The 55533-nt window shown below is 67.2% G+C and carries 60 protein-coding genes (2 of these 60 only partly in view); 56 read left to right on the top strand and 4 right to left on the bottom strand.

Going from position 1 to position 55533, the window contains the following annotated elements; genetic code table 11:
• Positions 1–92, top strand: partial view of a 2-succinyl-5-enolpyruvyl-6-hydroxy-3-cyclohexene-1-carboxylic-acid synthase gene (gene menD / locus ACQ4LY_RS09760; protein ID WP_431071010.1) — the 3' portion only. The gene continues 1573 nt to the left of window position 1, outside the view; the window shows 92 of its 1665 coding nt (coding positions 1574–1665); its start codon lies beyond the left edge, outside the window; its stop codon occupies positions 90–92.
• 43 nt (positions 93–135) lie between these two features.
• On the top strand, positions 136–978 hold the full coding sequence (locus ACQ4LY_RS09765) for a polyphosphate kinase 2 family protein (RefSeq protein WP_431071012.1): 843 nt from the start codon (positions 136–138) through the stop codon (positions 976–978).
• Between the two features lie 14 nt (positions 979–992).
• Here the strand turns inward: ACQ4LY_RS09765 and ACQ4LY_RS09770 are convergent, their stop codons facing one another.
• A complete protein-coding gene (locus tag ACQ4LY_RS09770; RefSeq protein WP_431071014.1) occupies positions 993–2246 on the bottom strand; it encodes an isochorismate synthase in 1254 nt (417 codons plus the stop codon).
• A gap of 59 nt (positions 2247–2305) precedes the next feature.
• Between ACQ4LY_RS09770 and ACQ4LY_RS09775 the strand changes: the two genes are divergently transcribed.
• The 6 genes from ACQ4LY_RS09775 (at position 2306) to ACQ4LY_RS09800 (ending at position 8290) form a co-directional block, all read left to right on the top strand.
• On the top strand, positions 2306–2869 hold the full coding sequence (locus tag ACQ4LY_RS09775) for a hypothetical protein (RefSeq protein ID WP_431071016.1): 564 nt from the start codon (positions 2306–2308) through the stop codon (positions 2867–2869).
• Positions 2870–2925: 56 nt separating this feature from the next.
• The gene (locus ACQ4LY_RS09780; RefSeq protein ID WP_235560052.1) at positions 2926–3585 is read left to right on the top strand and encodes a ubiquinone/menaquinone biosynthesis methyltransferase; all 660 of its coding nucleotides are present in this window, start codon (positions 2926–2928) and stop codon (positions 3583–3585) included.
• Between the two features lie 45 nt (positions 3586–3630).
• On the top strand, positions 3631–4698 hold the full coding sequence (locus ACQ4LY_RS09785; RefSeq protein ID WP_431071018.1) for a polyprenyl synthetase family protein: 1068 nt from the start codon (positions 3631–3633) through the stop codon (positions 4696–4698).
• 58 nt (positions 4699–4756) lie between these two features.
• Positions 4757–6151, top strand: a complete 1395-nt coding sequence (locus ACQ4LY_RS09790; protein WP_431071020.1) for an FAD-dependent oxidoreductase — start codon at positions 4757–4759, stop codon at positions 6149–6151.
• A gap of 62 nt (positions 6152–6213) precedes the next feature.
• Positions 6214–7254: a hypothetical protein gene (locus ACQ4LY_RS09795; protein ID WP_431071022.1), complete on the top strand. Its 1041-nt coding sequence runs from the start codon at positions 6214–6216 to the stop codon at positions 7252–7254.
• A gap of 28 nt (positions 7255–7282) precedes the next feature.
• Positions 7283–8290 carry an alpha/beta hydrolase gene (locus ACQ4LY_RS09800; RefSeq protein WP_431071024.1) on the top strand — a complete coding sequence of 336 codons (1008 nt, stop codon included), beginning with the start codon at positions 7283–7285 and terminating at the stop codon, positions 8288–8290.
• A 31-nt stretch (positions 8291–8321) separates the two neighbouring features.
• Here ACQ4LY_RS09800 and ACQ4LY_RS09805 read toward each other — a convergent pair whose 3' ends face one another.
• Positions 8322–8957, bottom strand: a complete 636-nt coding sequence (locus ACQ4LY_RS09805) for a GntR family transcriptional regulator (protein ID WP_431071026.1) — start codon at positions 8955–8957, stop codon at positions 8322–8324.
• A gap of 435 nt (positions 8958–9392) precedes the next feature.
• On the bottom strand, positions 9393–9881 hold the full coding sequence (locus ACQ4LY_RS09810; RefSeq protein ID WP_431071028.1) for a YajQ family cyclic di-GMP-binding protein: 489 nt from the start codon (positions 9879–9881) through the stop codon (positions 9393–9395).
• A 186-nt stretch (positions 9882–10067) separates the two neighbouring features.
• On the opposite strand from ACQ4LY_RS09810, the gene ACQ4LY_RS09815 reads away from it, so the two are divergent.
• The 46 genes from ACQ4LY_RS09815 to rplQ all read left to right on the top strand — a co-directional run bounded on the left by ACQ4LY_RS09815 (position 10068) and on the right by rplQ (position 52860).
• Positions 10068–11279 (top strand): sugar ABC transporter substrate-binding protein, encoded by a 1212-nt coding sequence (locus ACQ4LY_RS09815; protein WP_431071030.1) that lies wholly within the window; start codon positions 10068–10070, stop codon positions 11277–11279.
• 66 nt (positions 11280–11345) lie between these two features.
• A complete protein-coding gene (locus ACQ4LY_RS09820; protein WP_431071032.1) occupies positions 11346–12950 on the top strand; it encodes an ABC transporter permease subunit in 1605 nt (534 codons plus the stop codon).
• Between the two features lies 1 nt (position 12951).
• Positions 12952–13875 carry a sugar ABC transporter permease gene (locus ACQ4LY_RS09825; protein WP_431071034.1) on the top strand — a complete coding sequence of 308 codons (924 nt, stop codon included), beginning with the start codon at positions 12952–12954 and terminating at the stop codon, positions 13873–13875.
• 62 nt (positions 13876–13937) lie between these two features.
• Positions 13938–14090 (top strand): hypothetical protein, encoded by a 153-nt coding sequence (locus ACQ4LY_RS09830; RefSeq protein WP_164481752.1) that lies wholly within the window; start codon positions 13938–13940, stop codon positions 14088–14090.
• Between the two features lie 133 nt (positions 14091–14223).
• Complete coding sequence (locus tag ACQ4LY_RS09835; protein ID WP_431071036.1) at positions 14224–15246, top strand: ABC transporter; 1023 nt, start codon at positions 14224–14226, stop codon at positions 15244–15246.
• Between the two features lie 8 nt (positions 15247–15254).
• Entirely contained in the window at positions 15255–15746 is a 492-nt protein-coding gene (locus tag ACQ4LY_RS09840; RefSeq protein ID WP_431071038.1) for a hypothetical protein, read from the top strand.
• A gap of 59 nt (positions 15747–15805) precedes the next feature.
• Positions 15806–16453, top strand: a complete 648-nt coding sequence (locus ACQ4LY_RS09845) for a spermidine/putrescine ABC transporter substrate-binding protein (protein WP_341955145.1) — start codon at positions 15806–15808, stop codon at positions 16451–16453.
• Between the two features lie 143 nt (positions 16454–16596).
• Positions 16597–17073 (top strand): DUF2975 domain-containing protein, encoded by a 477-nt coding sequence (locus tag ACQ4LY_RS09850; protein WP_431071040.1) that lies wholly within the window; start codon positions 16597–16599, stop codon positions 17071–17073.
• Positions 17073–17294: a helix-turn-helix domain-containing protein gene (locus tag ACQ4LY_RS09855; RefSeq protein ID WP_056312887.1), complete on the top strand. Its 222-nt coding sequence runs from the start codon at positions 17073–17075 to the stop codon at positions 17292–17294. The genes ACQ4LY_RS09850 and ACQ4LY_RS09855 overlap by 1 nt, the downstream gene beginning before the upstream one ends.
• Positions 17291–21067 carry an SCO7613 C-terminal domain-containing membrane protein gene (locus tag ACQ4LY_RS09860; RefSeq protein ID WP_431071042.1) on the top strand — a complete coding sequence of 1259 codons (3777 nt, stop codon included), beginning with the start codon at positions 17291–17293 and terminating at the stop codon, positions 21065–21067. The genes ACQ4LY_RS09855 and ACQ4LY_RS09860 overlap by 4 nt, the downstream gene beginning before the upstream one ends.
• A gap of 220 nt (positions 21068–21287) precedes the next feature.
• The gene (gene rpsL / locus ACQ4LY_RS09865; RefSeq protein ID WP_056223944.1) at positions 21288–21656 is read left to right on the top strand and encodes a 30S ribosomal protein S12; all 369 of its coding nucleotides are present in this window, start codon (positions 21288–21290) and stop codon (positions 21654–21656) included.
• A 5-nt stretch (positions 21657–21661) separates the two neighbouring features.
• Positions 21662–22132 (top strand): 30S ribosomal protein S7, encoded by a 471-nt coding sequence (gene rpsG, locus ACQ4LY_RS09870; protein ID WP_056117669.1) that lies wholly within the window; start codon positions 21662–21664, stop codon positions 22130–22132.
• Between the two features lie 84 nt (positions 22133–22216).
• On the top strand, positions 22217–24334 hold the full coding sequence (gene fusA, locus ACQ4LY_RS09875; RefSeq protein WP_431071045.1) for an elongation factor G: 2118 nt from the start codon (positions 22217–22219) through the stop codon (positions 24332–24334).
• Positions 24335–24482: 148 nt separating this feature from the next.
• Positions 24483–25673 (top strand): elongation factor Tu, encoded by a 1191-nt coding sequence (gene tuf / locus ACQ4LY_RS09880; RefSeq protein WP_431071047.1) that lies wholly within the window; start codon positions 24483–24485, stop codon positions 25671–25673.
• A 293-nt stretch (positions 25674–25966) separates the two neighbouring features.
• Positions 25967–35083, top strand: coding sequence for an isopeptide-forming domain-containing fimbrial protein (locus ACQ4LY_RS09885; protein WP_431071049.1), 9117 nt, complete (start codon positions 25967–25969; stop codon positions 35081–35083).
• A gap of 125 nt (positions 35084–35208) precedes the next feature.
• Complete coding sequence (locus tag ACQ4LY_RS09890) at positions 35209–35421, top strand: hypothetical protein (RefSeq protein ID WP_056312873.1); 213 nt, start codon at positions 35209–35211, stop codon at positions 35419–35421.
• An 861-nt stretch (positions 35422–36282) separates the two neighbouring features.
• Complete coding sequence (rpsJ, locus tag ACQ4LY_RS09895) at positions 36283–36591, top strand: 30S ribosomal protein S10 (RefSeq protein WP_017201594.1); 309 nt, start codon at positions 36283–36285, stop codon at positions 36589–36591.
• A gap of 8 nt (positions 36592–36599) precedes the next feature.
• The gene (gene rplC / locus ACQ4LY_RS09900; protein ID WP_053097486.1) at positions 36600–37259 is read left to right on the top strand and encodes a 50S ribosomal protein L3; all 660 of its coding nucleotides are present in this window, start codon (positions 36600–36602) and stop codon (positions 37257–37259) included.
• Positions 37260–37261: 2 nt separating this feature from the next.
• Positions 37262–37924 (top strand): 50S ribosomal protein L4, encoded by a 663-nt coding sequence (gene rplD / locus ACQ4LY_RS09905; RefSeq protein ID WP_045253843.1) that lies wholly within the window; start codon positions 37262–37264, stop codon positions 37922–37924.
• Positions 37921–38244 carry a 50S ribosomal protein L23 gene (gene rplW / locus ACQ4LY_RS09910; RefSeq protein WP_017829206.1) on the top strand — a complete coding sequence of 108 codons (324 nt, stop codon included), beginning with the start codon at positions 37921–37923 and terminating at the stop codon, positions 38242–38244. Before rplD ends, rplW begins: the two co-directional genes overlap by 4 nt.
• A 20-nt stretch (positions 38245–38264) precedes the next feature.
• Positions 38265–39104, top strand: coding sequence for a 50S ribosomal protein L2 (gene rplB, locus ACQ4LY_RS09915; protein WP_045253842.1), 840 nt, complete (start codon positions 38265–38267; stop codon positions 39102–39104).
• Between the two features lie 12 nt (positions 39105–39116).
• On the top strand, positions 39117–39398 hold the full coding sequence (gene rpsS / locus ACQ4LY_RS09920; RefSeq protein ID WP_017829205.1) for a 30S ribosomal protein S19: 282 nt from the start codon (positions 39117–39119) through the stop codon (positions 39396–39398).
• A 25-nt stretch (positions 39399–39423) separates the two neighbouring features.
• Positions 39424–39822, top strand: coding sequence for a 50S ribosomal protein L22 (rplV, locus tag ACQ4LY_RS09925; RefSeq protein WP_053097482.1), 399 nt, complete (start codon positions 39424–39426; stop codon positions 39820–39822).
• The gene (rpsC, locus tag ACQ4LY_RS09930) at positions 39822–40577 is read left to right on the top strand and encodes a 30S ribosomal protein S3 (RefSeq protein WP_017201587.1); all 756 of its coding nucleotides are present in this window, start codon (positions 39822–39824) and stop codon (positions 40575–40577) included. Before rplV ends, rpsC begins: the two co-directional genes overlap by 1 nt.
• Positions 40577–40996: a 50S ribosomal protein L16 gene (rplP, locus tag ACQ4LY_RS09935; RefSeq protein WP_056312870.1), complete on the top strand. Its 420-nt coding sequence runs from the start codon at positions 40577–40579 to the stop codon at positions 40994–40996. Before rpsC ends, rplP begins: the two co-directional genes overlap by 1 nt.
• A complete protein-coding gene (rpmC, locus tag ACQ4LY_RS09940; RefSeq protein ID WP_017829202.1) occupies positions 40996–41313 on the top strand; it encodes a 50S ribosomal protein L29 in 318 nt (105 codons plus the stop codon). Before rplP ends, rpmC begins: the two co-directional genes overlap by 1 nt.
• Complete coding sequence (gene rpsQ / locus ACQ4LY_RS09945; RefSeq protein WP_042538763.1) at positions 41313–41630, top strand: 30S ribosomal protein S17; 318 nt, start codon at positions 41313–41315, stop codon at positions 41628–41630. Before rpmC ends, rpsQ begins: the two co-directional genes overlap by 1 nt.
• Entirely contained in the window at positions 41627–41995 is a 369-nt protein-coding gene (gene rplN, locus ACQ4LY_RS09950; protein WP_053097479.1) for a 50S ribosomal protein L14, read from the top strand. The genes rpsQ and rplN overlap by 4 nt, the downstream gene beginning before the upstream one ends.
• Positions 41996–41998: 3 nt before the next feature.
• Positions 41999–42358 (top strand): 50S ribosomal protein L24, encoded by a 360-nt coding sequence (gene rplX, locus ACQ4LY_RS09955; RefSeq protein WP_056514171.1) that lies wholly within the window; start codon positions 41999–42001, stop codon positions 42356–42358.
• Positions 42358–42948 (top strand): 50S ribosomal protein L5, encoded by a 591-nt coding sequence (rplE, locus tag ACQ4LY_RS09960; protein ID WP_210098739.1) that lies wholly within the window; start codon positions 42358–42360, stop codon positions 42946–42948. Before rplX ends, rplE begins: the two co-directional genes overlap by 1 nt.
• A gap of 120 nt (positions 42949–43068) precedes the next feature.
• Positions 43069–43467 (top strand): 30S ribosomal protein S8, encoded by a 399-nt coding sequence (gene rpsH, locus ACQ4LY_RS09965; RefSeq protein ID WP_045253835.1) that lies wholly within the window; start codon positions 43069–43071, stop codon positions 43465–43467.
• 6 nt (positions 43468–43473) lie between these two features.
• Positions 43474–44010, top strand: a complete 537-nt coding sequence (rplF, locus tag ACQ4LY_RS09970) for a 50S ribosomal protein L6 (protein WP_431071059.1) — start codon at positions 43474–43476, stop codon at positions 44008–44010.
• 2 nt (positions 44011–44012) lie between these two features.
• On the top strand, positions 44013–44372 hold the full coding sequence (gene rplR, locus ACQ4LY_RS09975) for a 50S ribosomal protein L18 (RefSeq protein ID WP_029260926.1): 360 nt from the start codon (positions 44013–44015) through the stop codon (positions 44370–44372).
• Positions 44369–45067, top strand: a complete 699-nt coding sequence (gene rpsE, locus ACQ4LY_RS09980) for a 30S ribosomal protein S5 (RefSeq protein WP_056514163.1) — start codon at positions 44369–44371, stop codon at positions 45065–45067. Before rplR ends, rpsE begins: the two co-directional genes overlap by 4 nt.
• A complete protein-coding gene (rpmD, locus tag ACQ4LY_RS09985) occupies positions 45067–45252 on the top strand; it encodes a 50S ribosomal protein L30 (protein ID WP_042538783.1) in 186 nt (61 codons plus the stop codon). The genes rpsE and rpmD overlap by 1 nt, the downstream gene beginning before the upstream one ends.
• Entirely contained in the window at positions 45252–45878 is a 627-nt protein-coding gene (gene rplO / locus ACQ4LY_RS09990; protein WP_431071062.1) for a 50S ribosomal protein L15, read from the top strand. Before rpmD ends, rplO begins: the two co-directional genes overlap by 1 nt.
• Positions 45879–45980: 102 nt before the next feature.
• Positions 45981–47303, top strand: a complete 1323-nt coding sequence (secY, locus tag ACQ4LY_RS09995) for a preprotein translocase subunit SecY (protein WP_056312861.1) — start codon at positions 45981–45983, stop codon at positions 47301–47303.
• Positions 47300–47896 carry an adenylate kinase gene (locus tag ACQ4LY_RS10000; protein ID WP_431071064.1) on the top strand — a complete coding sequence of 199 codons (597 nt, stop codon included), beginning with the start codon at positions 47300–47302 and terminating at the stop codon, positions 47894–47896. Before secY ends, ACQ4LY_RS10000 begins: the two co-directional genes overlap by 4 nt.
• Before the next feature lie 10 nt (positions 47897–47906).
• The gene (map, locus tag ACQ4LY_RS10005) at positions 47907–48755 is read left to right on the top strand and encodes a type I methionyl aminopeptidase (RefSeq protein ID WP_431071066.1); all 849 of its coding nucleotides are present in this window, start codon (positions 47907–47909) and stop codon (positions 48753–48755) included.
• 156 nt (positions 48756–48911) lie between these two features.
• A complete protein-coding gene (locus tag ACQ4LY_RS10010) occupies positions 48912–49571 on the top strand; it encodes a DsbA family protein (RefSeq protein ID WP_431071068.1) in 660 nt (219 codons plus the stop codon).
• Between the two features lie 180 nt (positions 49572–49751).
• Positions 49752–49973 (top strand): translation initiation factor IF-1, encoded by a 222-nt coding sequence (gene infA, locus ACQ4LY_RS10015; protein WP_017201569.1) that lies wholly within the window; start codon positions 49752–49754, stop codon positions 49971–49973.
• A 64-nt stretch (positions 49974–50037) separates the two neighbouring features.
• On the top strand, positions 50038–50154 hold the full coding sequence (gene rpmJ / locus ACQ4LY_RS10020; RefSeq protein ID WP_005050492.1) for a 50S ribosomal protein L36: 117 nt from the start codon (positions 50038–50040) through the stop codon (positions 50152–50154).
• A 155-nt stretch (positions 50155–50309) separates the two neighbouring features.
• On the top strand, positions 50310–50684 hold the full coding sequence (rpsM, locus tag ACQ4LY_RS10025; RefSeq protein ID WP_056312854.1) for a 30S ribosomal protein S13: 375 nt from the start codon (positions 50310–50312) through the stop codon (positions 50682–50684).
• 32 nt (positions 50685–50716) lie between these two features.
• A complete protein-coding gene (gene rpsK, locus ACQ4LY_RS10030; RefSeq protein WP_045253826.1) occupies positions 50717–51115 on the top strand; it encodes a 30S ribosomal protein S11 in 399 nt (132 codons plus the stop codon).
• 134 nt (positions 51116–51249) lie between these two features.
• Positions 51250–52239 carry a DNA-directed RNA polymerase subunit alpha gene (locus tag ACQ4LY_RS10035; RefSeq protein ID WP_042538798.1) on the top strand — a complete coding sequence of 330 codons (990 nt, stop codon included), beginning with the start codon at positions 51250–51252 and terminating at the stop codon, positions 52237–52239.
• Positions 52240–52302: 63 nt separating this feature from the next.
• Positions 52303–52860, top strand: a complete 558-nt coding sequence (gene rplQ / locus ACQ4LY_RS10040; protein ID WP_053097470.1) for a 50S ribosomal protein L17 — start codon at positions 52303–52305, stop codon at positions 52858–52860.
• 87 nt (positions 52861–52947) lie between these two features.
• On the opposite strand, the gene ACQ4LY_RS10045 is transcribed toward rplQ, so the two are convergent.
• On the bottom strand, positions 52948–54519 hold the full coding sequence (locus tag ACQ4LY_RS10045) for an AMP-binding protein (protein WP_431071073.1): 1572 nt from the start codon (positions 54517–54519) through the stop codon (positions 52948–52950).
• 131 nt (positions 54520–54650) lie between these two features.
• Between ACQ4LY_RS10045 and ACQ4LY_RS10050 the strand changes: the two genes are divergently transcribed.
• Positions 54651–55451 (top strand): sulfite exporter TauE/SafE family protein, encoded by an 801-nt coding sequence (locus tag ACQ4LY_RS10050; protein ID WP_431071075.1) that lies wholly within the window; start codon positions 54651–54653, stop codon positions 55449–55451.
• 60 nt (positions 55452–55511) lie between these two features.
• On the top strand, positions 55512–55533 hold the start of the coding sequence (locus tag ACQ4LY_RS10055) for an FAS1-like dehydratase domain-containing protein (protein ID WP_431071077.1). 434 nt of this gene lie beyond the right edge of the window; only the first 22 of its 456 coding nucleotides appear in the window; it begins with the start codon at positions 55512–55514; its stop codon lies beyond the right edge, outside the window.

Below are 55533 nucleotides of genomic sequence, written 5' to 3' on the forward strand. Positions count from 1 at the left end.
ACCAGCGCGTCACCACCCGCACGGCTCTCGACCAGGCGCTGACAACGCCCGCCGGCGGACGCCAGCTGATCGAGGTTCCGCTCACCCGCTGACCCGTCTCCGCGCGGCGCGAGTGCGCAGTGGCAGGATGAACGCATGACAGCGCATGAGTGGGCCAAGACCCTGCAGGTCGGCGACGGATTCCGTCTCTCGGACGTCGACCCCGAGAGCACGCCCGGGTATCACGGGGCCAAGGCCGACGGTGCGCGCGATCTCGCAGCGGGCCTCCACGAACTCAACCAGCTGCAGGAGCGGCTGTTCGCCGAGAGCCGGGTAGGCGTGGCGAAGGACTCGGTGCTGCTGATCCTTCAGGCCATGGACTCGGCGGGCAAGGGCGGGATCGTGCGTCACGTCGTCGGAGGTGTCGACCCGCAGGGCGTGGCGCTCTCGGCATTCAAGGCGCCGACCGATGAGGAGCTCGCCCACGACTTCCTCTGGCGTGTCACCCCGCGTCTGCCCGAACCGGGGTTCATCGGCGTCTTCGACCGCTCGCACTACGAGGACGTGCTGATCGGTCGGGTGCGCTCACTGGCTCCCGCCGACGAGATCGAGCGTCGCTACGACGCGATCAACGCGTTCGAGGCCGACGCCGCGGCATCCGGCATCCGCATCATCAAGGTCATGCTGCACATCTCGCCCGACGAGCAGAAGGCGCGCTTGATGGAGCGACTGGAGCGGCCGGACAAGTACTGGAAGTACAACCCGGGCGATGTCGATGAGCGACTGCTGTGGGACGACTACATGGCTGCGTATCAGACCGTCTTCGACCGCACATCGACGACCGCGGCGCCGTGGCACGTGATCCCGGCCGATCGCAAGTGGTTCGCCCGTCTCGCGGTGCAGGAGCTGCTGCTCGACGCGCTGCAGGGCATCGACCCGCAGTGGCCGGAGGCGACCTTCGATGTCGAGGCCGAGAAGAAGCGCCTCGCCGCGAGCTGACTCGGGCCGGCGAATCAGGCGAGCGCGTCGACCAACGGGCGGAACTTGACCCGGGTCTCGAGCATCTCGGACTCGGGGTCCGACCCCGTGACGATGCCGGCGCCCGCGTATGCCGTGACGGCGATGTCGGTCGCGGCGGGGGAGAACTGCGCGCAGCGCAGAGCGATCGCCCACTCGCCGTTGCCTGCTGCATCCACCCACCCGACCGGACCCGCGTAGCGACCGCGGTCGAACGGCTCGAGCTCGCGGATCGCCGCGATCGCCGCAGTGGTCGGGGTGCCCGCGACGGCGGCGGTGGGATGCAGTGCGCCCACGAGGTCGAGCGATGAGCCGCCGTCGGCGAGCTCTCCCTCGACATCGGTCGCCAGATGGAAGAGGTTCGGCAGCTTCAGCAGGAAGGGCTGTTCGCTCGCGGCGAGCACCCGAGTGTGCGGACGAAGAGAGGCGAGCACGCTCTGCACGGCGTACTCGTGTTCGTCGAGATCCTTCGTGCTGGACGCCAGATGGGCAGATGCCACGGTGTCGGCGTCCGCGTCGGCTCCGCGGCCGATGGTTCCCGCCAGCACGCGCGCGGTCACGGTGCGCTGCTGCACGGTGACGAGTGTCTCGGGGCTCGCGCCGATCAGCCCGTCGACGGCGAAAGCCCAGGTGTCGGGGTACCCGGTCGACAGTGCCCGCACGAGGCGACGCAGATCGGAACCTGCCGGGATGCTGCCGGTGAGGTCGCGCGCGAGCACGACCTTGCTGAGCTCGCCGTCCGCGATGCGACCGAGCGCCCGCCGCACGGAATCCTGATAGCCCTGCGGGCTCTGGGCGCCGGGCCCCACCGTTCCCGCCCAGTGCGGGCCGTACTCGCGAGTCGCGGCATCGTCTGCCGTCGCGGCGGAAGCAGAGGAGCGGATGCGTGTGAGCCAGGTGCGTCCGCTGTGACGCCCGATCACGAGTGACGGGACGATCAGCACGCTGTCTGCGGCGGAGTCCTCGTCGAAGGTCAGCGCCCCGAAGGCGACCAGCCCCGAGCCGGGGAGTCCGAGTTCGTCGTCGACCTCGGCATCCTGCGCGAGGTCTCGCCAGGCATCGGCGATCGCGGCGGAACGCAGCGGCGCTGTGCCTGCCGGCACGCGGATGGTCTCGACGACTCCGTCGCCCACGGCGACGATCCCGTCACCACGGCGCAACCAGGCGAGGGGCCGTGCCGGGTCGGCGAATGCCAGGAGATCCTCGACCGGATCGATCTCACGGGTCTCCACGACCAGCCTGCTACTCACCCCTCCAGCCTAGTTCTTCGGCCGAGAGGAAGGTCCGGGGCGCGGCCTACGCTGAACGCATGAGCGATGTGCGACCCGCCCCCGGCACCGAGATGATCTTCCAGTGGCGCAAGTGGGACGGATCCCCGCACTGGCGGCACGAGTGCGTGTACCTCGGTGCCGATGAGTGGGGCGACTGGCTCGGGCAGCCCGCCGGCTGGCACAGCGCGCGCCCCGGGGCGTCCTTCGTCACGGCCGGTCCGAACGTGACCCTCGTGCCGCGACAGACCGACTACGCGCTGACCGTCAACCGCGACCACCCCAAGGCCATGCGCATCTACATCGACATCGGCTGGGACGTGCGCTGGTCGGACGACCCGCTGCTGGCGGTGGGCATCGACATGGATCTCGACGTCGTGCGCGTCGACGGCGACCGCGGGATCTGGATCGACGACCGCGACGAATGGGAGGAGCACAGTGCGCAGTACGGGTATCCGGCAGAGATCATGACGAGGCTCGAAGCGCTGGCGCTCGACCTCGAGCAGCGCGTGCGCACGCAGACCGCACCGTTCGACGATGCGACGGGGGATCTCTGGCTCGACCGCCTCGAAGCGCTGCACCTCGCGCCTAGACTGGACTCGTGACCTCGAACGAAGCAAACCGCGCCGATCTCGGCAAGGACCCCGCCCGCGTCAGCGGCATGTTCGACCAGGTCGCCGCGGGCTACGACCGCACGAACACGGCGATGACGGTCGGCAACGACGCGCTCTGGCGTGCGGCCACGACCCGCGCCGTCGCCCCGAAGCCCGGCGAGAAGATCCTCGACCTCGGAGCGGGAACCGCATCGTCGTCGGCATCCCTCGCGCGCAGCGGTGCAGAGGTCGTCGCCGCCGACTTCTCGCCCGGCATGCTCGCCGAGGGGCAGCGCCGTCACGGCAGCATCCGCAATCTCTCGTTCGTGCAGGCGGATGCCACGGATCTGCCGTTCGCCGACGGCGAGTTCGACGCTGTCACGATGTCGTATGCGCTGCGCAACGTGAACGACCCGAAGAAGGCGCTGCGTGAGCTGCTGCGCGTCACGAAGCCGGGCGGTCGCCTCGTGATCAATGAGTTCTCCACGCCTCCCGGTTCCGTCTTCCGTGCCGCGTACCGCTTCTACAACTCGCAGGTGCTGCCGCGAGTTGCCCGCGTCGCCGGCACCAACGGCGACGCCTACGACTACCTGAACGAGTCGATCCGCGACTGGCCAGACCAGAAGAAGCTCGCGGCGTGGATCCGCGAGGCCGGGTGGACCGAGGTCGAATACCGCAACCTGTCGTTCGGCATCGTCGCGCTCCACCGGGCGTTCAAGCCCGCGTGAGCACCGCGCGCGAACCCGTACGTCTGACGAAGGTAGGCTGAGCACGTGACTTCGAGCCGCGTAGCCCCGGGTTCGCGACTGGCGAGCCGTCTCGGTTTCAGCGACCGTGTCTTCATCGGCACCGCTGGGCGACGCATCGCTCAGGCGATCGAAGACGGCCTCGAGCTCGTCGAGACCGGCCTCGCCGACGACGTGCGCGTCGCCGATCCTCTCGCCGACGCCGCGAGCCGATATCTCTACGAGGCCGGCGGCAAGCGCATCCGCCCCGTGCTCACGCTGCTCGCCGCCCAGCTCGGCGACGGCAACACAGAGCAGGTGATCGATGTCGCCAAGGCACTCGAAATCACCCACCTCGGCTCGCTGTACCACGACGACGTCATGGACGGTGCCGACCGCCGCCGTGGCGTGCCCGCCGCGCAGACCGTGTGGGGCAACAACATCGCCATCCTCACCGGCGACATCCTGTTCTCGCGTGCGAGCCAGCTGATGTCGCGCCTGGGTGAGCGGGCCATCCGCCTGCAGGCCGACACGTTCGAGCGGCTCGTGCTGGGCCAGATGCACGAGACGATCGGCGCCCAGCCCGACGATGACCCCATCGAGTTCTACATCCAGGTGCTCGCGGACAAGACCGGATCCCTGATCGCCGCAGCGACCCAGGGTGGCGTGATCTTCTCGAACGCCCCGTCGGAGTACGAAGAGCCGCTGCGCGTATACGGCGAGAAGATCGGTGTCGCCTTCCAGCTGCTCGACGACGTGATCGACCTGTCGGCGAAGCCCGAGGACACCGGCAAGGTTCCCGGCACCGATCTGCGCGCCGGCGTCCCGACCATGCCCTACCTGCTGCTGAAGGCCGAGGCCGATGCCGATGAGGCCTCGATCGACCTCGCCGCCCGCATCGACGACGGGGTCGCCCGCATCGCCGAGGGTGAGGACCCGGCGATCCTCGACGGACCGCTCACCGAGCTCCGCGACCATGTCGGCACTCAGAAGACTCTCGCGCTCGCGCACGCCTGGACCCAGGATGCGATCGACGCGCTCGCCCCGCTTCCGCGCGGCACCGTGCGCGAAGCCCTCACCCGCTTCGCAGAGACCCTCGTCGAACGCTCCAGCTGATCGCATGGCGGCCGTGGGCCGCGTGCGTCGGGCGTGACGGCATACGAAAGGACCCCTTATGACCAAGCTCAGACTGGCCATCGTCGGAGCGGGCCCCGCCGGCATCTATGCAGCCGACATCCTGCTGAAGGCCGAGCGCAAGTTCGACGTCTCGATCGACCTCTTCGAGCAGCTCCCCGCGCCCTACGGCCTCGTGCGCTACGGGGTCGCCCCCGACCACCCGCGAATCAAGGGCATCGTCAACGCCCTGCGCGACGTGCTCGACCGCGGTGACATCCGTCTGTTCGGCAACGTGCGCTTCGGCGAGGACATCACCCTCGAGGATCTGAAGAAGCACTACAACGCGGTGATCTTCGCGACCGGCGCGATCCGTGACACCACGCTCGACATCCCCGGCATCGACGCGGTCGGCGCCTACGGTGCAGCGGACTACGTGAGCTGGTTCGACGGCCACCCCGACGTCCCGCGCGAGTGGCCGCTGGATGCCGCATCCGTCGGCGTGCTGGGCAACGGCAACGTCGCTCTCGACGTCGCCCGGATGCTGGCGAAGCACGCCGAGGACCTGCTCGTGACCGAGGTTCCCGACAATGTCTACGAGGGACTGAAGGCGAGCGAGGTCACCGACGTCCACGTGTTCGGTCGCCGTGGCCCCGCACAGGTGAAGTTCACCCCTCTCGAGCTGCGTGAGCTCGGCGAGCTGCGCGACGTCGACATGGTCGTCTACGACGAGGACTTCGACTACGACGAGGCATCGAAGGATGCCGTGGCCAGCAACAAGCAGGTCATGGTCATCGATCGCATCCTGCAGTCGTGGCGCAAGCGCCCGTCGGTCAATGACGCCAGAGGCGATGAGGACAACGAGGGCGGCACCGCATCGCGTCGTCTGCACCTGCACTTCTGGGCTCGCCCGGTCGAGGTCCGAAAGGACGAGGCCGGCCGGGTCGCCGCTCTCGTCTACGAGCGCACGAAGCCCGACGGACAGGGTGGTGCCGTGGGCACCGGCGAGATGCGCGAAGTGCCCCTGCAGTCTCTGTACCGCGCGATCGGCTACTTCGGTTCTCCGCTTCCGGGCGTGCCGTTCGACAAGAAGCACGGCGTGATCCCGAACCGCGAGGGCCAGGTGCTCGCGAAGGACTCGAACCAGCAGATGACCGGCATCTACGCGACCGGCTGGATCAAGCGCGGGCCCGTGGGACTGATCGGTCACACGAAGTCCGACGCCATGGAGACCGTGCGGCACATCATCAACGACCAGGGCTCGTGGTGGCACCCGGAGGACCCCTCGGAAGAGGCGATCCCTGCGCTGCTTCAGGAGCGCGGCGTCAAGTGGACCGACCTCGACGGCTGGCACCGTCTCGACGAGCACGAGGTCGCCCTCGGTGCTCCGCACGAGCGTGCCCGCGTCAAGGTCGTGCCGCGCGATGAGATGGTGCGCGTCTCCCGCGGCGAGTGACCGTCATCCGATCGTTGTCGGCGTCTCGCGTGTCGGGGCGCCGGCGTCCCTAGGCCGAGCGCATGCGACTGCGCTCTCTCCTCGTGCTCGGTACGGCCGCTCTGTTTCTGGTCTCCGGATGCACTCCTGAGCCCGCTTCGACCCCGAAGCCGACGGCATCCCCGTCGGCTTCCGTGACTCCGACGCCCACACCCGAGCCGATCGTCGACCCGGAGTCGGCGTTCGACGTGACATGCGACGACGTCGCCGCCGAGATGAGCGCCCTCGTCGGGGAGCCGGAGACGCCTGTCCAACCGGTGCTGTCGGTGGTGTCGACGATGAGCTGGATCCCCGGACCCGGGCAGCACATGTTCCAGCGCGCGGGCGGGATCGCCTGCTCTGCGGGGGCGACCTATGACCGCAGCTGGGAGGTCGTGCTCGTGCCGGGTGCCGAGGCCGTGATCGCCGGTGCGACCGAGCGGCAGGGGTACTCCGGCGAGCAGGCGCGCTGCGAAGACGGGTCGTGCTTCTTCGAGTTCCCCGACGGCGACGTGCTGCTCACCGCCACCGTGCACGATCCCGGGCTCGGGGGCGCGGACACCGCTCGGATGGAAGAGGCGATGCGGCGTCTCGCCGCCTCGGCCGCATCGACCCTGCATGGGGTCGAGTACATCGACAGCGAGATCGTCGGTGCGCCGTGCGAGCGGTTCATCACCGAGCAGGAGGTGAACACCCTGTTCGGCGTGACCGACGCGGGGCTCTATAGCGACTTCGGAGGGTGGGGCATCCCCGCAGAGGTGTACGAGTACGTCAACGGATCGCGGATCTGCTATTTCCGAACGTCGACGAGCGAATATGAAGGTGCGGCGTACCTGATGCTCACCACGCTCCCGGCAGGAGCATGGGCGTTCGAGAAGCTCGACGGCGCACCGGTGGAGGTCGAGGGCGCGGATGCGGCGAGATCCAGCTCCGGCGAACACGGCGAGAACATCCTCGACGTGCGGGTGGGCATCGACTGGCTACGTTTCATGACCTACGACAACGGGGCGGGTGCGGCCGATCCGGCTCCTCTGGCGGCGGCGGCCGTGCGCAACCTCACGGTCGGACACACCGCTCCGCAGTAGTCGTGGAGGGGTCGGCTAGCCTGGCCGCATGCCTGACTGGACAGCGGACGTGCTCGGCGACGAGTTCGAGCAGCTGACGCTCGAGCTCGCCCCTGACGACGAGGGTCCCGTCGTGGCCACGCTCGTGCGGGCTCTGCCGAGGGAGCCGGCATGGTGGAACCGCCTGCGCGGCAGTCGTCGGCTGCTCGAGGATGTCGACGTGCTGTACGTGCACGGGTGGTCCGACTACTTCTTCCAGAAGCGGCTTGCACGGTTCTGGACGGCACGGGGTGCGCGCTTCTTCGCACTCGACCTGCGCAAGTACGGTCGCAGTCTGCGTGACGGCCAGACACCCGGCTACATCACCGACCTCGCCACTTATGACGAGGACATCGCCGCGGCGCTCGAGGCGATGGGGCGGGGCGCTGAAGGTACGGCATCCGCTCGTCGTCTCGTGCTGCTGGGGCACTCCACCGGAGGGCTCACGCTGAGCATGTGGGCGTCGCGACACCCCGACACCGCCGCCGCCGTGATCCTGAACAGCCCGTGGTTGGAATTCCAGGTCGCGTCGGCGCGGCCGCTGATCGCGCCGGTGGCCGAGCTGCAGGCGCGCTGGGCTCCTCGGGAGGTCGCCCCGCAGGTCGATCTCGGGTTCTACACGCGCGCGCAGCAGGAGGTCGCGGATCCCGACGACCCCGTCGAGGTCAATCTCCTCTGGCGACCGGCGCAGACGATGGCCGTGCACGCCGGGTGGTTCCATGCCGTGCTGTCAGGGCACGCCGCGGTCGCAGCCGGCCTGTCAATCGATGCACCGGTCTGCGTGCTTCTTTCTGCGCGTTTCGCGGCGCCCACGCGATGGTCCGAAGATCTCACCCGAGCCGACTCGGTGCTCGTGGTCGACGACATCGCCCGTGCAGCGCTCAAGCTCGGCCCGTCGGTAACCGTCGAACGCATCGACGGTGCGCTTCACGATGTCTTCCTCTCTCGCCATGAGGCGAGAGAGGAAGCGTATCGGCGCCTCGACGGGTGGGTCAGAGGGTGGTCGGCAGCGCACTGAACGCGATCAGGTGCTGCATCTCATCCTCCGGTCAGACGTAGTGCATCTGCCGGGCAAGGCGCTCGGCCTCGTCGGCATCGGCATCCAGCACCGCGACCCGGAAGTCGCGGTAGAGCTGGAGCATGCGCTCGCGGTCGCTCTCGGGCACGTTCCAGCCCCGCAGATTGCGGAACAGCGCCAAGCTCGCGTCGTTGATCAGCACCTGGTGCTGGACGTTGCGGCTGCGCTCGCTGAGAAACGAGAACACCGCCCATCGCGAGTTGGAGATGTGCACATCGTCGTCGAGACCGACGTACATCTCCTCGACGAGAGTCGCGAGCCTCTCTCGTTCCTGCTGTGTCATTCTCGCGACGCCCATTCGCGCCGCCATCCCCGCCTGGTATCCGGCGAACTCGAGCGTCTGCTCCACGGTCTCCGGCGTGACCGCGGTGACCTCGGTGTATCTGCTCGGGTACATCGTCACGAGACCGAGGCGCTCGAGGCGCTGTAACGCCTCTCGCACCGGAGTCCGCGACACATGCAGTTCTTCGGCCACATCGACATCGCGGATGCGATGCCCCGGTTCCAACACGCCGTCCACGATCTGCGCGCCGATGTGCTGGAACACCTCCTCTGCCAGAAGTTGCTTGTTCTCTCGGATACTCGTCATCGAGTTGTTGCTGTTCATGGACCGCCCCCAGTTGCTTTCCAGATCCAGGCCCCCCATGATGTGCCCGGACGGCCACTACATCACGAAGTAGATCGCGATGCCAACAATCCACAGGCGCATTTTCTGCCAGCGAGTGGGCCCTCGCCGGCAGTACGTGATCTCGGGATTTGGTACAGAAGAAATTCTGTGGCCGGCGAATGTTCAGAACATTCGCCGGCCACAGACGATGGCGTGCACGGAGCTGACTGCGCCCAGTCCCCACAGGGCGGGAACCGCGATCCGCGAAGCGCGGAACCGAGGTTCGGCAGCGCGTCATGCATCGCCGCATCGTCTGTCGCATCGGGACGCGACTCAGTCCAGTCTCAGGCACCGGCGCCCATATATCGGAATGCGATTTGGCGGACACAGCGAAGGGGACGGATGCCGGGCATCCGTCCCCTTCGCTCCGCGGGATCAGCGGTAATTGATGAACTGCAGATCGAGGTCGAGATCGGCACCCTTGAGCAGCGCGATCACCGACTGCAGATCGTCACGGCTCTTGGACTGCACGCGCAGCTCGTCGCCCTGGATCTGGCTCTTCACGCCCTTCGGGCCCTCGTCCCGGATGAGCTTGTTGATCTTCTTCGCGTTCTCCGACGAGATGCCGTCCTTGAGCGAGGAGGTGATGCGGAACTCCTTGCCGCTCGCGAACGGCTCGCCGGACTCGAGGCTCTTGAGCGAGATGCCGCGCTTGATGAGCTTGGTCTGGAAGACGTCGAGAACGGCCTTCGCCCGCTCCTCGGTGCCGGCGATGATCAGGATCTGCTCGCCGCTCCAGGCGATCGATGCGCCGGTGCCCTTGAAGTCGTAGCGCTGCTCGATCTCCTTGCGCGCCTGGTTGAGGGCGTTCTCGGCCTCCTGGTGATCCACTTTCGAGACGATGTCAAAGGAACTGTCAGCCATGGACAAAGTGTATCGATAGCGCCGTTTTCCTGCGCCTTTGGAAGCGTTTCCACACCGATTCCTCCGGTTGATCCCGGTCACAGCTTGATATCGACGCGCGCCTCCATTGCGATTCTCGACGATCTCGTTGCATACTGTAAGCGCTTGCAGTCCTGCAGGTCACAGCATTCAGAGAGGCACACACCAATGAAGGTGAACAAGAGGGGCATCGTTGCCGCCGGAGCCATCGCGCTCGTTTCGACTCTTACCCTTGCCGGTTGCTCGACCGGCACCGACGGCGGCGACTCGTCGTCCGACGGTGAGAGCAGTGGCACGCTGACGGTCTGGGTCGACGCCGAGCGCGTCGATGCGCTGCAGAGCGCAGCCGACTCCTACGAGGAGAAGACCGGGGTCAAGGTCGAGCTCGTCGGCAAGTCGGTCGACGACATGAAGGACGACTTCATCCAGCAGGTTCCGACCGGCAAAGGCCCTGATGTGGTCATGGGTGCGCACGACTGGCTGGGCGAGCTGTCGACCAACGGCGTCGTGGCGCCCCTCGAGCTCGGCGACTCGTCTGCCGATTACCTTCCCGTCGCCCTTCAGGCGGCGACGTACGACGGCACGGTCTACATGCTCCCGTACGCGGTCGAGAACATCGCCGTGCTGCGCAACGCCGACATGGTCCCCGCAGCCCCCACGAGCTTCGACGACATGGTCTCGCAGGGCGCGTTCGTGGTCGAGCAGGGCACCGAGGGCAACCCGTACCACCTGTACCCGTTCCAGACGGCCTTCGGTGCGCCGGTCTTCGGCACCGACGACTCCGGCAGCTACGACTCCGCCGACCTGCAGCTCGGCAGCGCGGGCGGCACGGCGTTCTCCGAGTGGCTCGCGGCGCAGGGCGCGGCCGGCACGCTGAACACCGACATCGACGGCGAGATCGCCAAGCAGCAGTTCCTCGACGGCACCGCGGCCTTCTGGCTGACCGGTCCGTGGAACGTCGGAGCGGCGACCGAGGCGGGCATCAACGTCGCGATCGATCCGATCCCCAGCCCCACGGGTGAGACCGCCTCGCCGTTCGCCGGGGTGAAGGGCTTCTTCGTGAGCTCCGAGTCCAAGAACAAGGTCGCCGCGAACGACTTCCTCGTCAACTACATCGGCACCGAAGAGGTCCAGCTCGAGCTGTTCAAGGCCGGCAACGTCCTCCCCGCACTGACGGCGGCCGCCGACTCCGCGGCATCCGACCCGATCATCGCCGGCTTCCAGGCCGTCGGTGCCGACGCTGTGCCGATGCCCGCCATCCCGGCGATGGGCGCGGTCTGGGAGTTCTGGGGCGTCGCCGAGGCGGCGATCATCAACGGCTCGGACCCGGCGACGACGTGGCAGAAGCTCGTGGACGACGTGACCGCGGCAATCAAGTAAGACACCCAGCACCATCCCTGCCGGGGCGGACGTCGTCCGCCCCGGCAGCTCGACGACGGGGACGAGATGACAGAACTCGCTGAGCCCACGGCTCCACTCACCAAGCGCCAGCGCCAGGCGGCGAAGATCGCCGAGGCCGCATCCGGACCCATCGGCTGGATGCTGCTCAAGATCCTGCTGCTGGCGGTCGTCGACGCGGTCGCGCTCTATGCGGCATTCGTGCTCTTCGGTCAGCAGGAGTGGCTGGTGCTCGGCCTCGTCGTCGCCGTCACCGTGCTGGTCAACTACATCTACTTCTCGCGCAAGCGGGTGCCGGCGAAGTACCTGACGCCCGGGATCATCTTCCTGATCGTCTTCCAGGTGTTCACGCTGCTGTACACGGGGTACATCGGCTTCACGAACTACGGCACCGGCCACAACGGCACGAAGGATCAGGCGATCTCCTCGCTCCTCGCCTCCGCCCAGGAGCGGGTCGAGGATTCCGCCACCTATCCGGTGACGGTCGTCGAGCAGCTCGGCACGTACGGCCTCCTCGTGACCGACCCCGAATCCGGTGACGCCCTGCTCGGCACGGCCGAGCAGCCGCTGCAGGAGGTCGATGCCGACTTCGAGGGCGGCCAGGCTGTGGCCGTCGACGGGTGGACGACGCTCCCACTCGCGAAGGTCTTCACGCTGTCCGAGCAGCTCGAGAAGCTCTCGGTGCCGTTCAGCGACGACCCGAACGACGGCAGCCTGCGCGCCCCCGACGGGCAGAAGGGCTATCTGTACGTCTCGACCCTCGAGTACGACGCGGATGCCGACACCATCACCGACACCACGACCGGTGCGGTCTATACCGATACCGGCGAGGGAGCGTTCACCGCCGAGGACGGCGAGGCGCTGCTGCCCGGTTGGCAGACGACCGTCGGCTTCGACAACTTCGTGCGGGCTGTCGCCGACGACTCCATCCGCGGTCCGCTGATCTCGGTGACGATCTGGACCTTCGTGTTCGCCCTGCTGTCGGTCGCGACCACGTTCTTCCTCGGGTTGCTGCTCGCCCTGGTCTTCAACAACACGCGGATGCGGTTCCGCAACGGCTATCGGATCATCCTGATCCTCCCGTACGCGTTCCCGGCCTTCCTCTCGGCGCTCGTCTGGGCCGGAATGATGAACGAGAGCTTCGGATTCATCAACCAGGTGATCTTCGGGGGAGCGGACATCCCGTGGCTCACCGATCCGACGCTCGCGAAGGTGTCGGTGCTCCTGGTCAACCTGTGGCTGGGCTTCCCGTACATGTTCCTCGTCTGCATGGGCGCACTGCAGGGCATTCCCGAGGATGTCAACGAGGCCGCGGTGATGGACGGCGCCAACCCGTGGCAGGTCTTCCGTCGCATCAAGCTGCCGCTGCTGCTCGTGACCGTGGCTCCGCTTCTGATCTCGTCGTTCGCGTTCAACTTCAACAACTTCAACCTGATCTACATGCTCACCAAGGGCGGACCGCGGTTCGACGACGTGAGCATCCCGGTCGGGCACACCGACATCCTGATCTCGATGGTCTACAAGGTGGCGTTCACGGGACAGACCCGCGACTACGGCCTCGCATCCGCGTTCACGATCCTGATCTTCATCGTGGTCGCGACGATCTCGATCATCAGCTTCCGCAAGACCAAGGCCCTCGAGGAGCTGAACTGACATGAGCATCACGGACACTCGCACCGCCGCCCCCGTCACGGTCGAGCGGAATCTCGGCCCTCGCCGCCGCTCCTTCGGCGGCTGGTTCGCGGACACCGGATGGCGACACGTCGTCGCCATCGTCGTCAGCGCGTTCGCGCTGTTCCCCCTGCTGTACGTCGTGTCGGCATCGCTGAACCCGCGCGGCACGCTGACGGGATCCAATCAGCTGTTCTCCGCGTTCGGATTCGACAGCTACGTGCGAATCCTCAGCGACCCCCAGAATCCTTACGGACTGTGGTTCCTGAACACCCTGGTCATCGCCGTCGTGACCGGCGCCGTCACGGTCTTCATCGGCGCTCTCGCGGCATATGCCTTCTCGCGGATGCGCTTCGCCGGACGTCGTATCGGGCTCGTCACGATCGTCGTCGTGCAGATGTTCCCGCAGCTGCTCGCCGTGGTCGCGATCTTCCTCCTCATGTCGACGCTGGGGGACTGGTTTCCCGCGATCGGACTCAACACGCACACCGGCTTGATCCTCGTGTACCTCGGCGGCGCGCTGGGCGTGAACACCTACCTGATGTACGGCTTCTTCAACACGCTGCCGATGGAGCTCGACGAGGCCGCCCGCATCGACGGCGCAGGTCACGCGCGCATCTTCTTCACGATGATCCTGCCGCTGGTGGCGCCGATCCTCGCGGTCGTCGCCCTGCTGTCGTTCATCGGCACGGTGAACGAGTACGTGATCGCGAGCGTCATGCTCGTCGACGTCGAGCAGCAGACGCTGGTCGTCGGTCTCACCAAGCTCGTGGCGAACCCGCGCTACGCGGACTGGTCGGCGTTCTCGGCGGGAGCTGTGATGGCCGCCATCCCGGTGATGATCCTCTTCCTGTTCCTGCAGCGCTACATCGTGGGCGGGCTCACGGCGGGCGCCACGAAGGGCTGATCCGCGCGCGCTCCTCGGCGTTGCGACACGTCGCTTGCATCCACCGGTCGTAGCGTGGAGGCATGGCACGGGTCGCGGGGCGCAACGTGGCGATCAGCTGGATCGCCGGTGTGCTGTGCACCGGCGTGGTGGGCGCTCTGATCTGGTTCGCCATCCCGATCATGCCCGCGATGGCCTCCTTCGTCGGAGACACGCTTCGATCGACCCTGCCCTGACTCGCAGGCGCCGCCGGGGACGCAGGGAGATCCGCACGGACACGGGCTGGGCGACACGTCGGCACGCCTCCGTCAGCGGGCGCGGGGGCGGCGGTAACCTCGCAGAGCACACTTCCGATGAGAGGCGCACCCCATGAGTGACCCCGAGGTTCCACAGCCCGAGCGGCCGAAGGACGTCAACGACGTCGTCGACAGCGCGAATGCTGGACTCGACGCCGCCGCCGCAGCGGGTGCAGGTGTCTCCGGCACGCCCGCCGACACCACCGACCCTGCCGACGAGAAGTCCGCCGCGACGACGACACCCGCCGTCGACCCCGACCTCGCCGCGTTCGAAGCGGCCGAGAACGAGCACCCCGGCACCTTCGCGACGCCGGAGCTGAACGACCCCAAGTACCTGGATGACGACGAGGGCGCCACCGCGACGTCCTGGAACAGCGATGCCGACGCCACCGCGGCCTACACGCCGCCCGTCGCGCACGAGCAGTCGGCTCTGGCCGGTGCCGCGTACTCATCGGTCGATGACACCGAGACGCGCATCGTCCCGTCGGAGCCCGCGGTCGCCGAGCCCATCATCGCCCCGCCCCTGCAGCAGCAGCCGATCTTCGTGCAGGCTCCCGAGCCGCCGCGCGAGCGCGGCAACCGCGGCACGGCCGGTGCCATCGGGCTGCTCGCCACCGTCGCATTCGCGATCCTGTACCTGGGTGCCACGCTCGGGCTCGGTGCCTTCGCCGGCGACGTCACGGGCGAGAACATCGCCGAGTCGGCCCTCGCGCCGCTCACCACGTGGGGCTACTGGGTTCCCGTCGTGGTGTTCTTCCTGGGCTTCTGGCTGCTCGGCGCTTTCATCAACCGGGGCCGCTGGGGCCTCTGGGTGGTCTTCGGCATCATCGTCGGTCTGATCGCCTACGGCGGTCACATCCTCGGTGCGCTGTTCGAGGCGCCGTTCTGGCTGCTGAGCGCGCGTGAGGGCAACGAGCTCGTCGGGGCGCAGCTCTTCCACCCGCTCGCGATCGCCGCGTTCGTGTTCGCTCGCGAGCTGACGATCTGGTTCGGTGCATGGGTCGCGCGCAGCGGCGCTCGCAAGACCGAGCTGAACGCCGAGGCGCAGCGCGAATACGAGCGCACGCTCGAGGCCGGCCCGACGCTGTCGAGGTAGTCACGAACATGTCATCGCCGAACCCCCGTGGACCCGAGTCCGCGGGGGTTTCGGCCGTCTTGGCGCTCGTGCTCGCGGCGATCAGCTTCTTCGCCCTCGCCGTCTTCGGCCTCGGTGCGGTGAGCGTGGCGACCGACAGCGACATCATCTCCGTCCCCGGTCTCGGTCAGGTGCCGGGGGCCGCGGGAATGCTGATCGCTGTGGTCGTCTTCGCGCTGACGCTCTGGTTCACCCTGAGGCGATCGCATCCGTCGTTCCTCGCCGTCCCCGGCGTCGCGATCGCGACGGCTCTCGCGCATCTGATCGCCGTGTGGATCGGCGTGGCGACGGGCCGAGGCGATCTCATCGTCGCGACGGCCGTCGCCGGCGATCTCGTGACCGGGGGAGCGAGCGCGGTGCTCATCTTCGCCGCGGCGATCGCCGCCTGGGGCGGTATCGCGCTCCGGCGCACGCGCGCGCAGCATCCGCAGTGGCCCTGGGAGCGCGAAGAAGAGGAGTGACGCCCCGCCGTCATGCCGAAATCGCCGCGTGCACGCCGCGTGCGCCGTACGCTCTAGGTGTGGAGCGCTCGTTGGAGACGCAGGTCGACCAGGCCGTCGAGGCCTGGCTGCGCTGGGTGCCTCGGTGGGAGCCGGCCACCCATCGAGGAAGAGTCGCGCCCTGTCGGCGCTGTCTCGGCTCGCCGATCCTGTCGGCGGCGGGCATCGGCTCGAACACGCCGCACGGCGTGCAGCACGGGCTCTCCACGCGGATCAAGACGATCGTCGACCACGCCGTCGCCGAGTACACGGCCAGGAACCTGCCGATGCTGCAGCGCGAGCTGGACCAGCAGGCCGCGCGCAACAGAGCGCGCAGCTACCGGCCCGCCGACGGGCTCGACCCCGAGTTCGACGGACTGCCGTTGGACCCGGAGCCCATTCCCGGGGCGCCGTTCCTGTTCACGATCGCGGGCATGGCCGACGACGCGACGGCGGACCTTCCGCCCCTCCCTCCGCTGAGCGATGAGGCGAAGGCAGCGCTGCGGCAGGAGGTGGCGCTCGCCGACGAGTACGCCAACATGGTGGGGCGCGAGATCTGCAGCATCCTGCTCCGGCACCGCATCTACATCCAGGCCGCGATCTCGCAGCATGTCGAGCCGCAGATCGAGGCGCTGCTGGCTGAGCTCACCGACTCGCTCGACTCGCCGTTCGATCCCGACCTGCCGTAGGCCGCCGGCAACTCCAGCGGAGACCGGCGACATCGTGCCGCTGTCTGCATATCCGCTGAGAGGTCGACGCGGGAGTGGCGACGTCGCGCGACGATGGGTATCGTTTTTCGATAGATACCCATTGGCGATCGATAGGGCCATTCATGCATCCTCGTGTCTCCCGCGTTCTCAAGGCGCTGATCATCGTCCTGCTCGGACTGCTGCTGGCAAGTCAGACCCTGGTCATCCCCGAGGTCGCGCGCATCACTGCGATCCGCAATCCCGACGTCGCCCAGCTCGAGATCCCGGGGATCATCGGCGCCGTGGTCTTCATCGCCCTGATCGAGGTGACGCTCGTGTGCATCTGGTTCCTGCTGTCCCTCGTGCAGGAGGGGCGCATCTTCCGGGTCGAGGCGTTCCGCTACGTCGACATCATCCTCGGTGCTCTGATCGCCGCGGGAGCGATCATCCTCGTCTCCTACATCGTCATCGTCGCCAGCCGGGCGGTCTCGCTGTCGCTGTCGCTGCTTGCCGTCCTGGGAATCGTCGTGAGCGCGGCCCTCGCGCTGCTCCTCGTGGTGCTGCGGGGGCTCCTGCGCAAGGCGCTCGAGCTCGAGCAGGACATGTCGGAGGTCGTCTGATGCCGATCGTCATCGACCTCGATGTGCAGCTCGCCATCAAGAAGATGAGCGTGCAGGACTTCGCCGACGCCATCGGGATCACGCCGGCGAACGTCGCGGTGCTCAAGAACGGCCGGGCCAAAGCCGTGCGGTTCACCACCCTCGAGGCGATCTGCCGCGTGCTCGAATGCCAGCCGGGGGACATCCTGCGCTGGGTCCCCGAATCGGAGGAGCGGTCATGACCACCACATCCATGACGCCGTCAGCCCCGTCGGCCGCGGGCACGTCGACCCGGACCTGGGGCGAGGCGCTCGCTCTGCAGATCCTCGACCACACGAGCTGCCCCGTGTGCCACGGGATGCTGGACGGCGGATGCTGCGCGCGATGCGGTTCGGACCTCCGCGGCCCCATCGGCACCGAGGTCTGGGAGGCGTCGCTGGCGGCCGCCGCGGCACTTCGCGCTCGCGACGAGACGCTCGCCCGCGTGCCGCTCGTCACCGTGCCAGCCATGCCGTCATCCGCGTCGGCAGGCGCTTCGGCATCCGCCTCCGTGTCCGTCGCCGTGCCGAAAGCGGCGCATACCGCGGCGTCGGACGAGTCACAGCCGCCCCCTCCGCCGCCGCGAGCAGGCACCGGTGAGCGGCCCCCGGCGTCCCCGCAGAGCAGTGCGACGCTCCAGTCGGTCCTCGCGACCGCCGGTGCCGGCCTGTTCGCCGTGGCCGCGATCGTCTTCACCTACTTCAACCCCGACCTCGCCGATCGCGCCCTGCGCAGCGTGATCGTCGGACTCATCACCCTGCTGTTCCTCGGCGGAGCCTGGTTGCTCTCCCGGCGCGGCCTGCGCTTCTCGGCCGAGGCGGTCGGCGGTCTCGGGCTGGTGTTCGCGGGGCTCGACGTGCATGCCGTCGCACAGCTCGCAGCACCCGGGGTCGACCCCTGGCTCACAGCTGCGGTCGTCTCCGCCGTCGCCGCGATCGTGATGCTCGGCGCGGGGACGCAACGCGGCATCAGGGTCTGGCAGTGGACGGCGACGGTCACGCTGGCGCTCACCCCCGCGATGCTGGGCGCGGCGGGAGCGACCTCGCTCTCGGGCGTGGCGGGCGCGATCGGCGTCGCGTTCGCCGCAGCCGCCATCATCGAGTTCCTCCGGCCGCCGAACGTCGAGCGCGTCACCCTCGTGGCCGTGCAGCTGATCGCGACCGCGAGCGCACTCGTGCTCGTGTGGCGGATCGACCTCGCAAGTGAGACCGCGTCGCTGGCCGCCATGAGCGGGATGCTCGCGCTGATCGCGGTGCATGCCGTGATCGCGGCTCGCCGGATGCTCGGCGGCCTCTGGGCCTACGTCGCCGGAGCGGCAGGATCGTCGGCGATCGTGCTCGTCGTGTTCGCCTTTCCCGGCATCCGGGAGCTCTCGATCTCGTGGTACTTCGCGATCATCCCCGCTGTGGCCTCCGCCGCGGTCGTGCTGATCGGCGCGGTGGTGCCTCTGCCTGCGCGGGTGCCGCGCGGACTGGTGGCCGGGGGAGCGCTGTCGGTGCTCGCCCTGCCCGCTCTCGCTCTGCTCGCCGACGCGCTGATCACCGGCGGGACCACCGTCACCGGCTTCCTCCGACAGGACGACGGTGTCGATGCGTTCGGCTTCGGGGGATGGGGTACCCCAGCCGGACTCGCGGCCGTCTGCGTCGGTCTCGCGGTCTTCGGCCGCCTCGTCCGCGATCGGGAAGGCATCAGCACGCTCGCGGTCCCCGCCGCGCGGGTGTCCCTCGCGTCCGGGCTGCTCGCGGTGCTCGTTCTCGGCTGCGACGGTCTGCTGGTGCTGCCGGCGTCGATCTCCGTCCTCACGGGCGCTGTCGTCGCTGTCGCGGTGGTGCTGATCCGGATGCCGGCGCGCACGGCGGGCAGAGGCATCGTTCCCCTTCTGCTCATCGGCGCGTACCTCTCGCTCGCGGCCTCGGTCATCGTCGCCTGGCGCGACGCATCCGCCGTTCCTCTCGCGGGCATCGCGACGCTGATCGCGCTGGGCGCCCTCGCCGCCGTACGTCCGGCCCGCCGGCGCTTCCTCTCGGTCGGCGCAGGCTTCGCCTACGGGCTGATCCTCATCGCGACGGCGCTGGCCGAGGCCGGGGTCGGCAGCATCGCGCAGCTCTGCCTGACGGCATCCGCCGGTCTGCTCGTCGCGATCTCCGCGACGTATCTTCCGCGCATCGGCGCGCGGTCATGGCAGGCGATCCTCGTCGTCTCCGCGGTGCCCTTCGGCATCGGAGTCCTGCAGGTCGTCGAGGAGCGCAGCGGCTGGACCGCGCTCTCCACCGGGCTGATGTTCGTCCTCGCCCTCACGCTGCTGCTCACGCGCCGGCCCGGACTCACGCGCCTCGTGCGCACGGCGGCGGCGGGGATGCTCGTGCCGACCCTCGCGGTCGTCGTGGTCTGCCTCGGGGCCCAGCTGCTCGCCTCGAGCGGATCGCCGGTCGCCCTTCCGATCGTCGCGGTGCTCGTCGCCCTCGCCCTCGCGTCGTCCTCCTCGGTCCGCGGAGCGCTCGTGGCGAGAGGGCACGCCCCGGCGACGGCCGACGCCGCACGGGTCGCGATCGAATCGTCGGCGCTCCTCACCGGGCTCATCGCCACGGGCCTGGCGGTCGGCCGCGAGGCAGCGGGTCTCGGGACCGCGCTGATCGTGCTCCTCGTGATCGGGATCGGCGGCGTCGCCGCTGCGCTGTTCGCCGGTCGCCGGTACGCCTGGGCTGTCGCGGGCGCGGCCTTCACCGGGGCGCTGTGGTGCGTCTGGGGGATCGCCGGTGTCGACCTCCTCGAGGCGTATCTGCTTCCGCCCTCCCTGGGTGCTGCGCTCGTGGCTGTGCTCGTCACCGTCCGCGGCGGTCGGGCGACCGCGCTCTATGCCGCGGGCCTGCTCGTCGCGATCGGGCCGATCCTCGCGATCGTCGCGCTCGTCGAACCCGACGCGGCCGGCCAGACGGCCGTCACATGGCGAGTGGCAGGGCTCCTCATCGGCGGGTGGGCGCTGCTGGCGCTCGAGGCCATGGTCCGTCGCACCCGGCCCGGGTCCCGGCTGCACCGCCTCCGTGAGCTGCGCATCCCGACTCTCGTCGCTGCGGGGCTCGCGGCAGTCGTCGGACCGCTCCAGGGCATACGCATCGGACTCGGCTGGGACTTCGCACAGTTGCAGGGACTCGGCCTCTTCGTCGCGTGCCTCGGGGTGAGCGCGGTGGGCGCCCTGGTGCTCGCGCTCGCCGCCCGTGCGCTGCGCGCCTCGGCGGGCGTCGACTCGGCGCTGCGGAGAACGCGATGGCTGGGGGCTCCCGCCGCACTCGCCCTCGCCGCCGGCACCTGGACCGCGATCGAGAGGGACTGGTTCTCGATCTGGCCGATGTGGATGCTGATGCTCGGCTACCTGATCGCGACGGTCGCGACCGCACGTCGGGTGAGCGTGCGGGCGACGACCGCCCCGCCCGTGTGGTTCCTCTTCGCCATCGCCTTCGTCACCGCCGTCGTGGCGTGGAGCCCGCGTGATCTGCGGGTCGAGTGGTTCTCGCTGCCGCTGGGCGGGTTCCTGCTGGTCGCCGGCGCGCTCGCCATGCGGAGGACCGACGCCGGGAGTGCGCGGGAGCGCGGCACCCTGAACAGCTGGCCCGCACGGTGGACCGGCTCCTGGGCGCTGCTCGCGCCGGGGATCGTCACGATGATGATCGCCTCGATCGTCTCGACCTTCACGGATCCGCTCACCTGGCGCGCGATCCTGGTGATGGTGCTCGCTCTGGCCGCGATCCTCATCGGCTCGCGCAACCGCCTCGCCGCCCCGTTCCTGCTCGGCCTCATCGTGCTGCCGATCGAGAACATCTTCGTCTTCTCGGTGCAGATCGGCCGCGGTGTCGAGTCGATGCCGTGGTGGATCACGCTCGCGGTGATGGGAGCGGTGCTCCTCATCATCGCGGTGACCGCTGAGCGTCGCACGGGGGAGGGTGGCGGCGTCGCAGCGCGGATGCGGGATCTGCGCTGAGTCCGGCGTGAAAGCCGGCGCTCATTTGACCGTCAGGTTACGCGGCATTACACTTGATCAGGTGTGTGCACGTCTCGACGTGCGCGCTGGGCGTCGGCACCATGCCGGTCCGCCCCCACGGCATACCCACCACCACAAAAGCTCGTCGATTCCGGCGTGCCGGTGGGTCATGATGTGAAACCCATCACGCTGTCACCGTGCAGCATTATGAGGAGAGAACGTGCCAACCATTCAGCAGTTGGTTCGCAAGGGTCGCTCGCCCAAGGTCACCAAGACCAAGGCGCCCGCACTCAAGTCGAACCCGCAGCAGGCCGGGGTCTGCACCCGCGTGTACACCACCACCCCGAAGAAGCCGAACTCGGCGATGCGCAAGGTCGCTCGTGTGAAGCTCCGCAACGGCTCCGAGGTCACCGCCTACATTCCCGGCGAGGGCCACAACCTGCAGGAGCACTCCCTCGTGCTCGTGCGCGGAGGCCGTGTCAAGGACCTCCCCGGTGTCCGTTACAAGATCGTCCGCGGCGCCCTGGACACCCAGGCCGTCAAGAACCGTAAGCAGGCTCGCAGCCGCTACGGCGCGAAGAAGGGCTGAGTCCAATGCCTCGTAAGGGTCCCGCCCCCAAGCGTCCCGTCGTCAACGACCCGGTATACGGCGCTCCGATCGTCAGCCAGCTGGTCAACAAGATCCTGGTCGACGGCAAGAAGTCGCTCGCCGAGTCGATCGTCTACACCGCCCTCAAGGGCGTCGAGGCGAAGAACGGCCAGGACGCCGTCGCCACTCTGAAGAAGGCGCTCGACAACGTGCGCCCGACTCTCGAGGTCAAGAGCCGCCGCGTCGGTGGCTCGACCTACCAGGTTCCGGTCGAGGTCAAGCCGCACCGCGCGAACACCCTCGCGCTGCGCTGGCTCGTCAGCTACGCCAAGGGTCGTCGTGAGAAGACGATGACCGAGCGTCTCCAGAACGAGATCCTCGACGCGTCGAACGGTCTCGGTGCAGCGGTCAAGCGCCGCGAGGACACGCACAAGATGGCCGAGTCGAACCGCGCGTTCGCTCACTACCGCTGGTAAACAGCTTCGTCCGCCCCCGATCACACATCGGGGGCGGACACCCCCTCTTCGCAGTACGACTGCACAAAAGATAAGGACACTCCTGTGGCACAAGACGTGCTCACCGACCTGAACAAGGTTCGGAACATCGGCATCATGGCTCACATCGATGCTGGCAAGACCACCACGACCGAGCGCATCCTGTTCTACACGGGCGTCAACCACAAGCTCGGCGAGACCCACGACGGTGCATCGACCACCGACTGGATGGAGCAGGAGAAGGAGCGCGGCATCACGATCACGTCTGCCGCCGTGACCTGCTACTGGAACAAGAACCAGATCAACATCATCGACACCCCCGGTCACGTGGACTTCACGGTCGAGGTGGAGCGCTCGCTCCGCGTCCTCGACGGTGCCGTCGCCGTCTTCGACGGCAAGGAGGGCGTCGAGCCCCAGTCCGAGACCGTGTGGCGTCAGGCCGACAAGTACAACGTCCCCCGCATCTGCTTCGTCAACAAGATGGACAAGCTCGGCGCGGACTTCTACTTCACCGTCGACACCATCATCAACCGCCTCGGCGCCAAGCCGCTGGTCATCCAGCTGCCCATCGGTGCGGAGAACGACTTCATCGGCGTCATCGACCTCGTCGAGATGCGCGCGCTCGTCTGGGCGGGTGACTCCAAGGGTGACGTCACCATGGGTGCCTCCTACGAGATCCAGGAGATCCCGGCCGACCTCAAGGAGAAGGCCGACGAGTACCGTCAGCAGCTCCTCGAGACCGTCGCCGAGACCGACGACGCTCTGCTCGAGAAGTTCTTCGGTGGCGAAGAGCTGACCGTGGCCGAGATCAAGGGCGCGATCCGCAAGCTCACCGTGGCCTCCGAGATCTACCCGGTGCTCTGCGGTTCCGCGTTCAAGAACCGCGGCGTCCAGCCGATGCTCGACGCGGTCGTCGACTACCTCCCGAACCCGCTCGACGTGGGCTCGATCCAGGCCCACGACCCCAAGGACTACGACACGATCATCGAGCGTCACCCCGACGCGAAGGACCCGTTCGCAGCTCTCGCGTTCAAGGTCGCCGTGCACCCGTTCTTCGGTCGCCTCACCTACGTGCGCGTCTACTCGGGCCAGCTCGACTCCGGCGCCCAGGTCATCAACTCGACCAAGGGCAAGAAGGAGCGCATCGGGAAGATCTTCCAGATGCACGCCAACAAGGAGATCCCTGTTCCCTCGGTCACCGCGGGAAACATCTACGCGGTCATCGGTCTGAAGGACACCACCACCGGTGACACCCTGACCGACCCGGCCTCGCCGGTCGTCCTCGAGTCGATGACGTTCCCCGAGCCCGTCATCGAGGTCGCGATCGAGCCGAAGACCAAGGCCGACCAGGAGAAGCTGGGTGTCGCCATCCAGAAGCTCGCTGAGGAGGACCCGACCTTCCGCACGGAGCTCAACCCCGAGACCGGTCAGACGACCATCAAGGGCATGGGCGAGCTGCACCTCGACATCCTCGTCGACCGCATGAAGCGCGAGTTCAACGTCGAGGCCAACGTCGGCAAGCCGCAGGTGGCGTACCGCGAGACGATCCGCAAGGGCGTCGAGAAGTACGACTACACGCACAAGAAGCAGACGGGTGGATCGGGTCAGTTCGCGAAGATCCAGTTCAACATCGAGCCGCTCGACCTCGACGACGAGAAGACGTACGAGTTCGTCAACGCGGTCACCGGTGGTCGCATCCCGCGCGAGTACATCGGCTCGATCGATGCCGGCTTCCAGGACGCGATGAACGTCGGCGTGCTCGCCGGCTACCCGATCGTCGGCGTCAAGGCGACGATCGTCGATGGTGCGGCCCACGACGTCGACTCCTCGGAGATGGCGTTCAAGATCGCAGGATCGATGGGTATGAAGGAAGCCCTTCGTCGGGCGAGCCCGGCACTCCTCGAGCCGCTCATGGCGGTCGAGGTGCGTACTCCCGAGGAGTACATGGGCGACGTCATCGGTGACCTGAACTCGCGTCGCGGCCAGATCCAGTCGATGGAGGACGCCGCAGGCGTCAAGGTCGTCCGTGCACACGTCCCGCTGTCCGAGATGTTCGGATACATCGGCGACCTGCGCTCGAAGACCTCGGGTCGCGCCGTCTACTCGATGGAGTTCAACAGCTACGCTGAGGTTCCCCGCGCTGTGGCGGACGAGATCGTCCAGAAGCACCAGGGCGGCGAGTAACAACTTTCTGGGAGCCGGGTTCCGGCCCGGCTCCCAGGTCCCCTACAACTTCACATTCCCTCTCTACTAAACTGAGAACCTAACCCGTAGAGATCCGGTCGCAATCCAGTGCCCGGTGACCTCTACACGACGTCCTGAGGAGGACCAAGTGGCTAAGGCCAAGTTCGAGCGGACCAAGCCGCACGTCAACATCGGAACGATCGGTCACGTCGACCACGGCAAGACCACGCTCTCCGCAGCGATCTCGAAGGTGCTTGCTGACAAGTACCCCTCCGACACGAACGTGCAGCGCGACTTCGCTTCCATCGACTCGGCGCCGGAAGAGCGCCAGCGTGGAATCACCATCAACATCTCGCACATCGAGTACGAGACCCCGAAGCGCCACTACGCGCACGTTGACGCACCCGGCCACGCCGACTACGTCAAGAACATGATCACCGGTGCTGCTCAGATGGACGGCGCGATCCTCGTGGTCGCCGCCACCGACGGCCCGATGGCTCAGACGCGTGAGCACGTGCTGCTCGCCAAGCAGGTCGGCGTGCCGTACCTGCTCGTCGCGCTGAACAAGGCCGACATGGTCGACGACGAGGAGATCCTGGAGCTCGTCGAGCTCGAGGTCTCCGAGCTGCTCGCTTCGCAGGGCTTCGCCGAGGACGCTCCTGTCGTCCGCGTCTCCGCTCTGAAGGCACTCGAGGGCGACGAGAAGTGGACCCAGTCCATCCTCGACCTCATGGAGGCCGTCGACGCGAACGTCCCCGACCCCGTGCGCGACAAGGACAAGCCGTTCCTGATGCCCGTCGAGGACGTCTTCACGATCACCGGTCGTGGAACCGTCGTCACCGGCCGCGCCGAGCGTGGCACGCTGGCCATCAACTCCGAGGTCGAGATCGTCGGACTGCGTCCGACCGTCAAGACCACGGTCACGGGTATCGAGATGTTCCACAAGCAGCTCGACGAGGCATGGGCCGGCGAGAACTGCGGTCTCCTGCTCCGTGGCACGAAGCGTGAGGACGTCGAGCGCGGTCAGGTCATCGTCAAGCCGGGTTCGGTCACGCCGCACACCGACTTCGCGGGCACCGCGTACATCCTGTCCAAGGACGAGGGTGGGCGTCACAACCCCTTCTACACGAACTACCGCCCGCAGTTCTACTTCCGCACCACCGACGTCACCGGCGTCATCACGCTGCCCGAGGGCACCGAGATGGTCATGCCCGGCGACACCACCGACGTGACGGTCGAGCTGATCCAGCCGATCGCCATGGAAGAGGGCCTCGGCTTCGCCATCCGTGAGGGTGGACGCACCGTCGGCGCCGGTACGGTCACGAAGATCATCAAGTAAGCATCTGCTTCCTGACAACAGGGGTCGGACCTTCGGGTCCGGCCCCTTTTGTCGTACCCCCGGAAGCGCCACGCCGATTTATGTCCTTGAATATAACGCGAAGTGTCATATATCGTTGTGAGTGCTGCGTTCCGCGCAGTGCGCACGCTCGTGCCCGAGGTCAAGGTCGGTCACGACACCGCTGATGCTCGGAGAGGCCAGAAGCCCTCGTGAGCCCGTATGGCGGTGCGCGTGCGGATAGGGGAGTGCCTGCACACCGGGGAGTGGCGTGCAGGGTTAAGGGGAGTTTCAGCATGCGTTCGACCCTGCGTCGAAAGAACATTCAGCGCGCCCGGAGACTGACGGCGATCACCGCCGTCGTCTCCCTGATCGCCGGGGCGCTCGCCCTCGGGGTCACGGCGCAGACGGCATCCGCCGCTCTGTGGGCGCCGACCATCTCGGCGCAGAACGTCGATCCGGCTTCGGCCGGCAAGGACTTCGTCCTGGCAGGGGAGAACGTCGGATTCGATGTCGACGTCACCAACAGCGGTGGGGGAGCGCAGTTCAACCTGAGCCTCGTCGCCGCCGTTCCCGCGTCGGTGACCCTTGTCTCGGGCGGCAGCTTCGGCGCGCCGACGGTGTATGCAGAAGGCGACATCCTGCCGAATCGCTCGCGCACGGCATCCGATGCGTCCTGCGAGTCGCTCGGCCTCGTGAACGCGCCCGGCCAGTCGCTTCTCTGCGCTGTGCCCGCAGGCCAGCAGGTCTGGGTGTGGTCGAATGTCAACGACCTCCCTCAGGGCGGCACGGTCTCGTCACGAGTCACGATCGCGCCGAACGGCGACGAGTACCCCGTCGGCAGCGAGGTCGGCTTCTCGATCCGCGCCTACACGAGCGACGACCCGGCTCGTATCCCCACCTTCGACGGATCGCCCAGCGTCTCGCGCACCACGACGCACACATCGGGTGCCGCCCTCGCGACCGATGACGTGCCGGTGCGCGCACTGCGCATCGTCAAGACCGAGCCGAGCGCCGAGAGCGAGCTCCTGCGCGGTGCGCACAGCAGCATCACGACTTACACGCTCGACGTCGAGAACACCACCCGGGGTGCGACGACCGGTGCCATCGTCACCGACTACCTTCCCGCAGGTCTCGAGTACCTGGGGCTCGCGACCGGCGACAACTCCGCGGATGCCGAGTACGACGGCTCCGGCCCCCTCTCCGGCGGCGTCACCGCCGGCGAGATCGTGGACACCGTGTCGGTCTCCGCATCCGAGGCCGCGGCGCTGGGACTTCCCGGTGCAGGCGTCTACACGAAGATCACCTGGTCGCTCGGCGACCTCGCCGCCGGGACGAAGACCCAGATCCGCTATCACGCCGCAGTCCCGCTCTTCGAGAACGCGCTGTGGCCCGAGGGCACGGCTCCTTCGCCCGCCGGCGGTGCGCAGGCCTCGAACCTCGACAACAACACGGGCGCCTCCACACGCCACGGCGGGGTCAGCGACCCCACGGACGCGCAGACGTTCCGCAACATCGCCATTGCTGCCGGCACCTATCAGGGGCCGGTGCTGAATGACGACGAGACGCTTCGTGCCGCGCACGACGACGATGACGAGATCATCGAGGCCGTCGACGTCCGCGTCCTGAAGGGCGTGGACGACGGCAAGGCCTTCACCACCGGATCTCTCGCCACATACTCGGTGCAGGTCGATGTCAGCGAGTACGTCGACGCACGCGGGATCGTCCTCACGGATGTCATCGCGAACGGCCTCTGCCCCGCGTTCCCCGGATCTCCGGACGGCGTCTCGCTCATGATCGGCGGCCTCGAGGTCTCGCAGCAGACGTGGAACTCCGAAGTCCCCGGGGACGCCTGCAACTTCCCGACCGAGGCGAGCGGCGCGGTGCTCTCGCCCGAGCTGCAGCTCGCGTCCATCCGCTACACGCCGACCGACGGAACCTTCACCGTCGTCTTCGCCGTCGACGACCTCGACGCCGGCGAGTCGTTCACGGCTCAGTACTCGGTGATGCAGCGCCCGAACTACACCGGCGCGGCCGGTGGCACCAGCTCGGGTGACAGTTTCCTCAACCACGTGACGGTGACGGCGCAGACCGAACCGATCGCGGCGATCGCGAACGACCCCGCGCTGAGCGACCGCGTCGGCGGCACCCGCCAGGTGCGCGACGACTCCTCGGCTCTCATCACGTCGAACTTCACCGACCTCAGCAAGACGGTGCTCGAGCGCGGACAGTCGTTCGACGACGCGACCGAAGCAGATTGGGTGACGGCGGCCACGCAGCCCTTCTCGCCCGGTGACGACGTCTGGTACCGCCTGATCGTGCCTTTCGCGGACGGCATCGACACCCGCAACCCGATCCTCACCGACTACCTGCCCGAGGGCGTCGCGGTGCGGGAGATCCTCTACGGCTACCAGGGCATCACCGGTTTCGCGGATGCGACGGACCCCGTCGCCTATGGAACCGGCTCCTTCCCGACGGCGTACATCCCGAACACCGCGCCGACCGGCACCTCGCTCACCTGGGAGTTCGGAGCGCGGAACCGCGGTACCAGCAGTGACCGATTCGTGCCTGCAGGCAGCACCATGACGGTCTATGTGCGCGCGGAGGTGCAGTCCCAGTCGGCGTCGCGCGACGAGGTCGACAGCCCCGCGAACCAGGCGAAGTACCAGCAGGTCAACGTCGACGGCGTGCTCTCCTTCCTCCGCAAGGAGGCGACGATCGACCTCGATTGGGGTTCGACGCTGACCAAGGGCATCCGCTCGGTGAACGACGAGGTTGTCGGCGCGGACTTCGGCTCGCGCGTGCCCACGCGTCAGGTCGTCCAGAACGACGAGGTCGAGTACCGCATCGACGTGCAGGCACCGCAGAACGGCACCACGGACTACGTCGTGTGGGACGTCCTGCCCGCAGGGGTGAAGAAGGCCGATGTGGCCTCGTTCACGTCCGCGCTCTATGGTGCCGGCGCCGAGACGCCCATCAGCCAGACCGAACTCGACGTGTCGGTCTACGATTCCGGTGAGACTCTGCCGGACGGCATCTCGCTCAGCAGCGCCTTCACCGGGCGCTCCGTCGTGGTCTGGAAGGTCGGTGCTTCCATCGCCGGCTCCACCCCCGCGACCGATGCCGCACCCGAGGTCGTCCGCGGCCTCACACTCGGCTACACGCTCACGGTTCCCTCAGGGGTTCCCGGTGGCGGCGACGCCGCTCAGCCGACCCAGAGCTACACCAACTCGGCCGGGATCGTCAGCTACGGCATCGAGAACACCGGATCGAAGATCACCACGGTCGTGCCGCAGACGGAGCAGGGGGGCCAGCAGCTGACCACGCGCACGCCCGCCGACGCCGAGGTCTCGGCATCCGATGTCGACACCGTCGGCACCGCCGAGGTGCATCTGCCCGATGTCGCGATCGCGAAGACGCTCGTGTCGACCGAGGTGGCGCCCGTCGCAGACGCGGCGGCCGGTGTCACAGACCTCGGTGACGGCACTCGAAACGCCGCATCGCAGATCGTGCAGGGCGAGTATGCGACCTTCGAGTACTCGGCCACGATCCCGGCGCACACCACCGTCAAGGGTGCTGTGCTGTCCGACGGCGGCTCGCTCGCCCTGCAGAACGGCAGCGTGACCTACCAGTACGTCGACGGCAGCGCGAAGTACCTCGGACCCACGGGGGAGCAGCTCGCGATCGGCACCGGCACGGGCGAGTTCCGCGCGGCCGAGACCGCGGGGGCGGCGCACGGCGTGCTGACCTTCCCCGACACCTACACGAACGGCACCGCCTCGGCGCAGATGTTCCGCGTGCAGATCACGCTGTGGGTGAAGGATCGGGATGCCTCCGCCGCGAACAGCGGCGTCGTGAACGTGCTTCCAGGCGTGATGAAGAACACCGCGAGCCTGATCTTCCTCGACCCGAACACCGACGGAGCCACGCGCCTCACGCGCACGGCCTCCGCAGAGGTGCAGTTCGTCGAGCCCGTTCCGACGCTGACGAAGAAGGCGTCGTCCGCGACCGTCTCGGCCAGCGGCACCGTGACATACACGCTCACCGCGAGCAACGCGGCGAACAGCCCGGCTCTCTACGACGTCGTGATCCTCGACTGCGTGCCGGCCGAGATCACACCGAGCGCCCTGGCGCCTTCGGCGGGCACCGCCCGCATCCTCTCCGACACGTGTGCGATCGGCACGGGCAACGCGATCCAGCGCGGGTCGGGCACCGGCACGCTCATCGAGTGGGTCATCCCCGCCCTCCGCGGCGCGGGCGCGGCCCCGACCCTCAGCTACCTCGGCACCGTCGAGGCGCTGGCCGGCGGTGGGTCGCAGTTCACCAACCGCGCGGAGCTGACGGGACGCACCCTGCCGCTCGCGGTGGGTGCAGACAGCGACACGTCCGACCGCAGCGGCACCTACACCGCCAAGGCGAACGCAACCGTGCGGATGCCGGACGCCACGATCGACAAGTCGGTCAGCACGGCGTCGGCGCCGGTCGGCGACACCGTCACCTACACCGTGAAGACCACGCTTCCGACGAGCACCAACTTCTATGACGTGATCCTGACCGACACACTTCCCTCAGGCGTCGACTTCGTGGCGACGGGCGCGCACACCGAAACGGCACAGTGGGCCGGAGCGCCGGACGCTCCCGAGATCGGTCAGCCGACCCTGAACGGTCGCGTCCTGTCGTGGAAGATCAGCCAGGACGACATCATCGCCTGGGACCAGACCCGCACGATCACGGTGACCTATCAGGCGCGGATCACGACAGCGGTGACCGCCGCGTCGCTGGTCAACAACGCCACGTTCACGTGGAGCCGCGTCAACGGATCCACGACCGATCGCACCTCGCAGAGCGACACCGCGACCGTCAGCATCCTGAACCCGAACGTCACGATCGCCAAGGCGGTCAAGACTACCGGCGCGGCGGACAGCACGTTCGGTGCAGCCTCCGCGGGCGGACCCGACCAGTCCTTCACCTACCGCGTGCGCGTCTCCAACGCGACCGGCGCGGGCACGTCGCCCGCGTACGGCATCGTGGTGACCGACACGGTGGGCGCAGGCATCCGCATCGACACCACGCAGACGATGCTCGACGGGGCGACGTTCTCTGACGAGGCGGCGCTCAACGCCGGCCGCGGCGGAACGATCACCTGGACTCTCCCCGGGCCGCTCAGCAACATCGCGGGCTCGAACACGTACGACCTCGTCTACCGGGGAACGTTCGTGGAGGCCGCAGCACTCGGCACGGGCGCACTGGGCAACCAGGTCGCCGTCACCCGTTACGAGTCCGCAGCGACGGACGGCTGGGTCTACACGCCGGGTACCGGAACCCGACCCGGTGGAGGCGCGAACCTCACCACGAACACCACGGGTGCCGCCGCGATCACTCCGCGCTTCCCGCAGGTCGCACTGAGCAAGCGCGTCACGACAGGGTCCGAGGCCTTCGTCGGCGAGACCTTCTCGTGGACGCTGCAGGCTCGGAACGCGGGGACGGGCTCGGCTCAGACGCTCACGCTCACCGACACGCTCCCGGCGAACTGGCAGTACGACGCCACCGTCGTGCCGCGTCTCACCGTCGGCACGCAGGCAGCGGTCGACCTCCCGTCCCCCGTCATCGGCGTCAAGGACGGTCGCGAGACCGTGACCTGGACGATCGGATCCGCGACCTGCCAGGCGCTCCTGCCCGGCACGGCGTCGGGCGCGACGGATGCTCAGCGCACGCTGCTCGTCACCTTCTCGTCCACGCCGCATCCCGGTGCCGTGACCGATCCGGGCGCAGGGCTCTCGATCGACCATCGCAACACCGTGACCGGTGCCGCGACCGATGCGACCGGAGCCACGCGCAACGCGGGCGGCGCCTACGTCGGGGCGGATGCCACGGCTGACGCGCACATCGCGCGTGCCGATCTGAAGGTCGTCAAGGCGGCCATCGGCGGCGACGCCCAGGGTGCGTGGACCGCCGGCGACGCCGCGCGCTCCGGATACGCGCAGCCGCAGTGGCGCATCACGGTCACGAACCAGGGACCGGATGCGGCGAGCGGACCGTTCGTCGTCACGGATGAGACTGTGCTGCCCGCAGGCGTCACGACGGGGGCGTTCACGGCGCGGTACTACGCCACGGCGTCGGACGCGACCGGTGTCGCACTCGCGCTGACCGGCGCGGGAACCGCATCCGACCCGTTCGTCGTGGGAGACCGCGCGCGCACCCTCGCCGCCGCAGGCACCGACCGGATCGTCCTCGTGGCGAACGTGTCGATCCAGGCGCCGGCCACGGGCACCGCGACGAACACGGCCGACGTCACCGGCCGCACGTTCGAACGCCCGGCCGACATCACGAAGGACAACACCGCAACGGCCTCCAAGCCGATCTCGAGCGCGGCGGACCTCGCCGTCACGAAGTCGGTGAACACGGCCGAGGTCACCGCTGGTCGCTCGCTCACCTGGAGCATCAAGGTGCGCAACAACGGTCCTTCGGTCGCCGTCTCCACAGACGCCGACCCGATCACGGTGACCGACACGATCCCCGCGGGGATCGGCGAGGTGCGCGATCCGTCCGCCGGCCTGACGTCCTGGACGGTCACGGCATCGGACGGGTGGCCGGCCGCCGCAGGCGACACGATCACCTGGACCTTCGTCGGAGAGCAGATGCCGGTGGGGCCTGCGCAGGACCTGTCGCTCACCGGCACCGTCGACTCGTCGTGGACCGGGGGAGCGATCCGCAACGCGGCATCCGTCGATCCCGGTGCGACGACCGATCCGGTCCCCGGCAACAACACCGGCGAGGTCACGGTCACGCCCGGCGATGACACGACTCTCGCGGTCACCAAGACGCGCGTCGTGCTCGACGACGGCGACTGGAAGGATGCCTCCGAGTTCGGCGCCGCCCTGCCGGACGTCGTCGCCGGCGAGACCGTCAGCTACCGGGTCGTCGTGACGAACAACGGACCGGCGGATGCTCGGGACGTGCGCATCGTCGACGAAGTCCCCACGATGCTCGCCTACGCCTCGGTGCAGGACGAGAACGGCACCTGGACCCGCACGGCGGGGCCGGCCGCGAACGACACGTTCGCCGTGGCGGGCACCGTGCCTGCAGCGAGCGGGAAGAACACCCGGTCGTTCATCGTGACCTACGCGGTGGACTCGGCGCTTGCTCCGGGTTCCGAGGTGGAGAACTGGGTGCAGGCCGAGGCGACCAACTCCACGAACACCCCTCGCGACGGCGACACCACCGCATCCGACCGGGTGGCCGACCTCTCGATCGTGAAGGTGGTGCTCGACGAGGACGGTGCTCCTGTCGGGGCGGATGCTCCCGAGGTGACGGCGGGGACGCAGACGCGCTTCCTGCTGACCGTCACCAACGACGGGCCGAGCATCTCGAGTGCGCCGATCGACATCGCCGACCGTCTGCCGGCCGGGATGACGTACGTCTCGTCGACCATCGACGTCGCAGGGGCCGGCGCGGTCGCGGCCGACGCGACAGTGACCGACGACGGCCGCTCGATCGCGTGGTCGGCGTTGGCCGAGGGGGAGACCCTGGCATCGGGTGCGACGGTGGTGATCGAGGTCACCGCCGCGGTCGCCGCGGACGTGCGTCCGCAGCGACTCGTGAACGCCGCCGACGTGACGGGCCCGGAGGACTTCGATCCGACGAACAACCACAGTGAGGCCGCGGTCGAGATCGTCACGCTCGCCGAGCTCTCGATCACGAAGACCGTCGCCGACGGCCCGTGGATCGCGGGTACCGAGGTCGAGTACACGCTGACCGTGCGCAACGACGGCCCCTCTGTCGCCGACGCGTTCGTCACGGACGTGCTTCCGGACGGTCTCAGCGCGATCTCGATCGCCGGTGAGGGGTGGACGTGCGACGACGCGGGCGAGAGCTGCTTCCAGGCGGACCACCCGCTGGGCGACAGCACCATCACGGTGGTCGCTCGCGTCGCCTCGAACGTCCCGACGGGCACGGCCCTGACGAACACGGCGACTCTGTCGTGGTCGGACAGCCGGTCGGACTCGCCGCACGAGGACACCGATACGGCGGTGATCGACGTCACGACCGACGCCGATCTGCAGCTGGTCAAGACGGCGATCGACAGCGAGGGCTCGGAGATCTCCTCCGCGGTGGCGGGCGAGCGCATCCGCTACCGGGTGGAGGTCGTCAACCTCGGTGCCAGCGACGCGGTCGGTCCCGTCACGGTCATCGATAGTCTTCCCGCAGGCGTGAGCTTCACGGCACTGGCGGGCGACGCCGCGGCGGCGTGGACGGCCGCAGTCGACGAGGCGGACCCGCAGAGAGTGACGTTCACCCTGCTGCCCGGTGACGCCGGGCTCGTAGTGGGCGCTGCGACGCCCGTGATCGAGCTCGATGCGCTGATCGACCCGACCGTGGTGCACGGGTCGACGCTGACGAACACGGCGACGGTGTCGTCCGGCACGCCGGACTCGAACTCCGACAACGACACCGACACGGCCGCCGTGACGGTGGATCGGGAGGTCGATCTCGCCATCACCAAGACGCACGATGCGGATGCCGTGCGCATCGGCGACCTGCTGCCGTTCACCCTCGAGGTGCGCAACAGCGGTCCGTCCGAGGCGACCGGTGTCGTGGTCACGGATCTCGTGCCCGCGGGTCTCGAGGTCACCACGCTCGTGGGCGACGAGGTGGGCGAGGACTGGATGATCGACTCGATCGTGCCGGCCGACGCCGAGGATCCCCTCGCCGGAACCCTGGTGACCGCGCGCTACGCGCTGTCGCTCGCGCCGGGCGAGACCGCCGCCCCGCTCGTCGTGACCGCACGGGTGCTGGTCTCGGCGTACCCCGAGGTCGTCAACGTCGCGGATGTCACCGCGACCGAGATCACAAGCGAGCACCCCGACCGCACGCCCGACGACAACCGTGCGTCGGACGTCGTGACGGTGCCTGGCCTCGCCGCGCTCGTGGTCACCAAGACGGCCGTCGGCGGCTTCCAGGTCGGCAAGGTCGGCGTCTACGAGATCGTCGTGCGCAACGACGGCCCGACCGCCGACCCCGGTCCCGTCACCATCACGGATGCGCTGCCGGCGGGGCTCACGTTCGACAGCTCGCCCGATCAGGGTGTGCGGGTGGACGGCCGCGTCGTGACGTGGACGCTCGAAGGCGGTCTCACCGTCGACGAGGAGGTCACGCTCACGCTGCGCGTGCGCGTCGGCGAGCAGGCGTACCCGTCGGTGACCAATGCCGTCGTGGTGGACTCGCCGACCGAGCAGACCGACGAGGCGCAGCTCGTCGACGACGCGACCGTCGACGTGAAGGCGGCCGACCCGCTCGCGACGACCGGAGCCGAGACGGCCTGGAGCCTGATCGCGATGGCGCTGCTGATGATCATCTCCGGAGGGCTGTTCCTCGTGTACCGCCGTCGAAGGGACGCCGTCACCGCCGAGTAGTCGCGACGGGGAGGGGCGGTCTTCATGACCGCCCCTTTCGCGTCTCTTCCGCCGAGGCACCGTTCCGGGCAGAATGAACGTGCGCCGGGGATCCGCCGCATCCGATCGCATACAAGGGGGCCCGCATGGGTATCGAGGACACCGTCAACAAGGGCAAGGATCTGTACGAGCAGAACAAGGACAAGATCGCCGAGGCCGTCAAGAGCGAGCAGGCTGAGGACATCAGCGACAAGGTCCTCGACGGCGTCGCCGACTTCGCGAAGAAGCTCGCTCCGGGTGCCGCGGACAAGATCGACGAGATCCGCGACAGCGCCGACAAGGCCGTCGGCAACGAGTAGAGCTCGACTCTGAGATCGAGAGCGGCGGCTCCCCGAGGGGAGTCGCCGCTCTTCTGCGTCCGGAACCAAGTATTCGGGGCGGCGGTATCGCGTTTCATCGACCTGTTCCCGTAGAATGGTTCTCGATCGCCTGGGGAACTTGCGATCAGGGATGTCGAAGGGGTTCGACCTCCCGAATTCACGCGGTTCGCCGCGTCAAACTGGGGAATACGATTTTGGGGATCATCGTGCGACGCGCGCACTCTGTGCGCTCTGACGTCTTCCCGCCCGCGCGGCGGTCGCTTCGCCGCGCCCTCGGTCGAGGATCCCGGCGTCCCTTCACGCCGGTCTCCTCGCGTTCGGTGTGCCCCCTCGCACTGAACGCCCTCCCCAAGCGGGGCGAGGCATGGGGATGCCTCGCCCCGCTCTCCTCAGCGCGCTGAGGGGTCGTCGGCGGCGTCGATCAGAGGCGCCGATCCGACGGCTGGGGTGCGCTTTCAGGAGATGCACAGCGGGCGCGACACGCCCGGGTTTGCGCAAGTGAAATCGACCGTGGCAGAATAGACAGGTTCGACATTCCGGCGCGCTCAGCGTCGCTGGATCACCATCACGGCAGTGCATAGGCGGCGCAGACGCGCAGGGACCTAGGCCGCGGGTGGCAGAACGATCCCGACATCTTCATCACGAGGACTTCGCCGTGCGCGGCGGAGGTTGGACATCCGCTCGCCGCGAGGCGCGCGGGATGACAGCAGAACAGTGGTGCAGCAGATCGACTCGCGAGAGCCGTTCGAGTGCCGAGGCGCGAACAGCGCCGACGTGCGTCCAATGCCCCTGGGTCACCCGGCCCAGGTCGGTAAGACGCCTAAAGAGAGAGAGCAGACAATGGCGGGACAGAAGATCCGCATTCGCCTGAAGTCGTATGACCACGAGGTCATCGACACGTCCGCACGCAAGATCGTCGACACTGTGACCCGTGCGGGCGCAACCGTCGTCGGCCCCGTGCCCCTTCCGACCGAGAAGAACGTCGTGTGCGTCATCCGGTCGCCCCACAAGTACAAGGACAGCCGCGAGCACTTCGAGATGCGCACCCACAAGCGTCTGATCGACATCGTCGACCCGACGCCCAAGGCCGTCGACTCGCTGATGCGTCTCGACCTGCCCGCCGATGTCAACATCGAGATCAAGCTCTGAGGTCGGACATGGTTGACATCAACTCCAAGATTTCCAAGGGCATGCTGGGCACGAAGCTCGGTATGACCCAGGTGTGGAACGAGAACGGCAAGCTCGTTCCCGTCACCGTCATCGAGCTCGCCTCGAACGTGGTCACGCAGATCCGTACCCCCGAGAAGGACGGCTACAACGCCGTGCAGATCGCGTACGGCCAGATCGACCCGCGCAAGGTGAACAAGCCGCTGACCGCTCACTTCGAGGCTGCAGGCGTCACGCCGCGTCGTCACGTCACCGAGATCCGCACCGCGGATGCCGCTGACTACTCGCTGGGCCAGGAGCTCACGGTCGACGGCACGTTCGAAGCAGGCCAGCTCGTCGACGTCGTCGGCACGAGCAAGGGCAAGGGCTTCGCCGGTGTCATGAAGCGTCACAACTTCAAGGGCGTCTCGGCTTCGCACGGTTCGCACCGCAACCACCGCAAGCCCGGCTCGATCGGCGCATCGTCGACCCCGAGCCGCGTCTTCAAGGGCATGCGCATGGCCGGCCGTATGGGTGGCGAGCGCGTGACCGTCCTCAACCTCACGGTGCACGCCGTCGACATCGAGAAGGGTCTGCTGCTCGTCAAGGGCGCCGTCCCCGGTGCTCGTGGCCGCATCGTCTACGTCCGCAACGCAGTGAAGGGTGCCTGATCATGGCTGACTCCACTCTCGCGCTTGACGTCCTCAAGGCAGACGGCAAGAAGGCTGGCTCGATCGAGCTTCCCGCCGAACTGTTCGACGCCAAGACGAACATCCCGCTCATCCACCAGGTCGTCGTCGCGCAGCTCGCGGCGGCTCGCCAGGGAACCCACTCGACCAAGCGTCGTGGTGAGGTCTCGGGTGCCGGTCGCAAGCCCTTCAAGCAGAAGGGCACGGGTAACGCCCGTCAGGGCTCCATCCGCGCACCGCACATGACCGGTGGTGGAATCGTGCACGGCCCCAAGCCGCGCGACTACTCGCAGCGCACCCCCAAGAAGATGATCGCCGCTGCCCTCCGTGGTGCACTGAGCGACCGCTTCCGCGGTGACCGCATCCACGCCATCGAGTCGTTCGGCATCGACGGCACGCCTTCGACGAAGACCGCGGTGAACTTCCTCACCAACGTCGTCTCGTCGAAGAACGTGCTCGTCGTCATCGAGCGCAACGACGACGTGACGCTGAAGAGCATCCGCAACCTGTCGAACCTGCACGTGCTGACGTTCGACCAGCTCAACGCATACGACGTGCTCGTCTCCGACGACATCGTCTTCACCCAGGCCGCGCTCGAGGGCTTCATCGCCTCCAAGTCCGGCGCCAACCAGGAGGTCTCCGCATGAGCGAGCAGGCATCTGTTCTCCAGACGGCCCTGAACAAGGACCCGCGCGACATCATCCTGAAGCCGGTCGTGTCCGAGAAGAGCTACGGTCTCATCGACGAGGGTAAGTACACCTTCCTCGTGGACCCGCGCGCTTCGAAGACCGAGATCAAGCTCGCCATCGAGAAGATCTTCGGCGTCAAGGTCGCTGGGGTCAACACCCTCAACCGCGTCGGCAAGGCTCGTCGCACCCGCTTCGGCACGGGCAAGCGCAAGGACACCAAGCGCGCCATCGTGACCCTGAAGTCGGGCACCATCGACATCTTCACGGCAATCGGCTGATCCGGGGGATAAGGACAATCATGGCTATTCGCAAGTACAAGCCCACGACCCCGGGCCGTCGCGGCTCGTCGGTGGCTGACTTCGCCGAGATCACCCGATCGACGCCGGAGAAGTCGCTGCTGCGCCCGCTCTCGAAGACCGGTGGTCGCAACAACCAGGGCCGCATCACGACCCGTCACATCGGTGGTGGCCACAAGCGCCAGTACCGCGTCATCGACTTCCGTCGCAATGACAAGGACGGCGTGGACGCCAAGGTCGCTCACATCGAGTACGACCCCAACCGCACGGCACGCATCGCACTGCTGCACTACTTCGACGGCGAGAAGCGCTACATCCTCGCGCCGGCGAAGCTGAAGCAGGGTGACGTCATCGAGTCGGGTGCAGGTGCCGACATCAAGCCGGGCAACAACCTCCCGCTGAAGAACATCCCGACGGGTACCGTCATCCACGCGATCGAGCTCCGTCCCGGTGGCGGCGCGAAGATGGCACGTTCGGCCGGTGCATCCGTCCGTCTCGTCGCCAAGGATGGCAACTTCGCTCAGCTGCGTCTGCCCTCGGGCGAGATCCGCAACGTCGATGCGCGCTGCCGCGCGACCATCGGCGAGGTCGGAAACGCCGAGCAGTCGAACATCAACTGGGGCAAGGCCGGCCGCATGCGCTGGAAGGGCGTCCGCCCGACCGTCCGTGGTGTCGCGATGAACCCGGTCGACCACCCGCACGGTGGTGGTGAGGGCAAGACGTCCGGTGGACGTCACCCCGTCTCCCCGTGGGGCCAGGCTGAGGGTCGCACCCGTCACGCCAACAAGGAAAGCGACAAGTACATCGTGCGTCGTCGTAACGCCGGCAAGAAGCGTAAGTAGGAGTAAGAGAAGATGCCTCGCAGTCTTAAGAAGGGCCCCTTCGTCGACGATCACCTGCTTCGCAAGGTGGTCGTGCAGAACGAAGCCGGCACCAAGAACGTCATCAAGACCTGGTCTCGCCGGTCCATGATCATCCCGGCCATGCTGGGTCACACGATCGCGGTCCACGACGGTCGCAAGCACATCCCCGTGTTTGTGTCCGAGACCATGGTCGGCCACAAACTGGGCGAGTTCGCGCCCACCCGCACCTTCCGCGGCCACGAGAAGGACGACAAGAAGGGCCGCCGCCGCTGACGCGGTGGCGATAGAGGAGAGAGAAATGGTGGAGTCCATCGCACGCGTGCGACACATCCGCGTGACCCCTCAGAAGGCTCGTCGTGTCGTCGCGCTCATCAAGGGCAAGCAGGCCCAGGAGGCTCTGGCGATCCTGAAGTTCGCACAGCAGAGCGCCAGTGAGCCGATCTACAAGCTTGTCGCGTCGGCCATGGCCAACGCGCAGGTCAAGGCGGATCGTGACGGCGAGTACCTCGACGAGCAGGACCTGTACGTGGCTAACGCCTACGTAGACGAGGGCACGACGCTCAAGCGTTTCCAGCCCCGTGCACAGGGTCGCGCTTTCCAGATCAAGAAGCGCACGAGCCACATCACGGTCGTGCTCTCGACGCCTGAGGCAGCTCCGGCTGCGGCAAGCGACAGCAACAAGAAGGCGAGCAAGTAATGGGACAGAAAGTAAACCCGTACGGCTTCCGCCTCGGCATCACGACCGACCACGTGTCGCGTTGGTTCTCGGACTCGACGAAGCCGGGTCAGCGTTACGCCGACTACGTCGCCGAGGACATCAAGATCCGTAACCTGCTCAAGACGCAGCTCGACCGCGCCGGTGTCTCGAACATCGAGATCGAGCGCACCCGTGACCGCGTCCGCGTCGACATCCACACCGCCCGTCCGGGCATCGTGATCGGTCGTCGTGGAGCAGAGGCCGAACGCATCCGCGGCGACCTCGAGAAGCTCTCGGGCAAGCAGATCCAGCTGAACATCCTCGAGGTCAAGAACCCCGAGGCCGACGCTCAGCTCGTCGCACAGGGCATCGCCGAGCAGCTCTCTGCTCGTGTGGCGTTCCGTCGTGCGATGCGCAAGGGTCTCCAGGGCGCGCAGCGCGCTGGCGCCAAGGGCATCCGCATCCAGGTCTCCGGCCGCCTCGGCGGCGCCGAGATGAGCCGTTCGGAGTTCTACCGCGAGGGTCGTGTGCCGCTGCACACGCTGCGCGCGAACATCGACTACGGCTTCTACGAGGCGAAGACCACCTTCGGCCGCATCGGCGTGAAGGTCTGGATCTACAAGGGCGACCTGACGGCGAAGGAGCTCGCTCGCGAGCAGGCCAACGCCCCGAAGGCTCGTCGTGATGACCGTGGTGGCGACCGTCGTCGTGCACCGCGCAACGAGGCACCCGTCGCAGAAGGAGCGTCTGCCTGATGCTTATTCCCCGCAAGGTCAAGTTCCGTAAGCAGCACCACCCCGGCCGTAGCGGCCAGGCGACCGGTGGCACGAAGGTCTCCTTCGGCGAGTACGGCATCCAGGCGCTCACGCCTGCTTATGTGACGAACCGTCAGATCGAGTCCGCTCGTATCGCGGTCACGCGTCACATCAAGCGTGGCGGAAAGGTGTGGATCAACATCTACCCCGACCGTCCGCTCACCAAGAAGCCTGCTGAGACCCGCATGGGTTCCGGTAAGGGTTCCCCCGAGTGGTGGGTCGCGAACGTCAAGCCGGGTCGCGTCCTCTTCGAGGTCTCCGGCGTGAGCGAGGAACTCGCTCGCGAAGCACTGACCCGAGCAATTCACAAGCTGCCTCTCAAGGCACGCATCATCAAGCGCGAGGAGGGCGACGCGTAATGGCGATCGGCACCAAGGAGCTCGCTCCGGCAGAGCTCGACACGTTCGAAGACCAGCGCCTCGTTGAGGAGCTGCGTAAGGCCAAGGAGGAGCTGTTCAACCTCCGTTTCCAGTCGGCCACCGGCCAGCTGGAGAGCCACGGCCGCATCCGCGCCGTCAAGCGCGACATCGCGCGCCTGTACACCGTGATCCGCGAGCGCGAGCTGGGCATCCGTGCGACGCCCGCTCCCGTCGAGGCTCCGGCCAAGAAGGCGACCAAGTCGAAGGCGAAGAAGGCGGACTCCGCCGACGACGCCGTGAAGGAAGAGGCTGAGTGATGGCCACCAAGAAGGAAGCCGCCGTCGAGGCTGAGCACGCCGCACACGATGTCCGCGATGCGGATGCCCGTGGGTACCGCAAGTCGCGTCGTGGCTACGTCATCAGCGACAAGATGGACAAGACCATCGTGGTCGAGGTCGAGGACCGCGTGAAGCACCCGCTTTACGGCAAGGTCATCCGCCGCACCTCGAAGGTCAAGGCGCACGATGAGGCGAACTCCGCCGGCATCGGCGACCTCGTCCTGATCAACGAGACCCGCCCGCTCAGCGCCACGAAGCGCTGGCGTCTGGTGGAGATTCTGGAGAAGGCCAAGTGATCCAGCAGGAATCCCGCCTCAAGGTCGCCGACAACACCGGCGCGAAGGAGCTGCTCACCATCCGTGTGCTCGGCGGCTCGCGTCGTCGTTACGCCGGTCTGGGTGACACGATCGTCGCGACCGTCAAGGACGCGATCCCGGGCGGAAACGTCAAGAAGGGCGATGTGGTCAAGGCCGTCATCGTCCGCACGGTCAAGTCCACGCGCCGTCCCGACGGTTCGTACATCAAGTTCGACGAGAACGCCGCCGTGATCCTGAAGAACGACGGGGAGCCCCGTGGCACCCGTATCTTCGGACCGGTCGGTCGCGAGCTTCGTGACAAGAAGTTCATGAAGATCGTCTCGCTGGCGCCGGAGGTTATTTAAGTCATGGCGAAGATCAAGAAGGGCGACCTGGTTCAGGTCATCACCGGAGCGACGCAGGAGCGTGGCGGAGATCGCGGCAAGCAGGGCAAGGTCCTCGAGATCCTGGCCGACAAGAACCGCATCATCGTCGAAGGCGTGAACTACGTCACCAAGCACACGCGCGTCGGTCAGACGCAGCGTGGCACCAAGACGGGCGGCCTCGAGACTGTCGAGGCCTCCATCCACATCTCGAACGTCGCAGTCGTCGACCCCTCGACCAAGAAGCCGACCAAGGTCGGCCACCGGGTCGAGGAGCAGACCAAGGACGGCGTCAAGCGCACCGTCCGTGTGCGGTACGCGAAGAAGTCAGGTAAGGACCTCTGATGGCAACCACCGACGCTGCGGTGGCTGGCAAGATCCAGCCCCGCCTGAAGGCGAAGTACAAGGCCGAGATCCAGCAGAAGCTGCAGGATGAGTTCGGCTACACCAACGTGATGCAGATCCCTGGTCTGGTCAAGGTCGTCGTGAACACCGGTGTCGGTGAAGCGGCCCGTGACAGCAAGGTGATCGACGGCGCGATCGACGATCTCACCAAGATCACCGGTCAGAAGCCGCTCGTCACGAAGGCACGCAAGTCGATCGCGCAGTTCAAGCTGCGTGAGGGCCAGGCCATCGGCGCACACGTCACCCTCCGTGGTGACCGTGCGTGGGAGTTCCTGGACCGCCTCGTCTCGCTCGCTCTGCCCCGCATCCGCGACTTCCGCGGTCTGTCGGCCAAGCAGTTCGACGGCAACGGCAACTACACCTTCGGTCTCCAGGAGCAGAGCGTGTTCCACGAGATCGATCAGGACAAGATCGACCGCGTTCGCGGTTTCGACATCACTGTCGTCACCACCGCGAAGACGGACGACGAAGGTCGCGCACTTCTGCGTCACCTCGGCTTCCCCTTCCGTACGGAAGACGCCAAGGCGTAAGCGGTTTCGGGCGGGGCGCACAGCGCCCCGCCCGATCCCGTACAATTGAAGATTGCGTGTCATCGCAGGCCGTCTGTCGTGTAACGGCAGCCGGAACCTCATGAACAAAGGAAAACAACAATGACAATGACAGACCCGGTCGCAGATCTGCTGACCCGTCTGCGTAACGCGAACTCGGCGCACCACGATTCCGTGACCCTGCCGTCGAGCAAGCTCAAGACGCACATCGCCGAGATCCTCCAGCAGGAGGGCTACATCGCCGGATGGGAGACGACTGACGCTCGCGTCGGCTCGAACCTCACCCTTCAGCTGAAGTACGGCCCCAACCGCGAGCGTTCGATCGCGGGCATCAAGCGCGTCTCGAAGCCCGGCCTCCGCGTGTACGCGAAGTCCACCGAGCTCCCCAGGGTCCTCGGCGGCCTCGGCGTGGCCATCCTGTCCACCTCCTCCGGTCTTCTCACCGACCGTCAGGCAGAGCAGAAGGGCGTGGGCGGAGAAGTTCTCGCCTACGTGTGGTAATCGAAAATGTCGCGTATTGGACGACTTCCCATCGACGTTCCCGCGGGCGTGACCATCTCGGTCGACGGCCGTGAGGTCGCGGTGAAGGGCCCCAAGGGTGAGCTCACCCTGACGGTCGCAAAGCCCATCGAGGTCGCGGTCGAGGAGAACCAGGTTCTCGTCACCCGCCCCGACGACGAGCGCGAGTCCCGGTCGCTTCACGGCCTGACCCGCACGCTCATCAACAACAACATCATCGGCGTGACCCAGGGCTACACCAAGGGTCTCGAGGTTGTCGGAACCGGTTACCGCGTCGCTCAGAAGGGCAGCTCGGTCGAGTTCGCCCTGGGCTTCTCGCACCCGGTCCTCATCGACCCGCCCGCCGGTATCACGCTGACGGTCGAGGGCAACAACAAGCTCACGGTCAGTGGTATCGACAAGCAGGCTGTCGGCGAGGCAGCTGCGAACATCCGCAAGATCCGCAAGCCCGAGCCGTACAAGGGCAAGGGCGTGCGCTACGCCGGCGAGATCGTGCGTCGCAAGGCCGGAAAGAGTGGTAAGTAACCATGGCTCTCAAGTCAAAGTCTGACGCCCGCGCGCGTCGTCACGCCCGCCTTCGCAAGAAGGTCGTCGGCACCGAGGTGCGTCCGCGCCTCGTCGTCAACCGTTCGGCTCGCCACGTCTTCGTGCAGCTTGTCGACGACAGCAAGGGTCACACCGTGGCGTCGGCTTCGACGCTCGAGACCGACCTGCGCTCGCTCGAGGGTGACAAGACCGCCAAGGCCCGCAAGGTCGGCGAGCTTCTCGCCGAGCGCGCGAAGGCTGCCGGCGTTTCCGAGGCAGTGTTCGACCGTGGCGGCAACCGCTACGCAGGTCGTGTCGCCGCCATCGCCGACGGCGCCCGCGAAGGGGGTCTGGCACTGTGAGTGACAACAAGGAGAACGAAGTGACCGAAGCGGCAGCTGCCACTTCCGAGACTGCTGCCGGCACCACGCAGGCAGAGCCGTCTCAGCGCGACAACCGCCGCGGCGGTGGTCGTGGTGACCGCAACCAGGGTGGCCGTGACCGCAACTCCCGCGACCGTGGGGACAACCAGTTCCTCGAGCGCGTGGTCACCATCAACCGCGTCTCGAAGGTCGTGAAGGGTGGTCGTCGCTTCAGCTTCACCGCTCTCGTGGTCGTCGGTGACGGCAACGGTCTGGTGGGCGTCGGCTACGGCAAGGCTCGCGAGGTCCCTCTGGCGATCTCGAAGGGTGTCGAAGAGGCCAAGCGCAACTTCTTCCGCGTTCCGCGCGTCGGAAGCACCATCCCGCACCCCGTGCAGGGTGAGGCCGCAGCAGGCGTCGTCCTGCTCCGTCCGGCCGCTGCCGGTACCGGTGTCATCGCCGGTGGTCCCGTCCGCGCCGTGCTCGAGTGCGCCGGTATCCACGACGTGCTGTCGAAGTCGCTCGGCTCGTCGAACACGATCAACATCGTGCACGCGACGGTGACGGCTCTGAAGCAGCTCGAGGAGCCCCGTGCGGTCGCCGCACGTCGTGGCCTCGAGTTCGACCAGGTCGCACCCGCGCGTCTCGTCCGTGCGGAGGCTGACGCCATCGCCGCACAGAAGGTAGGTGCCTGATGGCTGCGCGCCTGAAGGTCACGCAGGTCAAGTCCAAGGTGAGCGAGAAGCAGAACCAGCGTGACACGCTGCGCAGCCTCGGTCTGAAGCGCATCGGTGACAGCACCGTTCGCCCCGACGACGCGCAGACGCGCGGTTACGTCAAGACCGTCGCCCACCTCGTCAAGGTTGAGGAGATCGACTAATGGCTGAGAAGAACGAAGCCGTCGAGGCTGAGAAGGCCCCGAAGAAGGCTGCCGCTCCCAAGGCCGCAGCCGAGAAGAAGCCCGCCGCCAAGAAGGCACCGGCGAAGGCGACCGAGGCCAAGGCCGACGCCGTCAAGAAGCCGGCTGCAAAGAAGGCTGCGCCGAAGAAGGATGCTCCGGCATCCCGCCCCGGCGTGCTCAAGGTGCATCACCTGCGTCCGGTCCCCGGATCCAACACCGCGAAGACCCGTGTCGGTCGCGGTGAGGGTTCCAAGGGCAAGACCGCGGGTCGCGGTACCAAGGGTACGAAGGCTCGCAACACCGTTCGCGTCGGCTTCGAGGGTGGGCAGATGCCTCTGCACATGCGCACCCCGAAGCTGCGCGGGTTCAAGAACCCGTTCCGCGTGGAGTACCAGGTCGTGAACCTGGAGAAGCTCGCGGAGCTGTACCCCAAGGGTGGCGACGTCACCATCAGCGACCTGGTCGCCAAGGGTGCCGTTCGCAAGAACGAGAAGGTCAAGGTTCTCGGAGACGGCGACATCGCCGTGAAGCTCACCGTCGCGGTCGACAAGGTCTCGGGCTCTGCCGAGCAGAAGATCGTGGCGGCCGGCGGATCCGTCAAGTAACCACTTCATGAGAGGGGTCGGAGATTCTCCGGCCCCTCTTATGGGTTAGCCTGTTCTTTCAGCCGTCCCTCAGGGATCGGCAACCTTTTCAGGAGGACGTCCTTGTTTAGCGCCATCGCGCGGATCTTCCGCACGCCCGACCTGCGTCGGAAGATCGGTTTCACCCTCGCCATCGTCGCCATCTACCGGCTTGGCTCGAATGTCCCTGCTCCGTTCGTGAACTTCCCGAACGTCGAGGAGTGCCTCGCTCAGAACTCAGGCACGGAGGGACTCCTCGGGCTCGTCAACCTCTTCTCCGGTGGCGCGCTCCTCCAGCTCTCGATCTTCGCGCTCGGCGTCATGCCGTACATCACCGCGACGATCATCACCCAGCTCCTCCGGGTCGTCATCCCTCACTTCGAGGCGCTGCACAAGGAGGGTCAGGCCGGGCAGGCTCGACTCACTCAGTACACGCGCTACCTGACGATCGCGCTGGCACTGCTGCAGTCGACGACCCTCGTGACGGTCGCCCGCAGCGGACAGCTGTTCGGCACGACCGACGTCGCCGCCTGCCAGAACCTCCTAACGAACGACGTCTGGTGGGCGCAGCTGCTCATCATCATGGCGATGACAGCCGGTACGGGCCTCATCATGTGGTTCGCCGAGCTCGTCACCGAGCGCGGCATCGGCAACGGCATGTCGCTGCTGATCTTCACGTCGATCGCTGCGACCTTCCCCGGCGCCATGTGGCTCATCTGGGAGAGCAAGGGCTTCGAGGTCTTCCTCCTGGTGCTGCTGGTCGGAATCATCGTCATGGGTCTCGTCGTGTTCGTCGAGCAGTCGCAGCGGCGCATTCCGGTGCAGTACGCCAAGCGCATGGTCGGACGCCGCACCTACGGCGGCACGAACACCTACATCCCGATCAAGGTGAACATGGCGGGTGTGATCCCCGTGATCTTCGCGTCGTCGCTGCTGTACATCCCGGCACTGATCGCGCAGTTCAACACCCCGCAGGACGGCTCCGAGCCGGCCGCGTGGGTCACGTGGATCAGCGCGAACTTCACCACGGGAAACCACCCGGTCTACATGGCGGCGTACTTCCTGCTGATCATCGGGTTCACCTACTTCTACGTCGCGATCACGTTCAACCCTGTCGAGGTCGCCGACAACATGAAGAAGTACGGCGGGTTCATCCCCGGCATCCGTGCCGGTCGTCCGACCGCCGAGTACCTCGACTACGTGCTGACGCGCATCACGCTTCCCGGCTCGATCTACCTCGGCCTGATCGCGCTGATCCCGCTGATCGCTCTCGCCACCGTCGGCGCCAACCAGAACTTCCCGTTCGGTGGCGCATCGATCCTCATCATCGTGGGTGTCGGTCTCGAGACGGTCAAGCAGATCGATGCGCAGCTGCAGCAGCGTCACTACGAAGGGCTCCTCCGATGACTCGATCAGCTCGTCTCCTCATCGTCGGACCGCAGGGATCCGGCAAGGGTACCCAGGGCGTCCGCATCGCCGAGTCCTACGGCATCCCGGTCGTCTCGACCGGCGACATCTTCCGGGCCAACATCAAAGAGGGTACGCCGCTCGGCCAGCAGGTCACTGCTGTCCTCGACCGCGGCGACCTGGTCCCCGACGAGCTGACGAGCGAGATCGTCCGCGATCGCCTGTCGCAGGATGACGCGGCGAACGGCTTCCTGCTCGACGGATACCCCCGCAACTCGGCCCAGGTGGCGCACCTCGATTCGTTCCTGGCGGAGCGCGGCGAGTCGCTCGACGCGGTCATTCTGCTCGACGTGCCTCGCGAGGAGAGCATCGAGCGTCTCAAGCTCCGCGCTGCGGAGCAGGGGCGATCGGACGACACCGACGAGGCCATCGCGCATCGCCTGGACATCTATGAGCACGAGACGGCTCCGATCCTCGAGGTCTACGGCCCCCGCGGCATCGTCGACCGCATCGACGGGGTCGGCAGCCTCGATGAGATCACCGAGCGCGTCTTCGCGGCGCTGACCGCACGCGGTCTGCGCCTCGCAGCCTGATCTGCGCACGATGTTCCGCAAGTCGATCTACAAGAGCGCAGCGCAGCTGCGCGCGATGGTCGAACCCGGCCTCATCACGGCGGCGGCCCTCGAAGCCGTCCGTCCGCTGATCCGACCGGGCGTCACGACCCTCGAGCTCGACGCCGAGGCGAACAGGGTGATCCTTGCTCGCGGCGCGGAGTCGAACTTCCAGCTCGTCCGCGGCTACCGCCACACGACCTGCATCTCGGTCAACGAGGAGGTCGTGCACGGCATCCCCGGTGAGCGTGTGCTGCAGGCGGGCGACATCGTCTCGATCGACTGCGGTGCGCAGTACCAGGGCTGGAACGGCGACAGCGCGATCACCGTCGTGGTGCCGGATGACAGCCGCCCTGAGCTGGTCGCCCAGCGCGAAGAGCTCTCGCGGGTGACGGAGGGGTCGATGTGGGCCGGGATCGCCGCCATGGCGTCCGCCTCGCACCTGGGTGACATCGGAGCAGCCATTCAGGGCTTCATCGAGGCACAGGGCCCGTCAGCGGTCTCCGGAGAGACGTACGGCATCCTCCGTGAGTACGTGGGTCACGGCATCGGCCGCAAGATGCACGAGGCGCCGAGCGTCTTCAACTACCGCACGCCCGATCCCGGCGCCGAGGTCAAGCCCGGGCTGGTGCTCGCCATCGAGCCGATGGTCACCGCCGGCAGCGACGAGACCTTCGTCGAAGACGACGACTGGACGGTCTCGACGGTCGACGGCACCGACGGCTCGCACTGGGAGCACAGCGTCGCCCTGCACGCGGGCGGGATCTGGGTGCTCACTGCGGTCGACGGGGGAGCGGCGGGGCTCGCGCCCTTCGGTGTGACGCCGACGCCGATCGCCTGATGCGACGGATGCTCCCGGTGACATCCGCCGCGATGCAGAGCGTCGTCACAACGCGCACATAGGTTTCTCCGGGCACAATGGGTGTATGGGTGCGCATGCACCCGCAGACTTCAGGCCGGGTCCACCGTGAGTGGGCCTCGACAGAAACGGAAAACCATGGCAGCCGCGAAAGGCAACACCAACTGGTTCGTGATCGGCGTCTCGGCGGCAGTGGTGGTCGTTCTGGCCGTCCTCGCCTTCGTCGTCGTGTTCCTGAACAACCAGGCCACTGCGCCCGGCACTGCACCGCAGAGCTCGATCGTGAACGAGGAGACCGGCGCGATCTCGTTCGGTACGGGTGAGGACGAGATCGATACGTACGTCGACTTCATGTGCCCCGTGTGCGGCCAGTTCGAGGATGCTTACGGCGAGCAGCTGCAGGCGGCGGCCGCCGACAACCAGATCACGCTGAACATCCACCCGGTATCGATCCTCAACCGGTATTCGACGACAGGCCAGTTCTCGTCCCTGTCGGCCGGCTCCATGTACTGCGTCGCCGCCGAGGCTCCTGACGCGACGCTGGACTACTTCAACCTGCTCTTCGCGAACCAGCCCGAGGAGAACTCCGCCGGACTCAGCGTCGCGGAGCTCAGCGCCCTCGCCGAGCAGGCGGGCGCGGGAGCCGCCGCCGACTGCATCGCGGACGGCACGTACACGAAGTTCGCCGACTCGCAGACGAAGGCGCACGAGATCACCGGAACGCCGACTGTCGAGGTCAACGGCACGCGCATCGACAACAGCGAGATCGCGACCGAGTTCGCCAAGATCCTCGGTTGATCCACTCACGTCCATCGACGGGAGTTCCGGCGCCCTGCTCAGGTTGCCGGAACTCCCGTTGTCGGATAACATAGATCCTTGGTGCCTTGCGCCTTGATTCGGCGTGTCTGAATCGGCACAGGTATCGCAATCCAACCAACCACCGCAGATCGACCGGTCTGCAGAAGCGTCAGCGAGGCTATGGCTAAGAAAGACGGTGTCATCGAGATCGAGGGCGTGATCTCCGAGGCTCTGCCCAACGCGATGTTCCGCGTTGAGCTCTCCAACGGACACAAGGTCCTGGCAACGATCTCAGGCAAGATGCGGCAGAACTACATCCGCATCATCCCCGAGGACCGCGTGGTCGTGGAGCTCAGCCCCTACGACCTCACCCGCGGCCGTATCGTCTACCGCTACCGCTGATCGGTCGAGAAGTAACGGCCTGCCCCAGCTCGGGGCGGTACGAAGACAGCGAACAGGAAACATCATGAAGGTCAACCCCAGCGTCAAGCCCATCTGCGATCACTGCAAGGTGATCCGTCGTCACGGCCGCGTCATGGTGATCTGCAAGAGCAACCCGCGCCACAAGCAGCGCCAGGGTTGAGTCCCCGTCGGCCACGCCGACGGACTCTTCGGATCTGACTCACAACTCAACACACACAACGGCAGGATCAGATTCCACGCGAGTGGAGGACACCTCGGGACAGAGGCCCGGGCACCGATCCTGCTCCACACCTCTACCAAACTCAGGAGAACCGCATGGCACGTCTTGCCGGCGTTGACATCCCGCGCGACAAGCGCGTGGTGATCGCCCTTACCTACATCTACGGCGTCGGCCGTACCCGCTCGGTCGAGATCCTCAAGGCGACGGAGATCGACGAGAGCATCCGCGTGAAGGACCTCAGCGACGACCAGCTGATCGCCCTCCGCGACCACATCGAAGGTACCTACAAGGTGGAGGGTGACCTGCGCCGCGAGGTCGCCGCAGACATCCGCCGCAAGGTCGAGATCGGCTCCTACGAGGGCATCCGCCACCGTCGTGGCCTCCCGGTCCGTGGTCAGCGCACCAAGACCAACGCCCGTACCCGCAAGGGCCCGAAGCGCACCGTCGCAGGCAAGAAGAAGGCCCGCTAAGCGCGGCCCCCAGGGACTAGGAGAATACTTTCATGGCTGCACCCAAGGCCGCCGCGCGCAAGCCGCGCCGCAAGGAAAAGAAGAACATCGCGCTGGGCCACGCCCACATCAAGTCGACGTTCAACAACACCATCGTCTCGATCACCGACCCGTCCGGCGCTGTCATCAGCTGGGCCTCGTCGGGTGGCGTGGGCTTCAAGGGCTCGCGCAAGTCGACGCCCTACGCCGCTGGCATGGCTGCCGAGTCGGCCGCCCGCCAGGCGCAGGAGCACGGCGTCAAGAAGGTCGACGTCTTCGTCAAGGGACCGGGCTCGGGTCGCGAGACCGCGATCCGTTCGCTGACGGCCGCCGGCCTCGAGGTCGGTTCGATCCAGGACGTCACCCCGCAGGCGCACAACGGCTGCCGCCCGCCGAAGCGTCGCCGCGTCTGATCCGGCTCGTCGAGCCGCTCGTGCCTCAGGGCCCGAGCGGCTCGACGCCCGCCAGCGGGCATCGACTCACAAAAACTCAAGACCTCACCCCACCACATGTCATATAGCGGGCATGTGATCGAAAGGAACACAGAGTGCTTATTGCACAGCGTCCCACACTGACCGAGGAAAAGATCGTCGAGAACCGGAGCCGGTTCATCATCGAGCCTCTGGAGCCCGGCTTCGGCTACACGATCGGCAACGCGCTTCGTCGCAGCCTGCTGTCGTCGATCCCCGGCGCCGCGGTCACCAGCGTTCGCATCGACGGCGTGCTGCACGAGTTCAGCACCATCCCCGGCGTGAAGGAGGATGTCACCGAGATCATCCTCAACATCAAGCAGCTCGTCGTCTCGTCGGAGCGCGACGAGCCGATCACGGCGTACCTGCGCAAGACCGGTTCGGGCGAAGTGACCGCCGCTGACATCTCGGCTCCGGCCGGTGTCGAGGTCCAGAACCCCGAGCTCGTCATCGCGACTCTCAACGAGACCGCGAAGTTCGAGCTCGAGCTCACCATCGAGCGTGGCCGTGGCTACGTCTCGGCGACGCAGAACCGCAACGAGTACGCAGAGGCCGGTCAGATCCCGATCGACTCGATCTACTCGCCGGTCCTCAAGGTCAGCTACCGCGTCGACGCCACCCGTGCGGGTGAGCGCACCGACTTCGACAAGCTCGTCCTCGACGTCGAGACCAAGTCCGCGATCAGCCCCCGCGACGCCGTCGCGTCTGCTGCCAAGACGCTCACCGAGCTGTTCGGTCTCGCCCGCGAGCTGAACGTCGAGGCCGAGGGCATCGAGATCGGTCCGGCACCGGTGGAGGCAGTGAACTCCAGCGAGCTGTCGATGCCGATCGAGGACCTCGACCTGTCGGTCCGCTCGTACAACTGCCTGAAGCGTGAGGGCATCAACACTGTTTCGGAGCTCGTCGCCCTCTCGGAGACGCAGCTCATGAACATCCGCAATTTCGGCCAGAAGTCGGTCGACGAGGTGCGCGACAAGCTCATCTCGCTCGGTCTGTCGCTCAAGGATTCGGTGCCCGGTTTCGACGGCGCCCACTTCTACGGCGGCAGCGAAGACGAGTCCTTCTGACCCACCCGGATTGTCATCTGGCAGAGGCCAGCTGACCCGACCTTTCCTGACCAGGAGCTAGATATGCCCAAGCCCACCAAGGGTCCCCGCCTCGGAGGCGGCCCCGCACACGAGCGCCTGCTGCTTGCCAACCTCGCGGCGGCTCTGTACACCCACAAGTCGATCAAGACGACCGAGACCAAGGCCAAGCGCCTGCGTCCGCTCGCCGAGCGCCTGATCACCTTCGCCAAGCGCGGAGACCTGCACGCTCGTCGTCGCGTTCTCTCGGTCATCGGCGACAAGAGCGTCGTGCACACGCTTTTCGCCGAGATCGCACCGCTGGTCGCCGACCGTGAGGGTGGCTACACCCGCATCACGAAGGTCGGCAACCGCAAGGGCGACAACGCGCCCATGGCCGTGATCGAGCTCGTTCTCGAGCCCGTCACCCCCAAGGCGAAGTCCACCAAGAAGGCCGCCAAGGCTGAGAAGCCGGCCGAGGTCGTCGAGGAGGCTCCCGCTGAGGAGGCTCCCGTCGAGGAGGCTCCGGCAGACGAGACCGTCGAGGCCGGTGCCGAGTCGCAGGCCGAGGGCGAGGCAGCCGAGGCTGCCGCCGAGGACGCTGTCGAGAAGAAGTCCGAGTAAGCATCTCGCTCGCATGAAGAAGCCCGCCGCCCCGAAAGGGACGACGGGCTTCTTCGTCGTCGGAGTGCTACGACTCGGCGACGCCGATCAGCGGACGCGCAGATCCTTGCGCAGGATCTTGCCCGACGCGGACTTCGGGATCGCCTCGATGAACTCGACCTGACGCACCTTCTCGTGCGGGGCGACATGCGCGGCGACGTGGGTCATCACCGCATCCGCGTCGAGCTCGGCGCCCGACTGCAGGACCACGAACGCCTTCGGGACCTCCTGGCCGTCGTCGTCGAGCGCCCCGATCACGGCGGCGTCGGCGATGGACGGATGCTCGAGCAGCACAGCCTCGAGCACGGCGGGAGCGACCTGGTATCCCTTGTACTTGATGAGCTCCTTGAGGCGATCGACGATACGGAAGATCCCGTCGTGCGTGATGGTCGCGACGTCGCCGGTGTGCAGCCATCCGTCGGAGTCGAGCATCTCGGTCGTGGCATCCGGTCTGTTCAGGTAGCCCTTCATGACCTGGGGGCCGCGGATCAGCAGTTCGCCCGGCGCGCTGGTGCCCTGCGCGGGCTCTTCGATGTCACTGCCGTCCTCTGCGACCAGCCTGGCCTCGGTGTTCGCCAGCAGCATCCCGACCGAGGAGCGGTCGATGTCCGCGCGGTCGTAGGGGATCGCATGCGTGACGGGGCTCGTCTCGGTCATCCCATAGCCCTGGCAGACGATGCATCCGAGGCGGTTCGCGACGGCCGAGGCCAGGGCACCGTCGAGCGGAGCGGCGCCGGAGAAGATCACCTTGATCGCCGAGGTGTCGTACTGGTCGACCAGCGGATGCTTCGCGAGGGCGACGGCGATCGGCGGGGCGATGAAGACCCAGGTCGTGCGGTGCTCCTGCACCACCCGGAGGAAGTCGGTGAGGTCGAACTTCGGCATCGTGACAAGCGCGGCGCGCTGCCGCAGCGCGAAGTTCAACAGCACGGTCATGCCGTAGATGTGGAAGAACGGCAGCACGGCGAGCACGCGGTCGTCGTCGCCGAGCGAGATCGTCGAGCGGCACTGGCTCACGTTCGCGATCAGATTGCGGTGAGTGAGCATGACGCCCTTGGGGCGCCCTGTCGTGCCGGAGGAGTAGGGGAGCACGGCGAGGTGCGTCGCCGGGTCGAACGACACCTCGGGCGCAGAGTGGCCTTCGCCGAGCAGCGCGGGCAGAGACGGGTGGCCTTCAGCGCCGTCGAGGACGATCACGTGGTCGTCGTCGAAGCCGAGGGTCGCTGCGGCGGCCTTCGCGCCGGGGAGAAGAGGGGATACCGTGACGAGCCAGGTGGCCTCGGCATCCGTCAGCTGGTTGGCGATCTCCTCGGGGGTGTAGAGGGAGTTGACGGTCGTCGCGGTCGCTCCCGCGCGCAGGATGCCGTGGAACACGGTGGCGAATGCGGGGACGTTCGGGCACAGGACCGCGACCTTGGTGCCGACTCCGACGCCACGTGCGGCGAGGGCACCGGCGAACAGATCGATCTGTCCGATCAGCTGACGGTAGGTCGTCGTCGCGCCGCTGACGCCGTCGACGATCGCGACCGCGTCGAGCCGGTGCTCCTCGACATCGCCGAACAGGAACTCGTGGATCGAGACCTCAGGGATCTCGACATCGGGATAGGAACTGCGCACCATGAGATCTCCTTCGATCCGGTGAGGCGACGACGCCGTCTGATGCGATCCAGTGTCGCACACTTAGGCACCCAGTCCCAGGGCGTGCGTGCGGGCTGTCAGCGCGGTCGGATGCTCGGGAGTAGGCTGAACCGGTGACTGACGCAGAGACCCTGAGCAGAGGGCCTCGCGCCTACACGGCATTCATCGGAATCGGCCTGATCGCGGGCCTCCTCTCCGGCCTCTTCGGTGTCGGCGGCGGCACGGTCATCGTCCCGCTCCTCGTGCTCTTCCTGCACTTCAATCAGCGGCTCGGTGCCGGCACCTCGCTCGCGGCGATCGTCCCGACGGCGACGGTCGGCGTCATCTCGTACGCGATCAACGGCTCGGTGGCCTGGATCCCCGCACTGATCCTCGCCGCAGGCGCGGTCGTCGGCGCGCAGATCGGCACGCGACTGCTGCCGAAGATCTCGCAGACCGTCCTGCGCTGGTTCTTCGTGGGCTTCCTCGTGGTCGTGATCGTCAGCCTGTTCCTCGTCGTTCCCTCGCGTGACGCCGAGTTCGAGCTGCAGCTGCTCAACGGACTCGCACTGCTCGCGGTCGGCGTCGGCACCGGCGTACTCGCCGGCCTGATCGGCGTCGGCGGAGGAGTGATCGTGGTGCCCGTGCTGATGCTCGCATTCGGCACGAGCGATCTCGTGGCCAAGGGAACCTCGCTGCTCATGATGATCCCCACCGCGATCTCGGGCACGATCGGCAACCTCCGCAATCGCAACGTCGACCTCCTCGCCGCGGCGATCGTCGGCGTCTCCGCCTGCACGACCACCGCACTCGGAGCCTGGCTCGCCACCCTGATCGACCCCCTCGTGGGCAACATGCTCTTCGCGGCATACCTCGTGGTGATCGCCGTGCAGATGGCGATGAAGGCGATCAAGGGGCGCAAGAAGAAGGACTGAGCGGTCTCTGATCCGGCCGCAGGTCACCGCGCCCCACGGCCGAGAAAGTAGGATCGAGGGGTGGCAGTGAACCAAGAGCTTG

The sequence above is a fragment of the Microbacterium phyllosphaerae genome (genome assembly GCF_050628115.1).
Taxonomy (GTDB): domain Bacteria; phylum Actinomycetota; class Actinomycetes; order Actinomycetales; family Microbacteriaceae; genus Microbacterium; species Microbacterium phyllosphaerae_A.

Excerpts from the sequence above, each read along its gene's own strand:
- ACQ4LY_RS09765 (WP_431071012.1), top strand. The coding sequence starts at position 136 with ATGACAGCGCATGAGTGGGCCAAGACCCTGCAGGTCGGCGACGGATTC.
- ACQ4LY_RS09775 (WP_431071016.1), top strand. The coding sequence starts at position 2,306 with ATGAGCGATGTGCGACCCGCCCCCGGCACCGAGATGATCTTCCAGTGG.
- ACQ4LY_RS09780 (WP_235560052.1), top strand. The coding sequence starts at position 2,926 with ATGTTCGACCAGGTCGCCGCGGGCTACGACCGCACGAACACGGCGATG.
- ACQ4LY_RS09790 (WP_431071020.1), top strand. The coding sequence starts at position 4,757 with ATGACCAAGCTCAGACTGGCCATCGTCGGAGCGGGCCCCGCCGGCATC.
- ACQ4LY_RS09795 (WP_431071022.1), top strand. The coding sequence starts at position 6,214 with ATGCGACTGCGCTCTCTCCTCGTGCTCGGTACGGCCGCTCTGTTTCTG.
- ACQ4LY_RS09800 (WP_431071024.1), top strand. The coding sequence starts at position 7,283 with ATGCCTGACTGGACAGCGGACGTGCTCGGCGACGAGTTCGAGCAGCTG.
- ACQ4LY_RS09805 (WP_431071026.1), bottom strand. The coding sequence starts at position 8,957 with ATGAACAGCAACAACTCGATGACGAGTATCCGAGAGAACAAGCAACTT.
- ACQ4LY_RS09810 (WP_431071028.1), bottom strand. The coding sequence starts at position 9,881 with ATGGCTGACAGTTCCTTTGACATCGTCTCGAAAGTGGATCACCAGGAG.
- ACQ4LY_RS09815 (WP_431071030.1), top strand. The coding sequence starts at position 10,068 with ATGAAGGTGAACAAGAGGGGCATCGTTGCCGCCGGAGCCATCGCGCTC.
- ACQ4LY_RS09820 (WP_431071032.1), top strand. The coding sequence starts at position 11,346 with ATGACAGAACTCGCTGAGCCCACGGCTCCACTCACCAAGCGCCAGCGC.
- ACQ4LY_RS09825 (WP_431071034.1), top strand. The coding sequence starts at position 12,952 with ATGAGCATCACGGACACTCGCACCGCCGCCCCCGTCACGGTCGAGCGG.
- ACQ4LY_RS09830 (WP_164481752.1), top strand. The coding sequence starts at position 13,938 with ATGGCACGGGTCGCGGGGCGCAACGTGGCGATCAGCTGGATCGCCGGT.
- ACQ4LY_RS09835 (WP_431071036.1), top strand. The coding sequence starts at position 14,224 with ATGAGTGACCCCGAGGTTCCACAGCCCGAGCGGCCGAAGGACGTCAAC.
- ACQ4LY_RS09840 (WP_431071038.1), top strand. The coding sequence starts at position 15,255 with ATGTCATCGCCGAACCCCCGTGGACCCGAGTCCGCGGGGGTTTCGGCC.
- ACQ4LY_RS09850 (WP_431071040.1), top strand. The coding sequence starts at position 16,597 with ATGCATCCTCGTGTCTCCCGCGTTCTCAAGGCGCTGATCATCGTCCTG.
- ACQ4LY_RS09855 (WP_056312887.1), top strand. The coding sequence starts at position 17,073 with ATGCCGATCGTCATCGACCTCGATGTGCAGCTCGCCATCAAGAAGATG.
- ACQ4LY_RS09860 (WP_431071042.1), top strand. The coding sequence starts at position 17,291 with ATGACCACCACATCCATGACGCCGTCAGCCCCGTCGGCCGCGGGCACG.
- rpsG (WP_056117669.1), top strand. The coding sequence starts at position 21,662 with ATGCCTCGTAAGGGTCCCGCCCCCAAGCGTCCCGTCGTCAACGACCCG.
- ACQ4LY_RS09885 (WP_431071049.1), top strand. The coding sequence starts at position 25,967 with ATGCGTTCGACCCTGCGTCGAAAGAACATTCAGCGCGCCCGGAGACTG.
- ACQ4LY_RS09890 (WP_056312873.1), top strand. The coding sequence starts at position 35,209 with ATGGGTATCGAGGACACCGTCAACAAGGGCAAGGATCTGTACGAGCAG.
- rpsJ (WP_017201594.1), top strand. The coding sequence starts at position 36,283 with ATGGCGGGACAGAAGATCCGCATTCGCCTGAAGTCGTATGACCACGAG.
- rplC (WP_053097486.1), top strand. The coding sequence starts at position 36,600 with ATGGTTGACATCAACTCCAAGATTTCCAAGGGCATGCTGGGCACGAAG.
- rplD (WP_045253843.1), top strand. The coding sequence starts at position 37,262 with ATGGCTGACTCCACTCTCGCGCTTGACGTCCTCAAGGCAGACGGCAAG.
- rplW (WP_017829206.1), top strand. The coding sequence starts at position 37,921 with ATGAGCGAGCAGGCATCTGTTCTCCAGACGGCCCTGAACAAGGACCCG.
- rplB (WP_045253842.1), top strand. The coding sequence starts at position 38,265 with ATGGCTATTCGCAAGTACAAGCCCACGACCCCGGGCCGTCGCGGCTCG.
- rpsS (WP_017829205.1), top strand. The coding sequence starts at position 39,117 with ATGCCTCGCAGTCTTAAGAAGGGCCCCTTCGTCGACGATCACCTGCTT.
- rplV (WP_053097482.1), top strand. The coding sequence starts at position 39,424 with ATGGTGGAGTCCATCGCACGCGTGCGACACATCCGCGTGACCCCTCAG.
- rpsC (WP_017201587.1), top strand. The coding sequence starts at position 39,822 with ATGGGACAGAAAGTAAACCCGTACGGCTTCCGCCTCGGCATCACGACC.
- rplP (WP_056312870.1), top strand. The coding sequence starts at position 40,577 with ATGCTTATTCCCCGCAAGGTCAAGTTCCGTAAGCAGCACCACCCCGGC.
- rpmC (WP_017829202.1), top strand. The coding sequence starts at position 40,996 with ATGGCGATCGGCACCAAGGAGCTCGCTCCGGCAGAGCTCGACACGTTC.
- rpsQ (WP_042538763.1), top strand. The coding sequence starts at position 41,313 with ATGGCCACCAAGAAGGAAGCCGCCGTCGAGGCTGAGCACGCCGCACAC.
- rplX (WP_056514171.1), top strand. The coding sequence starts at position 41,999 with ATGGCGAAGATCAAGAAGGGCGACCTGGTTCAGGTCATCACCGGAGCG.
- rplE (WP_210098739.1), top strand. The coding sequence starts at position 42,358 with ATGGCAACCACCGACGCTGCGGTGGCTGGCAAGATCCAGCCCCGCCTG.
- rpsH (WP_045253835.1), top strand. The coding sequence starts at position 43,069 with ATGACAATGACAGACCCGGTCGCAGATCTGCTGACCCGTCTGCGTAAC.
- rplF (WP_431071059.1), top strand. The coding sequence starts at position 43,474 with ATGTCGCGTATTGGACGACTTCCCATCGACGTTCCCGCGGGCGTGACC.
- rplR (WP_029260926.1), top strand. The coding sequence starts at position 44,013 with ATGGCTCTCAAGTCAAAGTCTGACGCCCGCGCGCGTCGTCACGCCCGC.
- rpmD (WP_042538783.1), top strand. The coding sequence starts at position 45,067 with ATGGCTGCGCGCCTGAAGGTCACGCAGGTCAAGTCCAAGGTGAGCGAG.
- rplO (WP_431071062.1), top strand. The coding sequence starts at position 45,252 with ATGGCTGAGAAGAACGAAGCCGTCGAGGCTGAGAAGGCCCCGAAGAAG.
- ACQ4LY_RS10000 (WP_431071064.1), top strand. The coding sequence starts at position 47,300 with ATGACTCGATCAGCTCGTCTCCTCATCGTCGGACCGCAGGGATCCGGC.
- map (WP_431071066.1), top strand. The coding sequence starts at position 47,907 with ATGTTCCGCAAGTCGATCTACAAGAGCGCAGCGCAGCTGCGCGCGATG.
- ACQ4LY_RS10010 (WP_431071068.1), top strand. The coding sequence starts at position 48,912 with ATGGCAGCCGCGAAAGGCAACACCAACTGGTTCGTGATCGGCGTCTCG.
- infA (WP_017201569.1), top strand. The coding sequence starts at position 49,752 with ATGGCTAAGAAAGACGGTGTCATCGAGATCGAGGGCGTGATCTCCGAG.
- rpmJ (WP_005050492.1), top strand. The coding sequence starts at position 50,038 with ATGAAGGTCAACCCCAGCGTCAAGCCCATCTGCGATCACTGCAAGGTG.
- rpsM (WP_056312854.1), top strand. The coding sequence starts at position 50,310 with ATGGCACGTCTTGCCGGCGTTGACATCCCGCGCGACAAGCGCGTGGTG.
- rpsK (WP_045253826.1), top strand. The coding sequence starts at position 50,717 with ATGGCTGCACCCAAGGCCGCCGCGCGCAAGCCGCGCCGCAAGGAAAAG.
- rplQ (WP_053097470.1), top strand. The coding sequence starts at position 52,303 with ATGCCCAAGCCCACCAAGGGTCCCCGCCTCGGAGGCGGCCCCGCACAC.
- ACQ4LY_RS10045 (WP_431071073.1), bottom strand. The coding sequence starts at position 54,519 with ATGGTGCGCAGTTCCTATCCCGATGTCGAGATCCCTGAGGTCTCGATC.